We start from the raw sequence: 57,671 nt of genomic DNA on the forward strand, positions 1-57,671 counted from the left end.
ACACCGTTAATTGAGTAAATATTTTTTTTATTGTTAACGTCTGTTGTAGATGTACCTATATTAACTTTTGCACCGGAGCTGGTTCCAGTTACTCCGACAACAATATCATTTCGTCCACTCACAGCCGCGGTTCCCGTATATCCATTTACGGTCGCAGGCGTCTGGCATACCGCACTACTGGGACCAGACGTTGTTAACCCTCCTCCTGACATCCGTAAAGAATATGTTGAATATGTGACAGTTGTCCCCGCTCCCCCGCTGAGTGTTCCGTTTATGGTCGTCAGATTCATCATACTGCCGGGGAAAACAATATAATCAGTAGCGAAGACCGGTGAAGACAAAAAGAATGCCGCTCCCGGTAATACGCCTGCAAATAACCGGTGTCGTGTAGTACGGCTGAATATTGATATAAAAAGGGATAGGGTGAATTTTCTCATTATCCTTAATCCTGTCATTAATAATGCTGAAAACAAATAATAAAACGTATTTACTACAAATAGCCGCGCTGGTCAGAGAATTAATTCTGACTGTACTTGCCCGAGAGAGCGTATCCATGGGGTATTTTTCCGGAAAATTACCGGTAACTCATTTATAGCCTGACGTGCGGCAAACTTTGTCGGGTATTCTCCGGCCACTAACACATACCACGGCTGGTTATGACGAACTGTTTTATACACAAGATAATTTTTAAGAAGGGCATTCTTTGCACTGATATATAACCCCCCGGGAGTCGCTGCACTTGCAAGCTGTACTGTATAATGATCCTTTGATGCTGTGCGCAGATCCCCGGCTGAACCCGTATTTTTCCCGGGCGCCGTTCCCCTATTTTTTCCGGATTGCTTATCCGGTGCCGTACTCAGGCTTCCTCCGGTAATGTGTTCCTGATGAGAACTGATTTCCTGCGAGACCTTTTCCTTTAACGGTGGCTCCTGCAAAGTGGCCGGCAGCTCTCCCTGCTCATCAACAGAAAGCGATGCCTGTATTACGGCACCGGCAGAACCGGAAGACTGCTTTTTTGCTTTAAACGCAGCGATAACATTCCTGAACTGCTTTATCAGAGAATACGCCGCCGAATTCCATTGCTGCCTGAATTTTTCTGTACGCGATACAGCACCTGTATCCGCAACCTCTTCTGCCACGCTTGTGTCAGCGCCGTATACTGCGGGTAAACGGTCACAGTCTGATAAAAAGGGTACCTGATAAATTTCAGGCTGCGGCCGGGCTTCAGATTCGAGGGCCGATAAGGCTTGTTCGGCCATTAATTTCACATCGCCATCATGCTGCTGGCTGTGTGCCCGCTGTAACCACCACAGCGCGCACCCCGGATTTTGTTCTCCGCCGATACCATCATAAAACATGACCCCCAGGTTATACTGAGCCAGCGGAACCCCCTGTAGTGCCGCCTGATGTATCCAGTAACGCCCCAATTCAATATTTTGTTTAACTCCTTCGCCATTAATATAAGCAACACCCGCCTGATACAGCGCCCATGGCGGTATTTCTGCCGGAGAAAATACCGGAGTATTTCTTTCTTTCAACTCAGGCGGCTTGGCGGATACCATCACTGAATAAATAAGCGGCCCCGTTAACAACCAACTGAAATACAGGTAAGAGCATCTTTTCAGCATATTACGGGGTATCCTGCTTCTCAGCTAACAGCCTCTTTGGCGTTACAGGCGGTGTTAATGGCATTTCCGTTGTCGCAGCTACAGGTTCATTTATTAACAACGGTTTGATTGCCGCAGGTTCACTCGTCACTCCGGTCTGGCTCCGGGATAAACACTGTAAAGTCACCTGACGAATCCCCATATCCGGACTGAGTTTTAATTTGCCGATATTAAATGAGGCAGTGCAATGCTGTGAGGAATCCTGCCCCCATTTAACCAAAACCCTTCCCGACTCAGGCAACCCTGCCATATAAACCTGGCCACCGTCGCCCACAATAGAACTGTTTTCCTGATTTGATTTTTCACTCATTAACGATGCTACAGCACCAAAAGGAACGGCCGTTTTATTCTGTTTGAGGGTCATCAGAACTTGATAACCAACGCGAGTGGCGAATGTTGCCTTAACCACGGCTCCCTTCGTCGGATACACATTGATATTCGACTGAACTAATTCCACATCATCAGGTAAGGTTCCCGGATCAAGTCCAACACTGTTTTTGGTATACGCCGAAAGATAAGGAGCAATTGCGTATCCGCGCCAGTCTGTGAATGTATTTCCGTTCATAACACGTACTCCCGGAGCATCAGGCGCACTGATAAGCGCGATCGGGTCGCCAAGAGTCCGGGACAATGTAATGCCCTCTGAATGAATAACCAGCCCCCCACCGGCATTCATATTTATGCTGCGGGAGTCATCACTGTAACTGTAGCCTGCACTTAATGTACCTTTACTGCCCTGGTATCCTGCATTCAGGTTACTGTTTGCTGCCTGTCCTTGATTACCCCAACTTTGAGACAAGTTGTAGTTCACACCGCTGTCAGGTAAATAACCATTCAGTCCTGCCTGATTCTGTGTTCGCCCATGATTATCATGATTAACTGAACTCGTGGCATAGACAGATTGCAGTGCAGGCGAAGGGCCGAATAGGCTGAACGGAATGTTAACGCTGACAGAGAGCTGGCGGTTTTCAGGCCATTCCCCTGAATCGCTCTTCACCCGGTCAATGTTATAATGAATGCCATAATTAATGCCCCTGACATTATTACTGTAACCTAATGCCAATCCTGTCAGTGTCCGATCGCTGCCCCAGTAATCATCCTGGCTGGCACGGAAACTCAGTGAACCCCAGTCCCCCATTTGCTGGCTGAGCTGAGTCTGAAAACTACTGCGCCGGCGCTGTATCGACCATGGACTCACACCATCACTTAACTTATATCCCTCACTGTTAAATTCATTGAAACTATAATAATGTTCCGTTGAGTACCGCAATGCTGTTAAATCGACTGATGTTCCGGTTGATAACATACTTTTTGAATAGCGTAACCGGTAAGATTGTCCCGTCTGTGTATTTCCGTGTTCAAACTGAGAGGACGAGTGAGTGATATCCGCAGACATTGCGCCAATATCACCCAGCGATACTCCCATGCCTCCACTGGCAGCATGATAATCCCGGGATAATAATGTTCCCCCGTATACCGTGATATTTTTGGGCAACCCATAAACCCCAGTGAGTAGTATAAAATCTGCATCCCGTGATTTGCTGGTATAGCTGCCGTTATAACGTCCGCCGGTCAGCTCATATTTCCATCCGCCGGGACGCAACATCATCGGTAAGGAGGAATAAGGCACAATAAACTGGCGAGTAGTCCCATCCGCTTCTGTCACGGTGACATCATAGTCACCCGACATTCCGGACTGCTGAATATCATTAATGGAGAAAGGCCCGGGCGCCACATACGTCTCGTAGACAATATTTCCGTTCTGCCGGACGGTGATACGGGCATTGCTGTTGGCAATACCGCTGATAACCGGGGCAAACCCCCGCAGCTGATTCGGCAGCATCTGTTCGTCGGAACTGAGTTTTATGCCTTTAAAAGGTATTCCGTCAATAATCTCACTGCCCGTACTGCTTTCGCCCGCTAAAAGAGTTGAACGTAGCCCTTTGATATCACGAGATAAATAGGTATTTGAGAACTGGGTCTGTGAATGGCTATAAGAGGTATTATTCCCGCCGCTGTTATTAGCATGTGAGTGTGTCATCGTGCTACGCAGCCGCCACGGACCGGCATTGGCCCCCATACGGAATGAGGCAAATACGTTATCATTAGTCGTTTTTTGTTGCCCTGAGGTACTTGTTGTCCGGCCTGCACTGATATTATAGTTTGCCAGCAGTGCCGGAATACCCTCTTCCCATAAATCAGGTGTAGCCCAATTACCATACGATTGTTGCATTGAAATTTGCGGAACACTGATATCGAGGCGTAAACGCGCTAAATTCAGCTTAGTGACGGCCTGAGGAATATATTCAGCCAAATTCTCTATTACTGTTTGTGGTGACAGATTTTTGAGTTCCGGAACATGATTAACATCAATCCCCCATTGCTCTAACTGAGACAATGTCAGTAAAGGTACGATCTGCCCCTGAGCATTTTTCTGAAAATTAAGCGCCATTTCTCCGACACTCTGCTGATTCATGAAAACAGTAACAGTATATTCCCCTTCAGCCACACCACCCGGATTAGCAAATGCAGATAGATCTACCTGTGTATTTTCTCCCAGAAAAGCGGGATCAAAATAATCCTCAGCCCAGGCTGAAGAATATCCCCCTAAACACAGAGCAATCACTAACGGATGATAAATAAAAATATTGTTATCGGACCGGCGGTGAATAAGCGCCGCATAATTAAACTTGGCCATACCTGATATATCCTCTGCAATGTGATCTTTTAATTATTGTTTTTCATTATTCAAAGCCCGGGTCATGGGCTCAGTCGGCACACCATAATCATCAAGCAATTGCCAGCGCACTTCATCAGAGGAGGCTGTATCCGGCAAAGCGTATAATTGTTGTCCGAAAGGCGGAACCATCCGGAATAATTCTTTATCCTCAATGGCTTTTCCACCCACTGACAATGAATCAAACGTGGCATAAAAAGACGTCGGATTAATAACCACAAGCTGAGTTCCCTGGCGTTGGAATTGTAATGACTCTGCAATATCCCGGGCGTTATATACCGGCAATCCTTCCGGACGATAAAATAGCTTTAAGGTATTTTGTAATGCCAAGATAATATTAGCCTGTCCTTTTTTATGGTTTACCTCGGATTTACTTTGAGCCGGTATTGCTTTAATTTGAAGCGCAAAAACAGACTCACGATCCGTTGGTAACGTATTCCGAATCCTGAGGATACGTAAGGTGATTTTTTCTCCACCGCCTAAGCGCTCCAAAGGCGGAAGCACAACAAAAGGGGATGACAATGTTGTATCTGTCTCTGTAATATCAACGGGATCTGACAACTCAGAGAGCCATGTATCAATACGTGACTGCAATAAATACACAGTTCGCGTATCATTTGTTACCTCAAACGTTACACCTTTGCGCTCTTTTTCAGTATAAATAATACGTGTAGATTGCAGAGTGATACCATTTCGTTCATTTATATTTCCGGCCCACGTTTGCAGGCTTACCAAAATCAATAATACTCCGGAAAAAAAATATAGGCTCTTGCCCGCTATATACTGTAGCACCCAAGAATGACTGTCTTTCCTGTTCACAGTAATTTTCATGGTATTTCCTTCATAGAGGAAATAGATTGTAAGTAAGTTTTGCTCACTGCTCCATAATCGTTAATAACGGTATATTTTGCTTCTTCACTCTTTCCGTTAACATGATATGTTTTCTTTGAAAACGGGGCTATCATTGCACCCAATTTCTCCAACTCAATATTTTTACCTTTGAGATTCAGCGTATTTAAAGTCAGGTAATACGGTGTCGGGTTTTCCATCACCACAGTATCTTTATAAGTCTGAAATACGAGTTTATTTTGTGCCTCGTGGGCAGTCATTGCTAATTTAGTCGGGCGGTAAAACAGCTTAATCAGAGTCTGTATACCCACTGAAACCTGGGCTGTTACCGCTGATTCATCCGATTTCCCGGAAGGGGTTGTTGAAGGTATAGCCAAAAAACTCAGATAAAATACCGATTCACGATCATCCGGCAGGTTTGTTGTCCCCTGAGATAAAATACGCACCCTGTACTGACTTTGTGGTTCTAATCTGAACAAAGGCGGTATAACCAAAAACGGAACACTATTCTTATCCTGTTTATTCTGATCGGTGCTATTCAATACTTCCGCTTTGACTAAATACAGTTTGTCACTTAAATTCTGGATCCCTGCCGTTGTACTTTTTTCTCCCTCAGTAAAAATTACTCTTGTCTGAGGTAATCTCAGTCCTTCAGCAGCCTGAATTGATAGAGGAAGACAAAGTAAAGCAATATAAAACAGAACCGTTAATCCGGAGAGGTGTCGCATATATATTCTTTTCATGTTCAATCATAAGCTAATTGAAAAGTAACAGTAGATTTAAACGAACCTACTTCATGATCCGGTGCACTGCTGCAAGGTGAATAACTGCCGCATGATAACTGAGCAGTTATATTTAATGAGGTACCATTCAGTGAAGAAATAGTATTCCCCGGTTTCGCCTGAATAACCCCACCTCCCTGCGAACCTCCAACCACTGCAATATTGGCATTATCTGCAAATAAAGGTTGACCACTGACCGATAACTTCAGGCCATAACCATTTGCGGTATATTCACCTGAAGGATTAGGTTGATCTGCAAAATAGTAATCAGCGCCCCCTAATTGTATCGTTCTTCCTTTAACCATTATTTTCGGCAGCGCTGTTGTAAAACTTTGATTACTACACTCATTAAAAGAAATAGTTAATCCACCCGGATAGGTCACGCCATCACCTACTAATCCGGTAGACTGTAATCCGGTCCCATCACTGGTGAAATCGATTGTTGAAGGCACAGTCATTGTGCAAGTTGGTGCGATAAAGGTTGCTGAAAAATTAATGGTTACTGAATCAGTATCCGCTTTTGCAACAGTATTTAAGCCGCAGACTGCAAACAAACAAAACAGAAATGTTCCGGCATCACGCAAGGATAACGGATGACATAAATCTGAAAGCCTCATTCTGACTCTCTCTGAATTACGGGATAATCCCCGTGATGGTTAACGTTGCCTGAAAAGTGCCGGGGATAGTGTTGCTGCTGTCTGTCAGACCGACCAATCCAACCCATAACACCTGATTTACAGTAAAGTCATTGCTGTCATTTAACGGAATCAACGACATCGTATCTCCATTCGCAATCGCTTTGCCTGCAAGACCTTCAGCATAAAAATTATTCAGCGATGGTGACGTATCACGTTCGGCAACCGAAGTGGCGGGCTGTATCATAAAACCGACCCCGTTGGTTCCGCCCGGCCATTTACTGTCATTATCAAGAAAAATCAGATTATTTGACGCGTAGGGCGTTGTCCCGGATATCATCACCTGAGGAGTAACCGCATAATTACAGGTCACGACGGCCGAAACCGGCTGGATTTCCACGGCCTTTCCGGGCGAGAAATCTGCGGCAATCCGCGGCCTGAATGTCAGAACAGGCTCACTGTTATAATGCAGGCTGCAACTGCCGTCGGTAATGGTGGCAATAAACTGTGTTGTCTGTGCCGTCCCCACCGGGGTCTCTGCGGTGGCCTGAATACTGCAGGAGAGCAGATATATGCTGATAAAAACCCGGTGGTAATTATTGTATTTTTCCATGAAAACCTTCCAGTCCACCGTAATCATTGATAGCCTGCCAGTGAACTTCTCCCCTGAGCGGCGCATCCGCAAAAAACGTCTCACCGTAAGGTGCAATCATATTTTGCTCCCGCTGCCCGCGGATATTGACCGGCTTACCGTTCACTTTCAGGTTGCTGAGGGTGATATAATACGGAGTCGGATTCGTCACTTTCAGCCGATTGCCCGCCGCAGAAAACCGCAGTTGCCCCATGGCTTCTTTTTGTGTAACCGGTAATCCGTAAGGACGGTAAAACAGCTTGATAATATTACCGGTAGCCACATTCAGAACGCCTTCGGGTGCCGAAAACTCCATTTGGGAAGATTGCGATGCAGGCAGAGCTGCCACACGCAGATAAAAAAGAGACTCTTTGTTCTGAGGAAGTATGTTGCCCTTTTTTATTACCCGCAGCTGGTTCGTACTTCCTGGCTCTAACCGGAAAAGTGCCGGTGACAATACAAAAGGTACGGACGTATCATGACCGTCAATATCCCGGAATATCTGGGCTTTGACCAAAAAAGGGGACGTTGAATTTTCGTCACTGCGCACACCGATACTGCTGCCCGCTTCCTGAGTTCCGTTTACGCCTGAAACAATGAGACGAGTGGCAGTAAGTGAGACGCCTGCAACGGAAAATACAGACCATAACGCCATCATTAAAGCGATCCCGGTGCAGCAAACTGTCCGGAGAGGAAAAAAACGCATATTCCAGGTTCCTGTCAACTGATAAGCCAAATCCTCAGGATATGCCCGGAACAGATACGGTGTTTTAGCGCCGTATCTGCTCTCCCGGGCATTAACTGAAATTACTCTGACGCATACGCAATAATGACAGGTGCGGTATATAAACCGGCAGTCGGTGCAGCAACTGTTGAAGCCATTGCAACGTTAAAGGTATATGACGCTCCACCCGGAGTAATAGCGCCGCCTTCATCTTTAATATAACCGGTAGCGTCCAGTGGAACGGTACCATCATTTTTAATGGCATCCGCAGAGGTGGTTCCGCCGGTTTTTAAAACCATAAATCCAGTGCTTGAGTCATTGCCCACAAAAATATTGTTATTACCGTTCGCGGCAGTTGTCCCTGAGATATATAAATTCCCGGTACCAGCGGTAGAGTTTTTATCGCCGCAGTTTTTCAGCGTCACGACCATAGGTACCGGCGTACCTGTCACGTTATTTACGGTGGAGGTGAAGTCACCGGTAAGATGCATGCCGGTATTAACTGTTGTTCCGCCAGGAATTCCGTTGACATCAATATCGCAGGTTACTGCTGAAATAATACCACTGAGGGTGACATTCGCAGTATTTTGCGCAGCCGCATTTGCACTAAAATTAAAACCCATTGTTGCCATTAATACAGCAACAGGTAATAAACTATTTTTTAAAGTCATATAAGACACCTTTTTATTTAATTGAAAGACAAGTTGCACAAAAAAACACAATAACGACTACCATCCAGATGACCGGATTAATGATAAAAACAACCCATAATATGGTTATGCATTCAAGATGCAGATCTAGCCATTACAGCTAACGATCACCGAAAATTAATTAATTAAAACCCAATTAAACTCATTCAATTCCTGAAACTGGCACGTACGGATAAAGTCACGATAAAAAATAATCGATATTAAGTTGCCAAACGAACTAATTCCCATAAGGTCAATTCATTAACAGGCTTTACCGATCACAGATAGAAACCTCAATTTCAGCCTAATATTTACTGGTAAATATCTATTTACCACAACCTTATCATCCATGACTTATTTCCGTATTACCGCCTTATTTGTTTTCAGGAATATATATCAGAAAACGCATTAACGCATAATTGTTTATAACGTTTAAAACATTAAGTTCGATAGATTTCGACAATCAATAACAGAAAATCGATCGCCATATGTGATCAATAAGGCATGTTATTAGCATGGTTTATTTTCCGTAAGTAGCTAATAGTTATATAAAAATAAAAAAATAGCACTGAAGGTTAAAAAAAATAAAAAAGTAATTCAAGGATCATACATCCAAAAAACAATATTAAACGGTAACTAAACAATGAATGAAAAGATAGGATACGCTGCAAAAAGCATTTTGATATTAGCCTGATTTTTCATTTTCAAAGACTACATTTTCGGGTCAATTACAGAAAAATTCTCAGTCACTGACAGCGTGATTTACATTTCCCTCGGGATAAACTCCATGCTTAGCAGAAAAATTTTCTCATGCTATTTTCATATTTTTAACCATAGTGGTTAGTTTTTTTAGCAAACAACATGAGGATGGAAACACCAGGATGCCATGGTCTTTTTTTGAGTATTAAGGCCAGGTGTTATCTTTATTTAATGATATAGCATCAGATCTCACCCGGGTAACACGCCGTGTCTTTTAGAATTTGCAACATGAATATTTCAACTACCTTGTTTATTTTATCAAAAACATATCGAAAAAAATTACGGTTGACTCTCCAATGATTCGAAATCATTCGATAATAAGAAAATTCCGATTGCTATTAATTATATACGCAGACTGCAAGGAAGGTACTGTTGCAAACATTATCCTTTCGCTGTTCGCTGGTATTGTAAATACGGCATCAGTTATCGCGAACGCCAGGAAATGCTCACTGAACAGAGCGTCAATGTTGACAACTCCACTACAATATAGCCAGTGAAGTGTTAGGGAGAAATGAACGCAATTATATTTTATCTCGATAGAGAATACTGAAACTCAAGCCGCAAACATCATGCTCAAAGACCTATTGATCCAGTGCATAGCTGGCAAATTCCGGTCCCTGAACGATTCTTATCGTCGCCGGATAGCCACGAAACAGCATGATGCGGTCCAGAATTAGCGTGACTTGTACGCCTGAGATCCCGAATGCTGCGGTAATTGTCAGCCATTCTTTCGTGAAATCATCCACGCAGGTCAAGCATTTTATCCTGCGACTGGCGGTCAGTGCATCGATAACGAAACCCATCGACCTGGTCATGTTCGCCGTCCCTGGCGCAGAAGCGGAAACCGTTCGATCGCCAGCCCTTTACGACGTCGTCTGCGTTCAAATACCAGCTCAGTGATCGTCCTGATAAATGTGCATCAGTAGATGGACGCTGAGAGTCATAGCGGCAGGTCGACAGGGACAATTCTGTAAACCTCACCACACAGAGCCACGGAAGCAAAACTTTTCCACGTTAAATCGCTTATCGTCCCGTAGATTCGCTGATTATTGCTGTCAATCAACTGTGATAGCTCTACAGGAAGTAATACTGTTATTTATCCGCGGATTTACTTTTCCCTCAATGTTTTTCAACTGAAGGCTTAAGATATTCAATGCCCTCACCAATCTCAGGTATTGATAACGAAACACTCTGCTGATTTGCTAATTCCACGATACTGTTAAAGGGTGCATCCCAAGTATGGAAAGCCAAATCAAAAGTTGCATTATGTATCGGGAACAACTATTTACCTTTAAGATCTTTGAATGCTTTAATGGTGTCTTCAGGGAATATATGAATATCTCTCCAGCCTTGATCGTAAGCGCCAGTTTCCAGAAATACCATATCAAAAGGCCTAAAGACTTCACCAATTTTACTGAAGCCATCAAAGTAACCAGAATCTCCGCCGAAAAAGAGCCGGAAATCATCAGACAGGATGACCCACGACGTCCATAGCTAAGCGATGACTGGACTGGAAACCCATCACCACGCTGGAGCCACCGGGAGCGATAGCCTGACCAAATTTCTCAAACAATACGGCACTGCCGTATAAATCAACACGAATGAGATCCTGCGCTTTTGCCTGAGAAGGTGATAATCCTGCTGTGTGGATAATCCCTTTCACTTCCGCCATATCGCAGGCTGTTTTTACTAGTTCCTGTATAGACTCGCGTGAACCAACATCTACTGTGGTTGTAGTCGCTTCGAATTATTATTTCTTACTGTCCCTGATAATCGATTTATCGTGAAGACAATTCATCCTGTTGGTATCTGTATCGTTGCCGCACCAGCGTTAATTAAGCGCCTGGGGATGCCTGATTCTCTACGCACTCTGCAACTTGAGTATCCGCTCAGTGCTCTGAGTAATAGTAATTCTGGCCGAATATGGCTGTGGCAGTTTACCGATGGCCATTCTTTCTTTCCTGAAAAACCTCTCTTTATCGCCCAGGACATCGGTAGCGAGCTGGCTGCAGCACTAGCCAATTACACGATATAACCGTACGACCCTATTTACAGCGTAGAGAACTGATAAATCTATTCCCGGATATGAATTACTCTCTTTATCAGTTTTATATCTTCCGCCTCCATTAACCGCTTATGCCTATGCGTACCCTGGTTGTTTTTGACAATTTTATTAAAGTGTTACATGAGCGGTTTAGTGAAAACTTTATTTCCTGGCGGAAAACAATCCAAATAATTTAATCGACCACAGGCTGCGTTACTACAGAGTAGTGTGACCACCATTTTATATATTCATGCAAAGCACTCATGCATACATTCGGCGAAAACCCTCATCGCAGGGCTAACGGTTCTGTCTATATGATGAGCATATAATGCCGTTATTTCCTGTGGCTTACCGGTAAAAGGTAATTCTTTTAATATTCCGGACGCTAATTCCTGTTCAACAGAAAATCGGGGTAAATAGGAAACGCCGAGGTTACTTGCCACGCATTTTTTTATGCTTTCAATACTCCAGAGTTCAATCGTATTTTCAAGAGTAATACAGCGCTCTCGTAAAGTGCTTTCAAAAATCTGCCGAAATATGCATTCTGGTTCATTAATAATAAAACTGACAGGGATATGCTGTGATGTTTTTATGAAGTCCAGGTCTTCACATAAAGGAGAGGCAACCAGGACCAGGGATTGCTCCCCCAGGTTTTCCATATGGAGCGATTCATCTTTACCCACCCGGTAGAAAATCCCTAAATCTGCGGCATCCGATAGCAGGGCATCACGTATCGCATAGCAATTCATGGATTGCAGAAACAGCCGTACTTGGGGAGCTTTCATTCTAAAATGCTGGAGAACGACGGGCATTTTGTAAGCCAGTAGCGTTTCTCCTACTACCACTCTGAGATCCCCTGTCGGCTCCGTATCTTGTTGAGCTAATTGCCTTATCCCCTGCAGAACCCGAGTGAGTTCATGCACTTCAGGTAACAGTTTTTTCCCCGCAGGCGTTAAGATCATTCGACGACCAATCTTTTCAAAGAGCTGAACGGCGAGCTCTTGTTCCAGTTGCTGAATATGAAAGGTGACCGTTGATTGGGTGCAATAGAGCTTTTGAGCGGCCTTAGCAAAAGAGCCTTCTTCAACGACGGTTTTGAAGGTAATAAAACGACGTAAATCCATTGAGAGCCTCTCTTACTCATCAATATTATGAAAGAAAAGCATTCAATATATTCATTATTTTGTTGTTTTCTGTTGCGCTAATATGTTGCAAAAATCAGGAGAAAACAAGTGACATCAACGATCATTGCAGGCTTTTTTACTTATACGCTTATTACCGCTTTGACACCCGGCCCTAATAATATCCTTGCGTTAAGCTCGGTCAATCATCATGGTCTCCAGCGTAGTCTCAGAGTACTGGCGGGCATGAGCGCGGGCTTTCTTATTATTATGTTTTTATGTGCCATATTCACAGTTACATTAATAAGCCTGCTTCCATCGATGACTGGCTGGCTTACCTGGGTGGGCGCCATCTATATTCTTTGGCTTGCATGGAAAATAGCTAATAGCCAGCCACCTTCTTCAGGTAATAATGAAAAACCACTCAGTTTTTGGGTAAGTTTCTGGCTGCAATTTGCAAACGTTAAGATTATTCTTTACGGTATCACTGCGCTTTCTACCTTTATACTGCCTTATACTCATGATGTCTATAATGTGATTGCTGTCAGCCTTCTGCTTGCTCTTATTGGATGTTTCGGTAATTTTGTCTGGGCATTAGCGGGGCATTTGTTCCAGTCTATTTTTCAACGCCATGGACGCGTCGTTAACATCACTCTGGCTTTATTACTTGTCTATTGTGCTGTAAGAATGTTTATTTAATTGAAAAGGAAAAATAATGAACCGCATTGAACTGGATGATCGCCTTGCATATCTTGGTATTGCTCATACTGAAGCCAGAAAAGCATTCGCTAATTATGTCCCTGCTGTTATTGCCGGAGATTTTCTTTTTATCTCCGGCCAGGTCGCATTTATAGACGGCGCCCCCTTTGCGCCTGGGCGGGTCGGAAAAGAAATCAGTATTGAGCAGGCAAAAGAAGCTGCGCGCCTGTGTGCATTGGCAGTTGTGGCGCAGATTCGTGCCCATCTCTCAGATAACCGGAGGTTGATCCGGGTCTGTTCAGTGCAGGGATTTGTTCATGCTGATACTGAGTTTTCCGATCACGCAGAGGTCATCAACGGTGCATCAGACTTACTGGTTGAAGTCTTCGGTGATAAAGGCCGGCACAGCCGCACAGCCGTAGGTGTCGCAAGCTTACCTTTTCGTTGTCCCGTTGAATTATCCGCGGTCATTCAAATTGAATGATAAATTCCACAGTGGTGTTCATACCCCTGTGGAACTAAGCGTTACATCAGATCCAGTCTTGCCTGAACCTCATTTTTCCAGGCGGCGGCGAGTAAATTCAGTTTGCTCAACGCTTCCAAATCACCGACAGAAGCATCGGGGTTAAAGATGATTTTCTGCACGCGACTCAGCGGCCAGTCGCTATGGGGGCGTTCAACAAGAGTGATGATATTACCTGCCTGAATTTCCCCCATCTGCAGCACGCGATAGAACCATCCATTGCGGGATTGCTGATGCATCAGTTCAGGCGCATCCGGGTCATGCAAACGTTCAGCCATAGTGCCGCAAGCAACCCGGCCCCAGGATAGTTGTAGTAATGCCGATCCCACACGAAAGATATCGCCAATACAGACGGTATTCTCAGTAATGCCTCGGGTAGCAAGATTCTCACCGAAGATGCCCGGCGTTTTAAATAACTGAACGTTCCCCGCATAACGAGTACGCCAGAAATCATAATGCTCAAGCGCGTAGTTCATGATGGCGCAGTCAGGATCATCAAAATACTCTTTGTGCCCGTCTGCGGTTTCAAGTCCATGCATTCCGACATAAACCCGGCCGTCAGCCGTTTTTTTTTGTCGTGTTCCGTCAGCCATACGCTGGTGACATAAAATAACATCCAGAGTGGCAACCTGAGGTTGAACGTTCATTTTTTATTCCTGTAGCTCTAATGCTTAACGGGGATAAATCATTATCAATCCCCCGTAAATACGGGGGATTAATCAGAATTTATATTCGACGCCAGCCCAATAGTTACGCCCTTCTTCGACGAAACCTTCGGTATAGGCATAGGCGGTATCGAACACATTATTGACGGAGGCATTAACGCTAAGGCCTTTGACAATCATGTAATCAACCCGGGTATTGGTAACAGAGAACCCAGCTGCTTTTTGGCTGCCATCGCTGTTGCTATAGCTTGAAGAACGGGCCTCTTCAGACAAGGTCAGGCTGAGAGGTTCCCATGGGGTGTAAGTCACCCATGCGACCGCCGTTTGATTAGGAAGCCCGGTGACTTTACCGACCTCTTTATCCTTAACATCGCTACGAATGAGGCCGTAACTAAAGCCAATTTTCACCTCATCCAGAATGCGCCCGTTAATACCTAAATCGAGGCCGGTATAGTCGATGCGTCCGCTATTACGGTTTTGTACCGTACCGGCATCAATATTTTGCGCGAGAATGGCATCGCTCACGCGGTTGTAATAGATACTCGCCTCATAACCCCAGTCTTCACCGATATACCCGGTATAAGTGAGATCAAGGCTGCGCGCACGCTCTGCCTTCAGGTTAGGATTCACCAGGGCGACTTGCCCGAATGCCGGACGGGATGTGGTATAACGCTCTTTAAGCGTCGGGAAGCGACTACGATCGGAAAAGGATAGCGCAATATCATCCCGATTATCGAAGTGATATTTCGTCATCGCCTGCCAGTTAAAGGCATTTTGATTGTTGCTGGCATAATGGGTAATGGTGCCATTTTTCTCGTGCTTCATGCCTTCCAGGCTATCCCGCCAGTCGTAGCTTATTCCGGTAACAACATCCCACCGCTCATCGACAGCCCACTGATATTCACTGGATAGCGACCAGGTGCGGTCTTTGTAACGGTCATAATCGGCATCGCGAGCGCCCTGCTCCCGGTGAACATCTTCTTTCCAGTGCGCTGCAAATGAAAGCTGGTCATTTTCACGCATATTAGCCGACAATTGCAGACCTGCCCCATCGGTATAATCGTCATAATGACTATAGGAATCTTTTTTATTTTTCAGGTCGCTAAGCGAGTTATACATTAACAGAGTATTTTTAAAGGTATCCCGATAGAGTCGGCTTTTCACCGTGAATGTATCATCAAGTTTGGTTGTTCCCTGGTAGTAATAACTCTCTTTATCATATTCCGGCCACTGCCAGTATTTAGGTTTTTGATCGCTGGTTCCGGCATAAGGCGGGTTTTCTTTTTCACCCTCTTGTTTGATATAAGTGAAGACATATTCGTCATCTTCACGTGGTGTAAACCCGATTTTCACAATCCCGCGTTTATCGTCAGATTTTGAGTTAGCACGTTTGCCATCAGCACCCGCCACGCTGTTATTTACGCTATCTGGCAAACCAACAAAACGCTGTTTGAGCTGACTTCCGCTAACTTGCAAATAGCCCAGGTCAGCTTTCATTCCCAGTGAAGCAGAGGTATCAAAAGCATTATCTTTGCCACGCGCCCATCCCTGGCGATAGCTCATATTGCCTTCAAAATCCTTTGTGGGTTTTGTTGTGGTTAAGTTAATTGAGCCGCCCATTTGGTTTGGGCCTTGCAGTAATGAGGTATAGCCTTTGGAGACTTCCAGTGAAGAAAGGTTTGAAGTAAGGAAGCGCCCTAAATCCAGATTACCATCATAAGGAACGTAAATAGGGACACCGTCATAAAAAACAGGAACTTGGCGGTTATCGAACCCGCGTACGCGTACCTGCAATTCATTACGTCCCCCCGATTTTTGCAAAGTCACACCGGGAACCAGGGACAGAGCATCCGCTACATTCGTCTTATCGAGATGGGTGATGGTCTTTTGAGTAATAATATCGCTGGTATTGGCAACAGAGCTGCCCCAGACCGTCATAACATCGTCGCCATCGGCCGCATATACACTGACGGTAATACCTTCTGACATTCCCAGAACCATTGCTATATATAAAGCTGTTTTTCTCATTTTCATAATAATTACCCGAACTAATATGTTAATTTAAATACAGAAATCCTGTCACTGATGACGGTCTATAAGCCGCCTTTCAATATGAGTTTTTTTAATTTGGTGAATACTTTTATATCTGACTGTTATCTGTAATAAGCTGGGCAAGCCACCTGCTTAAATAGACGGTGATAACAGTGAGCGATAGTCTATTAATAAAATATCAGCGACCCTTCTCCCATGAAACGAGAGCCCAGTCACGTGTGGTTGAGGCAAGCGTCAATCCCCGCTTTTTCTGATGATGGTAGTAATCAAACAGGCGCTGTTGTTCTTCATCGTTTAATGCCCCTGCTGACCAACTCGTACTTTCACAAAAGCGCTCAAAAGTATCGGTGTTTCCCTGAAAGTTTGGCCCGGCGATGAAATCAACTTTGGCATGAATCCCCATCTGATAGAGCACATTGACGGCGTAGATATAGTTAGGCAATTCGATGACAGGACGCCCGATAACCCGCTGAATTTCAGCGCTGACAAATGAAGGACTCACTATATGCGTGGTATAAACGCGTAACCGTGCCCGCTGATGGAGTTTTTGCATCGCCGAGCGTAAATCACCGACAAGTGTTGAACGCGAGGCCACCGCGATATCACACTGTGGAATATCGTCCCAGTCATCTTCCCAGGCACGATGAATGAGTGTGACATTATCCAGCCCCCTGGTCTGTGCGATTCTGGCGGCCACATCCAGCATGCCTTTGCTGTAATCCACGCCATGCACATGCTCAAGTTTGTGCGCCACATTGAGACAAACAGATCCCGGACCACACCCCATGTCCAGCAATGTTTTAGCATCGGTAAAATCCATTTTGGCGAGCAACTGGGTCAAATAGGCGTCTTGCGGGTTAGCACAGGTTATAGCCATTTTCTCTGCGCGTTCGTCCCAATGCTCCGGTTTTTTTTCAGTGCGTTGCGCAAGGGCCATTTGCTGCTGGTAAAGTCCAGCAAAGTCAATTTCATCAATCAACATAAGCGTTCCTTTTTCATTTTTATATCCCAAGATGTGATTCAATTTCGCTTTCACTGACGTGATACAGCTGAGACAGTGAAGTGCTGTTCAGCATCGCCTCTGGCGTTCCCTGCAGGGCTCCGTTTTGCGGACTCAGCGTCACGATAGTATCGGCGACCGCTTTGGCATGCATCGGGTGATGGGTTGACATTAATATCGTCATTCCCGCCGTTTTTAGCTGGCGAATACGGTTAAGCAAGGTTATCTGGTGACCAAAGTCCAGGCTGGCTGCGGGTTCATCCATCACTAATAGCTTCGGCTGCTGGACGACTGCCCGGGCAATTAATACCAGTTGCCGTTCTCCCCCACTGAGTGTGGGGAAGTCTCGTTTTGCAAGATGGCTAATACCGAGCGTATCAAGTGCATCCCGGGCAAGTTGGGTATCTTTTTGCCCGGGGGATGAAAATAGCCCGAGATGAGCGCAACGTCCCATGCTGACCATATCCAGTACTGTGTAAGAGAAGGGCGTATTCTGATCCTGAGGAACATAAGCCACTTGCCGGGCAAGTTTAGCGGCTGACCATTCCCGTAAGGGTTTGCCTGCCAGGAGAATCGTCCCTGTGAGTGCGGGCAACAACCCAAGCAACGTACGCATCAGTGTGGTTTTCCCGCAACCGTTAGCGCCGAGCAAACAACAGATATCCCCATTCTGAATAGCAAAATTAATATTTTGCAGAACCGGATGCTCACCATATCCCAGAGCGACATGCCTGAATGAAACCATGCTCATCTGCGCCCCCCACGGATCAATAGCATCAGAAAAAATGGCGCCCCGATAAGCGCCGTGAGGATCCCTAAAGGCAGCTCAATGCTCAATAAACTACGTGCAAGGGTGTCAGTCAGTAAAAGCAGTATTCCTCCCACCAGCATGGAGATAGGAAATAAGCGCTGATAGTTATCACCGGTGATTAAGCGACAAATATGAGGAACAACTAAACCAATCCAGCCAATAATCCCCGCAACAGATACGGCACTGGCCGTTATCAGCGTGGCGCAAATAATAAAGATCAGACGCAGCTGTTTAACATTCACTCCCATGGTTTTCGCTTCATCATCAGGCAGGCTCAGCAGATTCATGCGCCATCTGAGTAACAGAAGTGGCAGCATTCCGAGTAATAAAATAGGAATACAGCTGTAGAGATCGTCCTGCGTGATGGTTGAAAGGCCGCCCAGTAACCAGAAAGTAATAGAAGGCAGTTGGGTGTAGGGATCGGCTAATATTTTTATCAGCGAAATCACCGCTCCACATAAAGTGCCGATCGCAATACCCACCAGCACCAGAGACAACACAGGATCATGGCGTTTTGCCAGGGTAGCAATCAGACAGGTAAGTCCGACAGCCAGTATCCCCCCTAAAAAAGCCATCAGCTGAATGACCATAATAGGTAAGCCCAGCCACATCGCCACGCACGCCCCCATCCCTGCTCCGGCTGACACACCCAGAATATCGGGTGAAACCAGTGGGTTACGGAACATACCTTGATAAGCGGCACCCGCAGCTGAAAGCGCGGCACCAATCGCGAGAGCGGCCAGAATACGTGGCAGACGTATTTGCCAGAACACGGTAGCACCGCGGGGATCAAGCGGTGTAGCGTCCGGATGAATAAACAGACCCAGCAGCTCGCCCGGCGTTAATGGATACTTGCCGACCAGAAGTGCCAGTAGAATAGCGACCAGAGTACCCGTCGAGAAAAAAACAACATTTTTAGTCAGACTCACTCAGCCTCCAGCAGTCGTTGAAGCTGGGCGTGACTTAAATCTGAGTGGTAAAATAATTGGAAAAATTGCTGCAAATCATCAAGCCAGGTTGCCTGAGCGGTGGTATCAAAATATGACTGTAGCCGGCGCATACCTGACAGACGATTGATCCCTGGCGGTGAGTCAAGCCAGCCAAAAGGTAGCCCGGAAAAACAGAATACCTGACCATTACGTACCGCTTGAAGATTTTTCCACAGGGCATTCTGAGTGATATAGCGATAGGTTCTGGGATCCTGGGTCAAGATAATATCAGGATCCCAGAGCAATAATTGCTCGAAAGAAACCTGAGCCAGCCCATGTTGTGATGAATCACTGGCAACGTTGGTTAATCCCAATAGCTCTGCGGCTTCCGTATGGAGTGACCCTTGTAAGCCTGTTTCCAGTCCTGTAGCACCGCGTGCGGAATAAAAACGCAGGGGATGGGTATTTTGCTTTGCAAAATTCTCTGCATCTTGCAGAAAACGTTCTGCTAACTGGGCCTGTTTCTCAGCCCGGGCTGAGACGCCTAACCGTTCCCCCACCTGGCGCAACTGGCTGGCAGAGTCCCGTAACCCGCCATCAACCAAGAGATAAGGGATCCCGGTTTGGGCTGCCGTACGCTGCGCAAGTGAACGAAAAGTTTCATCTGCGCTACCACAGTCAATGATGATATCAGGGGCAAGCGAGACTATTTTTTCAAGAGATAACGTACTTGCTCGACCAGAAAGACGCCCTAGCTTGGGAAGACGACGAATCGATTCGGAAAGAAAATCATCGTCAGAGTGAGATAAATCAAATGATGATAATCCCAGCAACATTTCGGGCGCGAGTGCCAGTAATAATAGATCGGCCGGAGCTCCTGCACTTAATATCCGATGCGTTTTTTGTGGCGAAGGGAGCGTACCAAATGGCGCTAAAAGCGTGCTGGCGGCTCGTGTAGCAAAAGGGCTGACTGACAAAACCGCGCCAGAAAGTAAATATCCAATTAATTTACGACGCGTAATTTCCATGTCATAGCCAGCAATTATTTTCGTTATATAATTGATTATATAATGAACCCGCAAATGACCCTCGTCAAGGCGTGGAATGAGTGAAAAGCAGTATTTAAAAATGATGAGTATATGTATATAGATGAATTAACTCGTAAAAATAACGGTTAATTCATAGAAGTAACTATTTATAGGTATAAATAGATACCGGGAGCTAGACTTTATTATATTTCATAAAAATATCATTAATGTTATGACTGAGTTGCCTGATTGATAATAATTTTCTCAGATGCGTTAATAATATATTTAGCGAGATAGATTGGCTTGTCTTTATAAGAGAGTGATTGAGTAATAATCAATACCGGTGAATTTTTCTGTAGATCCATCTTGGCACTGCGATCATGTCCCGGTACGCCCGCCTGAATCTGGCATAAACCCGGCACCAAAGGCTTCTCTAAAAGCTCAGTCAGAATAGAAAGAATAGACTTTGATGTCTGTTTATTCGTTTCTATAAACTGACTCAGTTGAGGGTGGATCTCTTTAAGGCGCTCTCCTGCCGGCAGGTGTTCCTGTATCAGGGCGATGCATTTTCCATCACGGTAAATCAGGCTTTCACAGAACCAGGAATCACTTTCACTTCCCAGATTAAGAACCTCAATAGTTAAGTCAGAGGGTTTCTGGAGATATGACTCAATGCGTTTGATCGATAATGAATCAGAATCACCGCTGAGCAATAACTCAGGAGAGGTAATATTTTCCAGACCAGGAGAAGGCAGTCTTGTTGAAATAAACCGACCGACCCCTCTTTTCGTTACCAGCAGGCCATCTTCTTCAAGCAGCATCAGTGCTTCTCTGATAACCGTTCGGCTTACTCCCATCTTCAGACAAAGCTCACTTTCACGAGGAAGCATCATTCCCAGAGGGATAACGCCGTTACGTATTGCTTCAGCCAGCTTTGAGTACACGGCGACACGCAGAGGTTGTCCAATCGCAATTTGTAAGGGATTAGATAAAAATTCATTTAAATTATTCACTTATTGTATCCCTTATATTTTGATCGTCAAAAATCTTAAGTGGATCACAACCATAAGTAAACACCCTTGTTTGACATCACGCCAAGAGGTATAACATCATACCTTAAGATGCAAGCTGTAGAATCTGCTAACCAACGCCTGATAAATTGCATTTAACTGATGAGAAAGTCATGACACTGACCAGCTACCCGATTGAGAAAAAAACTATAGCAACGCAGCTACCTAAAGCAGAGGTTCATGTCCATTTAGAAGGATGTTTTGATCCTGAACAGTTAGCAGTATGGGCTAAAGAATCGGGCATATTGCTTCCCCGCCCAAAAGAAGAGTTACTGAATTTTAAAGGGCTTACCGATTTTCTGGAGTTTCTCGACTGGTCAAGCAGCCTTGTCAGCACGCGTGAACGCCTTGCACAACTGAGTTATTCCTATGCTGAGCGTCTGAGCCGCAATGGCGGTATTTATGCTGATTTAATTTTTAACCCTACGCACTGGAAAGCCTGGCATGGAAAACTCGATGGCATGATTGATGCCATCGATTCAGGGTTACGTGAAGCGGAACAGGATGGATTAGCCTCTGTGGGCTTGTGCGTGAGTCTGTTAAGACAGCAAAGTGCGTCAGAAGCGATTGAGCTAGTGGAGTTTCTGACAACGCTGAAACATCCTCGTGTCGTTGCGCTTTCAGTGGATGGCAATGAAGCCGCAGCCGGCAGAACGGGGAATCGCTTTGCAGAAGCCTTCTCCCGCGCCGGAAATGCCGGGTTAAAGAGAACGGTACATGCCGGGGAGTCAAGCGGCCCGCAGGGCGTCAGTGATGCCATTCTGCTCTTGGGTGCCGATCGTATTGATCATGGCGTGCGGGCTATTGAAGATCCTGAGGTTGTCGATCTGCTGGTAGACAAGAATATCCCTATTGGCGTATGCCCGACGTCAAATATTAAACTGGGTGTCTATGAGAGTTTCGAAAAACACCCACTAAACAGGCTTCTGGAAAGCGGCGTCAAAGTGACTATCAATACCGACGATCCTGTTCTCTTAAATACCACCCTGATGGACGAGTATTTAATTTGTCAGAATACCTTTGGTTGGTCCAATAACACGCTTTATCAAGTGGCAAAAAACTCAATTGATGCCAGCTTTGCCGCTCCTGAAGAAAAAATTAAATTCCAGAAAGCCTTGAGCAACTGGGAAAGTCAGTATTGTATCCGATAAGAGAACAAATCATGAAAACGAATAAAATAAAGATGTACTTTGATTGTGATACCGGCGTTGATGATGCAATGGCTCTGGGTTATCTCATCTCTGAACCCGAAAAAGTAGAAATACTCGGAATAGGATCGGTTTGCGGTAATATTGATGCCCCTACGGGCGCCCATAATACACATAACCTGCTCCACTTGGCGGGGATTGACTCTATTCCTGTCGCAGTCGGTGAAATTGATTACCTCAATAAAAAGTATGTGTGCGATGTCCAGCATATTCATGGTGAGAACGGAATTGGTAACGTTCACCTCACCGCGTCGCCGTCTGCGTTATCACAAGAATCTGCGCCGGAAATGCTGGTAAGACTGGCTCGTGAGAATCCGGGTTCGCTGAGTATTCTGGCGACAGGACCACTGACAAATATTGCCCGGGCGATTGAGCTTGAACCTAATCTTCCGTCGCTGATTTCTACCCTGACCATTATGGGAGGCGCGGCTAATGCCCCGGGTAACCGAACGCCTGTTGCAGAAGCGAATATAGCCTGTGACCCCGAAGCGGCTGATGTTGTCTTTAAGCACATGAACAATATCGTGATGATCCCACTCGATATCACGATGCTTTACACCTTCGAAGAGTCAGATAAACAAAAACTGCTTAATTCAGACAGTAAATTTGCTCAGAAAATTGGTCAGATGCTTGAGCTATATGCTGATTTTTACATCAACGTTTACGGCAGAAAAGCCTGCGCTTTACACGACCCGGTCGCAGCGGTGTTTGCTGTAGAGGGTATTAGCTCATGTCTTGCGCCAAAAGTGAGCGTCGTCATCGACAAAACAAATGGCCCTGGGCGCGGTCAGACAATTTGCGATTTGCGTGGTAAATATAAAGGGTATCCGCAGCAGGAAAATGCCAATTGTTACGTCGTACTGAGTTCAGAAATAAACATGTCTGAACATCTTATGAACAAGCTTTTATCGGTTTAATCGCCACCAGCACGAATAAATTGGGTCAGAGCAGCTAAATAATTAACGGCTCTGGCCCGATGACAATAAACAGATACGCCCGCTCAGCTATATCAGCCCCGAACGATTCAATTCTCAGTTTCCTCAAGCGCTTCAATCGTCTTCCGGGCACCTTGTTGCAACAAACGGTTATAGGCTTCCAGCACCGTACTGACAAAGAGTCTGTTTTCTGGCAAATCGTGACCAAAAATAGAGTCAATACTTAACAGTGCCTGAACCCGGTCTTGCGCGGACCGATAACGCTGATGAATGGCCTGATACTGTTCCGCCAGAGGGTCGACTATCTCTATGGTCTGGCCTTGATCGTCAATACCGCTGACATAGCGCATCCACCCGGCAACACCCAGCGCCAGACGAGAGAAACTCCGGCCTGCGGCAAGATGCTGGCGAATAGGGTCAAGCAAACGCTGGGGTAATTTCTGGCTACCGTCCATCGCAATTTGCCATGTCCGATGTTTCAGCGAAGCATTAGCAAAGCGTGATATAAGCAACTCTGCATAATCATTAAGACAGGTTCCCTGCGGCATGGATAGGGTTACCGCTTGCTCTTGCAGCATAAGTGCTTTTACCGCATGGCGATAAGCCGGAGAGCCCATGGTATCCGCAATGGTTTCATACCCGGCCAGGTAACCCAGATAAGCAAGAAAAGTATGGCTGCCATTGAGCATACGTAATTTCATTAATTCAAAAGGGGTCACGTTATCAACGAACTGGGCTCCAGCCCTATCCCAGTCAGGACGGCCCTGAACAAAATTGTCCTCAATCACCCACTGCCTGAAGGATTCACAGGCGATAGCGCAGGGGTCAAAAACACCTAGCTGTTCGGCAATAAGAGCAAGCGTCTCAGGGGTAGCGGCGGGTACAATTCTGTCGACCATAGTGCTGGGAAAAGTGGCATGCTGTTCAATCCATTCGGCCAGTTCAGGATCTCTCGCCGTTGCCAGCCCTATGACCGTGGCTTTCGCCACATGGCCATTCTCACGTACGTTATCGCATGACAGGACTGTAAAAGCGGCTTTACCTTGCTGACGACGCCGGTTTAAGGCCTCAACAATATAGCCAATAGCCGACTCCGGTTGTGCGGGGTGAGCAAGATCATGCTTAATAAGCGGGTGGTGTAAATCCAGTGCACCGCTGGCCGCTGAAGTACAATAGCCTTTCTCGGTAATAGTGAGAGAGACTATCGCGGTTTCCGGCCGGGTCATTGCCGCCAGGATCCCCTCAATACCAACAAAATCTGGATGCAGGGCCTCTTTTACCGAACCTATTATTTTTAATTCAGTACCTGTCGCCCCAAGCTCAGCAACGGTATAAAGCAGATTTTGTGATTGGAGATTTTCAATCAGCCGGGCCCCCTCTCCCGGCCTGATATTGACTTCACAAAGACCCCAGTCACTGTCGCTACACTCCAATAAATGATGCGTAAATAATGCCTGATGAGCACGGTGAAAAGCGCCGCATCCAAGATGCACAATACGAGAGACAAGGCGCGAGTTTCCCCACTCAGGTCGTGCAACAGACAGGCTTCCCGTTGCGATATTCTTTTTCATCGTCAATTCCTGACTACCTGCAAGAGATAATCTAAAGAAAGAAGAAACCGCATGATAATGACACCATGCGGTAATCGATTACTGACCCAATAAAATACGTTTCACCGCCAGCTCAACGCCGCGAACTTCAGCCAGCCCTTTAAGCCTGCCAATAGCGGAATAACCGGGGTTGGTTTTTTTCTTCAGATCGTCGAGCATTTGATGGCCGTGGTCAGGACGCATGGGAATAAGATAGTCAGCGCCAGAGGCCTTACGGCGATGCTCTTCTTCGACGATAGCTTTGACCACCGCATACATATCAACATCGCCCCCTAAATGCGCTGCTTCATGAAAGGTTTTCGGGTTCTCTTCACGCTGTGTGGACCGTAGATGAGTGAAGTAAATACGCGGGCCAAACTGTTTTATCATTTTGACTAAATCATTGTCCGCTCTTACCCCATAAGAACCCGTACACAGAGTAAAACCATTGGCCATGCTGGTCACCGTATCGGCAATCCACTGCATATCATCAATAGTAGAAACAATACGCGGTAAACCCAGAATAGGACGCGGTGGGTCATCAGGATGAACGGCCATGCGTATACCTGCCGTTTCGGCTACCGGAATAATCGCCTTAAGAAAATAAGCAAAGTTCTCACGCAGCTTATCTCTGTCAATATTCTGGTAGGTATCAAGAAACTGGCTGAACTGTTCCAGTGTATATCCTTCCTCTGACCCCGGTAAGCCGGCAATGATATTACGCGTCAACCGCGCTTTATCTTCATCACTCATAGTAATATAACGCTGGTGAGCTTGCTTAATTTCCTCTTCGCTATAATCGCTCTCGGCACCTTTTCTTTGCAGGATATAAATTTCAAAGGCAGCAAATTCGATATTATCAAAACGCAGAGCTTTCGAACCATCCGGTAAACGATATTCAAGATCCGTTCTCGTCCAGTCAAGCACGGGCATAAAGTTATAACAAACGGTCGAAATACCACATAATGCCAGGTGGCGAAGTGTTTGCTGGTAATTCTCGATCCAGAGTTCGAAATTACCGCTATGCGTTTTTATCTCTTCGTGGATAGGAACACTTTCAACCACCGCCCATTCAAGACCTGCATCTTCAATAATTTGCTTTCTTTTCAGGATTTCATCCACTGACCAGACGGCTCCATTCGGAATATGATGTAAGGCCGTGACGATACCTGTGGCACCAGCCTGACGTGCATCTGAAAGCGAGACTGGGTCACTTGGGCCATACCAGCGCCAGGTTTGTTTCATATTTAAGTTCCTCTCTTGTTATACTATCAACGACAACACTGCCATAAATATAAAAATGATTATGTTTTTATATTAAACTTACACAGGGGTAAAAATTAATTAAATAACAGAATTAATATATTTATAGTCACTTAAGCATAAAGTCATATTGCACACTCATTTTTATATCCCAGTAATTAAGTCTATTTCCCAGAGCACTGCCCTCTCTATTTTCTCGTGCCCGGTCAGCCGCAAGGAATATATTCATACCTTTTAATAAGCCACTGTCCACGTTATAACCCACCCCACCCAAAACGCCGAGGCCGATAATTTTCACATCTCGCTGCCAGGACTCATAACCATGGGTATAAAAGGGAGCCAGTGTGAAAGTGAGTTGGGGCGTCATCGCGTAATTAACGCCGAGCTGCCAGGCCTGCATGCCCTCTTTATTACGATCGATACTTAAAGCAAAAGGATAACCAAGATCGGTATCTACCGCGGTCCCGCTGATAGCATGTTTAAGGTATCCGGCACTGGCGAAAACACTGCCCTTAGGGTTTATCCAGCTAAGGCGGCCACTGATCATCGGTGTTTCATTGTATGCCGTGGCTGAACGGCTTTCCCCGTCAAGCTTGACATAAAACCCAAGCAGTTCGCCTTTCACCGCATATCCCTCAGAGAGGGAAAAACGCTTCTCTGCCTGCCCCTGAACTTGAGTAGATACATCCTTCTGTACCGATGTTCCGAAAGAGTAACGGCTGGTACTGTCATGCCAGCTCGCGGCAAGAAAAGTCCGTGCACGATGTTTGTCATAGTCGCCCGTACTGACGTTATAAACACCTTCGTTTCTGACGCCATTTTCAGAATCAAAAGCAGTGAACACGCGTGAACGCCACATCGTCCAAATATCAAGGGAAGGGGTCACAGCCCAATATCCTAATGCGCCTTCAGAAATAACCGGTAAGGTACGGTTAGATGAACCGGCTATTAACGGTACGTTATACGGCAGGCTGCCATAGCCATAGTCCGTACCAAAACGCCCCACTTTAATTCTGATATTATCCGCAGGTTTTATTTTTAGCGCACCTAATGCCAGACCAAAACTATCGTGTCCGTCCAGGTACCAGCGGGTACTCATATCATTGCGCGCACCAAGTTTATAAACATAATAAGCCCCGCCTTCAATACCGATAATATCTTCATAATAACGGCTATTGAAATCAACCATACTTCCCTGAACCCAGGCATAGATATGCCTTGCCTCTCCTGCGCTGGGTTTATCCGCTCTGCGGAGTTCATTCTTTAGTCTGAATCGTAAGGCATCTTCTTCATCAGTTATTCTTTCGGCAGCAACAGAGGTACAGAGAGAAGCCGTAACCAGTAATGTGGTTACAATATATTTTAATATTTTCATCGCCTAACCTTAAGTTTTTATTGTATCAGGTCGCGTTCTTTAATGATTATTTATTGATATCATCAATTAATTGTTGTTGTACTTTTTTACGTTCATTTATTTCACCGACAATTTCTTTAAATCGTTTATCGGTTAATGGATAAAACCAGATAATAATAAAAGCAACAATAATAAATAATAACGGAACAATGGATATCGACATTCTGATACCGAATATCACGTCAGAGGTTTGTGCCTGGTTGGCAATATAACCACTTAATCCAAGAATAAAAGCGGGTATCGAGCCCCCTATTGCCTGGCCACATTTACGGGTGAATGAAAACAATGAATAGGTCAGACCTTCAATACGCACGCCGGTCAGATACTCGCCGTATTCTACGGTATCCGCCTCAAGCGCCCACATGACGGTCATTGCAAGACCCTGGCCAACGGCGGCAATAGCAAACGCCGACAAGGCAATGGGGGCAGAATGTGCTGAAAAGTAGAAAAAGCACAGATAACCCACCGCACCAATAAAGGTGCCAACGAGAAAGGTATTTTTCTTTCCAATACGCGAGACCAAAACAGGCACCAGCGGGGCAGAGACCAGACTACCGATAAGCATTTGTACCAGGATCATTACCGAGAATAAACTGGCATCGTTTAACACATAGCGAACATAGAATAAGGAGGATGCGGTGACGGAGAAGGTTGAAATCAGCAAGCATAATGCTGCTGCACAAAGTAGCATCAGCGGACGATTTTTTTTCAGCGTCTGAAGGCTAATTTTAAGCGAAGGCTGGGCGACAATACGCGTGACGTTTTCACGGGTTGTTTTAAAACAGATAAAATAGAGCAGTACACCTATTACTGCAAAAATGCTTGTCCAGTATAAATAAGCACTTTGCATCTGTTCAGGGTCACCGCTGGTGATATTCGGGCCGATAAGAAAAGCCAGGAAAATAAAAGCACATGCGGCCGCCATACTCCGCCCAGCCCCCAGACGTGCCCGGGACTGAGGCTCCTGGGTCATCGCGGTTGCCAGCGAGCCGTAGGGAATATTGACCAGACTATAACAGAGCCCTAACCCCATATAAGTGACATAGGCGTAAATCACTTTACTGCTGTGCTCCCAGTCAGCTGGAACGCAAAACACCAGCACACTGAAAACCATTAACGGTACTGAGCCAAATAATAAGAAAGGACGGAATTTCCCCCATCGGGTATTGACGCTATCAACAATTCTGCCCGCTGCTACGTCGGCAAAAGCATCAAAGACCCTGACCAGTAATAACATTGTTCCTGCTGCTGCGGCACCGACTCCCGCGACATCGGTATAATAACTGAGGAGAAATAGAGCGCCCATGGCAAAAGCGAAGTTATTGGCCATATCACCCAGACTATAGCCAATAATAGAACGCCATGATAATTGTTGATTCATGAAAACCTGCCTGATAAAGAGTAAAATTCAATAAATGTAAAATTATCGTTCTGAACTGATTATTTTTAATAACGCTGTAACAAAACCATTTCTATTACAGCGCTGATTTACATCTGAAAATTATTCTACAGCTAAAATTAATCAGCTAGATAAGTTGATTAATTTTGTTTGGGTTTCTCACCATAAGGCGTATTTTTCCATCTTTTTCTCAGAACAAAGGCCGAAGATTTTGGCCTTCTGTCGCGAGTGAATACCCCTTTCTTATTGCCGCCCACACGAATGATATTTTGTGAGGTTGCAAAGTCAGCGAAGTTCCAGACATGCTCACCCACCACCGCATCAATTCGGTCAAAAACGCGATGATACATATCCAGGAAATCGTTCTGGAATTCTTCGCTCCACATCTCTTTATAGGTTGAATGTAATCCTGCCAGGGTATCTGCGCCGTATTCTGTAATAATAATCGGGCGATGCAGTTTTTCCTTCCAGGCGAGTAACTCTTTCTCTAACTCACGTTCAGCTTTAATCAAATCACCTGACTGGGTGTACCAGCCGAAATAACGGTTAAGGCAAACAACGTCGAATAAATCAGTAATGGTGTCGGTCTCTGCGGTGCAGAACATCACGTTGACACAGGTAATCGGCCTGGTGCTGTCAAGCTCACGTGCAGCCTTGGCAAGAGGAGCAAAGTAATCGCGAGCCTCTGCCGGATTGGCATCCGGTTCATTCGCAATACTCCACATCACAACCGACGGGTGATTCTTATCGCGAGCGATCAGCTCTTTAATCGCCTGGAGATGCGCGTGCTGAGTCTTATCGTTAATCGCTTCATCAGAATATAATTTTGCAGGTTTACCGACATCAGCAAAGGTTATTCCCAGTGCCAGATTAATCCCTACCGCTGGCGTTTCATCGATAACCACAATGCCGTGCTCATCCGCCCAATCAAGCATTTCCTCGGCATAAGGATAGTGGGAGGTGCGATAAGAGTTAGCCCCAATCCAGTTCATTAACGCATGATCATGAACCATTAATACATTATCAAAACCCTTACCCCGCAGATCAGCGTCTTCATGACGACCGAATCCGGTAAAGTAAAAAGGTTTATGGTTGATAAGGAATTGCTCTCCTTTTACTTCTACACAACGGATCCCCACTCGCAGAGGATATTCATCCTGGCTATCGGCTGATCTTGTGGTAACCAGCAGCTCATAAAGATAGCCTTCCCCTGGCTGCCACAGATGGGGATTTTCGACGACAAGCTCGCCCTGGTTTCCATTACCTGAAGCAATCAGCTGTTTATCGCTATCGCGCAGTTCAACACGCACCTCACCGTTACTTTTCGTCTGCCAGTGAACAGAGGCCGACAGTCCATTTTCTGCAACCGTTGTCACGACGGTAATATCTTCGACAAATGTCTTCGGCGTGGAATACAGCATGACGCTGCGATGAATACCCGCGTAATTAAAAAAGTCATGGAAGTAAGATTGCTGCTTACGACCATCATCATCTACGGTCACCATGCCCGGTGGGATCGTATTCCAGCTCAGTTCATTATTAACACACACCGTAATACGGACATTCTCACCGGGAGAAACCAGCTGACTGATATCGGCTTCAAACGGGGTATAACCCCCTTGGTGCTCCATCAGCACCTTGTCATTGATCCATACTTTGCCTGAATGGGTTACCGCATCGAAGCGCAATACAATACGCTGGCCGCCCCATCCTTTAGGAATAAATATATCCCGCTGATACCAGACGTCACCCACAAAATCGCGAATATCTGAATCAGCGAACTGTTCATTAAAACTGCCAGGAACCGCAATCTGACGGCTGTCGGTTAGCGGGCTCTTCCACCATTGCTGCGTATGCCCGCAGCCATCGGTATCCACACTAAATGACCACAGACCATCCAGTTTTTTGATTTCGCGTGATGAGGTTTCTATCGGACGTAACATTCAAGACTCCTTTTTAACCCGTTAAATTGGTCAACCTTAAAGTGAGAATTGTTAACCAGTTATTTGTCACCGCTAGTTATCCTGCAGAAAGATGAATAAGAGAACTTAAAACAGAAAAATCTCAAATGCAGATCATAAAAAAGCAAATCCCAAGATCAAAAACGCTATAACCATCACATAAACCGATCGTTACAGATTGACTATTGGACAATCATTACTCGAGTGAACATTCGATTGATTAAAATAATGGTTAGCACGAGAATATTTCATATAGAAATCATCGATCAGAATCAGGATTAATTGGTTGACCAAGAAGTCACTCAAAGAGGTTGGCAGTTGAGGTGTATCTCGTTACACTGCGGTGACTATCAAAAAAGCGGGTGGTTCTCGTTATGGAAAAGACAAATACCAAAGAAATATCCACCCAGGACAGGATCTTGAGTGCGGCAAAGCAGTGTTTTTCAAAGCAAGGTTTTCACAGTACATCGATGAAACATATCTGCCAGACCTGTAACATTAGTCCTGGAACGCTCTATCATCACTTTCCTTCCAAAGAAGCCTTGATTCAATCCATTATCTTCGAGGCACAAAAACGCGCCCTGATACGCCTCGGCACTCCACTTAACGGAATTAGTTTAATTGACTATCTTATTGAATCTACGCAATCTTTAGCTGATGAGGATTACAGTGAACGTGCGCTGGTCGTTGAAATTATGGCTGAAGGGATGCGTAATCAGCAGGTCGCTGAGATGCTTAAAAAGAAATATATGATCATTGCGGCCTCAATTATTGAACGGTTCAACGATGCGCAAGAAAACAATGAAATGCGAAAAGCAGTCAATAAAGAGATTGCGGCTCGACTGTTGATGGCCCTCACCTACGGGATCATGTCAGACAGCCAGTCGAAGGAATATGTCCAGCATGAAGATTACCCCGCGACATTACGAAGTATTCTGGCGGGTATTCTTTAGCGGTACCCTCTCGCTCGCGCCCAATTCTTTATCACTGCGATTTTATGACCAGCCATTTATCGTTATCTGCCTCCACTTACAGCACATAAAAACAAACCGCAATACCAGCCCCTCCCCTCGATGAATACTCGCTATAAAAATATTATTGACAGCCTTAATTTGTACAAATGAACAAATAAAAGAATAAAACTCCATATTAAAAATAAACATCAATAATTAAAAGAATAAAACTCTAATAACCGTTCTATGTGCAAGAATTAACACCAAAAAATCAATCAGTAAAACTGAATAAGATCATCTGAAAAACGGGATTTTACTGTTTACCTGTATCACTAATATAGGCGTCAGAATATGAAACACACTTACGGAGTCATGATGAAAAAGATATCGATAGCCAGCCTGAGTTCACTGCTACTTATTGCCTCTCTGAGCGCCGGTGCTGCCACAGAAGTCCCCGCCATCACAGGTCATATTGTTTCCGGACATATTTCTGCTTCCGGGGCAAATAGCCTGGATGAACTGACCGCTGCGCTCAACGAAAAAGCAGATGCCGCAGGTGCTAAGACATTTACAGTCACCTCTGCCGGAGGAAAAAACAAACTCCACGGCACGGCTGTGCTCCTTAAATAACCGCGTAGCGGGAGACTAAAATCATGGTTCATCAGGATCCCGCTCTTATTGCTGGCGCTTATCAAGAGACTGAAGTTACCGTTACAGAACTGAAGCCGACACGCATTACCCGGGCAAAAAGCGAAAAGACGACCCAGAACATTCTTGATACTGCCGCCGACATTATCCGTAACGATGGCCTGCACGCCTGTACCTACAGAGCCATCGCCGGAGAACTCGGGATATCACCAGGGACAATTTCCTGGCATTTCAAAACGCTGGATGACTTGCATGGTGCGGTGATAGGCAATGCGGTAAACAACTTTACTTTGCAAACCAAGGCGTGGTTTAGCGAATTTCCGTCAGGAAAACCAGAAATACAACTCACTCAGTTTATTTTCTGGACGCTCGGCCAGCATACCCGTTTGTTACGTGAGTATGAGCTGTTTGTCGCCGCGGTATCCAGGCCTGGTCTGCGAAAAAGCGCACAGGAATGGATCTACTCACATCGGCTGATTGTCCAGGATACTTTTAGCCTCAGCGCAACACAGGCAGATGCCATCGTCGCCTACACCGACGCATGGTTTCTGCGCTATGTCCTCAGTGACGGGAATGATGCTCCTGACAGAGGTGTGACTGAGCGCGTATTTCGCTCAATTCTGGAACATCTGTAGAAATGACAAAAAATAATCATCAATTTGATTTTTAATCATTAATTTTCCATCGGGATCTGAATATGAATAATAAACGCAAATATCTGCCTGCCAGTGCGATAGCCTTTTTTCTTATGACGGGCGTATCTCATGCCTCTATTTCACCTGAAAATCGCTCTTTAGATCAGCTTTATCAGAGTGCCCTTAAAGAAGGTAACCAGGTGACCCTCTATGCAGGCGGGGATACCGCAGGCCAGCAGGATGGTATCAAAAAGGCCTTTGAACAACGCTTCCCCGGCATGAAACTTAACGTTATCGTCGATTACAGCAAGTTCCACGACGCGCGTGTTGATAACCAGCTTAAAACCGGGACACTGGTGCCTGACGTCGTTCAGCTACAGACATTACAGGACTATCCCCGCTGGAAGCAGGAAGGCGTACTTCTCAATTATAAGCCTGCAGGGTGGGATAAAATTTATCCCAAATTCAAGGATAAAGATGGCGCGTGGACAGGCGTTTTTGTCGATGCTTTTTCAAACGTGGTTAATACCAAAGCCCTGCCAAAAGAGCAGTGGCCAACTGAAGCCCGCGATTATCTGAATCCTGCTCTGAAGGGCAAAATAGTTGTTACCTGGCCTAATGATGATGATGCGGTACTGTTCTGGTTTAAACAAATCGTCGACCAATATGGCTGGGAATATGTTGAAGCCTTCGTGAAACAGAATCCTCAGTTAGTCAGAGGCACCCAGGCTCCGGCAGACGATGTAGAAAGCGGCAAAGCTTCAGCCACCTTCTCAACTGACGGCAGCCTGGTGGTAGATGAAAAGGCAAACTCTCGCTTTGTGCTTCCAAAAGAAGATCCCTTTGTTTCCTGGGCCCAGCGCGCCGCCATTATGAAAGGAGCCAAACATCCTGAAGCAGCCAAACTCTATCTGAACTGGATAACGGATAAAAACACGCAGGAAAATGTCTGGTACATGTGGTCTGTCAGAACCGACGTGACGCCACCCGCGGGCTATAAACCTATCTGGGAATATAAAAACACCGATCCTGATGCCTTTGCGGCATTTATGCAGGACAGAGCGGCGGTCGAGCGTTTCCGGTCTCAGATAGCGTTTTATTTTGGTGAGGTTACCGGCGAACCCTCCCCTGGCTGGCTGGGTTTAACCCCCCGGACTGCGATGAAACATTAAAATATTAATCGTGAAAAGCAGCCAGTAACCATGCTGGCTACTTTTTTAAAAAATAAAGCAGAGACTTATCGGTACGAACCAGATAATATAGCCAAGGCTATTATTGCGGAAAAAAATCAGGCAGATGATTCAGGGCGGAATAATAGTGTTATTGCTGAAATACGGATATTAGCGGCGACTCGGATAAAGATTAAAGATACCTGTACCAATAAAACCTACCTCTGCATGAAAGCATCCCCGGTCATTGAACCATCCAGACGTCTAATTAATTTAAAAAACAACTCAAAAACCTAAACCATTCTTAATAAAAATCAAAGAAAGTTAATTTTCTACGCAAAAAAACTACCTTGGGAATTATCTTATTCGGATTTTACGCTAAGCTTAATCTCATATCAGCGATGCAAGCAATAAGGCTTTTCTTAAATCAAGAGGTACTACCATGTCTAACGATTTGCCACTCAAAGGTATTAAAGTTTTAGACTTTACAGGGGTTCAGTCGGGCCCTTCCTGTACACAAATGATGGCATGGTTTGGCGCCGACGTGATTAAAATTGAACGTCCAGGTGTCGGTGATGTGACCCGTCGCCAGCTGCGTGATATCCCTGATGTGGATGCTCTCTATTTTACCATGCTGAACGGTAACAAGCGTTCGCTGGAACTCAATACCAAAACGCCGGAAGGGAAAGAAGTCATGGATAAACTTATCCGTGAAGCCGACGTTTTGGTTGAAAACTTCCATCCAGGTGCAATAGATCATATGGGCTTTACCTGGGAACACATCCAGGAAATTAACCCTCGCCTGATTTTCGGTTCTATCAAAGGTTTTGATGACTGCTCGCCTTATGTCGATGTAAAAGCTTATGAAAACGTGGCTCAGGCTGCCGGTGGTGCGGCTTCAACCACAGGTTTCTGGGACGGCCCACCGCTGGTAAGCTCTGCCGCTCTGGGTGACAGTAACACCGGGATGCATCTGCTTATCGGCCTGCTTGCTGCTCTGCTGCAACGTGAAAAAACCGGTCGCGGCCAGCGTGTTACCATGTCAATGCAGGATGCGGTTCTTAACCTGTGTCGTGTGAAATTACGCGATCAGCAGCGCCTCGAAAAAGTGGGCTACCTGGAAGAGTATCCTCAGTACCCTAACGGCACCTTTGGTGATGCTGTTCCGCGTGGAGGAAACGCCGGGGGTGGTGGTCAACCGGGTTGGATCCTAAAATGTAAAGACTGGGAAACCGATCCTAACGCTTATATCTATTTCACGATCCAGGAACAAAACTGGGTTAATACCTGTAAAGCCATCAGCAAACCTGAATGGGCTGAAGATCCTGCCTACAGTACACCGGAAGCCAGACAGCCTCATATTTTTGATATTTTTGCTGAAATAGAGAAATTTACTCAGACGCTTAATAAATTTGATGCAGTGAAATACCTGTCAGGTTTCGAAATCCCCTGCGCGCCAGTACTGAGTATGAAAGATATTGCTAATGACCAGTCATTGCGTCAAAGCGGTAGTGTTGTTGAAGTTGAGCAGCCTCTGCGCGGTAAATTCTTAACCGTGGGTTGCCCGATGAAATTCTCCAGCTTTACACCAGAAATTAAAGCTGCACCTTTATTAGGTGAACACAATGAAGAAATCCTGAAAGAATTAGGTTACGACGATCAACAGATCGCTTCAATGCGAGCTAATAAAGCTATTTAAATTAATCAGGGCTCAATTCCGGGCCCTTAATCACTTTTTTAACTCTGTGAGGCAATTATGTCGGACGAACTGAATCTGACGGATGGCATGCACGTATTTGTTGAAGCTCTGAAACAAAACGGCGTTGATACTATCTATGGCGTAGCGGGTATTCCTATCACTGATATGGCACGTCATGCCCAGGCTGAAGGTATTCGCTATATTGGCTTCCGCCACGAACAATCAGCTGGCTATGCAGCAGCAGCAGCCGGGTTTATGACGCAAAAACCCGGTATCTGTCTGACCGTATCAGCACCTGGTTTCCTTAATGGCCTGACTGCCCTGGCCCATGCCACAGTAAATGGCTTCCCGATGATCCAAATCAGCGGCTCAAGCGACCGGGCTATCGTTGATCTCCAGCAGGGTGATTACGAAGAACTGGATCAAATGAATGCCGCTAAGCCATACGCTAAAGCGTCTTATCGTGTTAATCGTCCGGAAGATCTTGGCATTGCACTCGCTCGCGCTATTCGCGCTGCGGTATCTGGCCGTCCGGGTGGGGTTTATCTTGACCTCACCGCAGATGTACTTGCAGCGACTATTGATAAAGAAACAGCTGAAAAAAGTCTGTTTAAAGTGGTTAATCCGGCCCCTGCACAGTTACCCGCACCAGAAAGCGTCAGTCAGGCCCTTGAACTGCTGGCTTCAGCTAAGCGTCCATTAGTCATTCTGGGTAAAGGTGCAGCCTACTCTCAGGCTGACCAGGATATTCGTCAATTTATTGAAAAGACCGGCGTGCCGTTCTTACCTATGTCGATGGCGAAAGGATTACTTGAGGATACTCATCCTCAGTCGGCAGCAACTGCCCGCTCCTTTGCTCTCGCGAATGCAGACGTTGTGATGCTCGTCGGTGCTCGCCTCAACTGGTTACTTTCTCACGGTAAAAAAGGCTGGTCGGCTGATACCCAGTATATTCAGTTAGATATTGAGCCCCAGGAAATTGACAGTAACCGCCCTATCGCTGCGCCTGTGGTCGGGGATATTGCCTCAAGTATCGCTGCATTACTCAATGGACTTGAGAAACAGCCGGTGAATACCCAGCAAGAATGGGTGAGTGACCTTGAGTCCCATAAAGAGAAAAATGCGGCCAAAATGCATGACAAACTCAATACGGATACTCAACCGCTTAACTATTTCAACGCTCTACGCGTGATCCGTGATGTGCTTGATAACCATAAAGACGTTTATGTGGTGAATGAAGGGGCAAATACCCTTGATGATGCGCGTAACGTCATCAATATGTATCAACCTCGTCAACGTCTGGACTGCGGTACCTGGGGTGTCATGGGTGTGGGTATGGGCTATGCGATTGGCGCCGCGGTAACATCAGGCAAACCGGTCGTAGCCATTGAGGGGGATAGTGCTTTTGGTTTCAGTGGAATGGAAATCGAAACGATTTGCCGTTATGGCCTGCCTGTCACCATTATCATTTTAAACAACGGTGGTATCTACCGTGGTGATGGCGTCAATTTAGCCGGTGGAAGCGACCCTTCTCCAACCGACCTGCTGCATCATGCCCGCTACGATAAACTGATGGATGCTTTCGGTGGCAATGGCTATCAAGCAACTACACAGGATGAAATCCGCGATGCGCTGGAGGCGAACCTTAAATCAGGCAAGCCCGCTATCATTAATGTCGTTATCGACCCCGCCGCAGGTACTGAAAGCGGACATATCACCGCCCTCAATCCGAAGCAGACAATTAAAAACTGAAATCTTCGCTCTTAATAACTCCTCTATGGCGTGACTATATAGTTACGTTATAGAGGAGCAATAATGATGGATTATTATTATGACTTCTTTCTTTATCTCGGACTTGCTGCCGATAATCGTGGTGATGATCCTCGGTTATGCCAGCGGTAAGCGCCACACGTTCTCAGAAGATCAGGCCCGAGCGTTTAACCAGTTAGTACTGAACTACGCACTGCCAGCAGCGCTGTTTGTTTCTATTGTTCGCGCTAACCGTGAAATGATTTTTGCCGATGACAAACTCACATTAGTTTCATTAGTGGTGATTGTCGCCTGCTTTATGTTCTCCTGGTTTGGTAGCTACAAGTTCTTTAAAAGAACCAAAGCTGAGGCCGCAGTCTGCGCATTAATTGCCGGCTCACCTACCATTGGGTTTTTAGGTTTTGCGGTACTCGATCCTATCTATGGAGATTCTGTCTCTACCGGCTTAGTTGTCGCCATCATCTCTATTATTGTTAATGCGATTACTATTCCTATTGGCCTTTATCTGATGAATCCTTCAGCTGGCAAAGATGGGAAAGGCAGCAGCAATCTTAGCGCCTTAGTATCAGCAATGAAGGAACCCGTGGTATGGGCGCCCGTTCTGGCTACGGTCCTGGTTCTGCTGGGTATTCGTGTACCTGCGGAACTTGATCCTAGCTTTAAGCTTATCGCTCAGGCCAACTCAGGTGTTGCCGTCTTTGCAGCCGGTCTGACCCTGGCCGCCCATAAATTTGAATTCAGTAAAGAGATTGTCTACAACACCTTCCTGAAACTGATTCTGATGCCTTTAGCATTACTGCTGGTCGGTCTGGCCTTCGATATGGACTCTATACAGCTGCAAATGATGGTACTTGCTGGCGCTTTGCCACCGGCATTCTCCGGTATCATTATTGCCAGCCGCTTTAATGTTTATACTCGTACTGGTACGGCATCACTGGCGGTCAGTATACTGGGCTTTATTATTACCGCTCCGCTCTGGATCTACGTCGCCAGACTTGTTTCATAGGGATAATTTATTTAGCTTAGTTTCACTATCATTAACAGACAGTCAGGGATAATAATAATCCCTGACTGCCGTTTGAAGGTGCACTCTTATGAATGAATCAACAGCTAAAGGTCCTTTTGAAGGGATACTGGTCATTGATCTGACCCATGTACTTAATGGTCCGTTCGGTACTCAGATACTCTGTGATTTAGGTGCCAGAGTCGTTAAGATTGAACAGCCTGGTCATGGAGATGACACGCGTACTTACGGTCCCTTCGTTGAAGATCAGTCCCTGTACTATAGTTTTGTTAACCGCGGTAAAGAGAGCGTCATTCTTAATCTTAAGGATGAAAAAGATCGCGCGATTTTCGTTAATATGCTCAAACAGGCCGATGTTCTGGCAGAAAACTATCGTCCCGGTGCGCTGGATAAACTGGGCTTTTCATGGGAAGAGCTACAGGAAATCAACCCGCGACTAATCTACGCCTCTTCTTCCGGCTTTGGCCATACCGGACCTCTGAGAGATGCACCTGCCTATGACACCATTATTCAAGCGATGAGTGGAATAATGATGGAGACCGGCTTTCCTGATGGCCCGCCAGTACGCGTCGGGACTTCCCTTTCCGATCTCTGTGCCGGGCTCTATATGTTCAGCGGTATTGCCAGCGCCCTGTATGCGAGAGAGAAAACCGGCCGGGGTGCGCATGTTGATATCGCGATGTTTGACTCAACCCTGAGTTTTCTTGAACACGGTCTGATGTCCTATATTGCCACCGGTGAATCGCCGCCACGCTTAGGTAACCGCCACCCCTATATGGCTCCCTTCGATGTCTTCGATACGCTCGATAACCCGATAACTATCTGTTGTGGGAACGACAGTCTGTTCGTTTCGCTGTGCGGCGCCTTGAATCAACCTGACTGGATTAACGACCCGCGATTTACCAGCGACCAGCTGCGGGTTAAATATCAGGCTGAACTCAAGACGATGATTGAAGAGGTATTGAAAACTCAAGCAGCTGAAATCTGGCTGGAAAAAATTCATCAGGCGGGGGTTCCTGTTGCACCGCTTCTCAGCGTTGCTCAGGCGGTTGAACACCCCCAAACCCAGGCGAGAAATATGATAGTTGATGCTGGCGGTATACGTATGCCCGGTAACCCTATCAAAATCAGCGGTTACGCCGATCCTCATATCAGACCGGGAGCCGCCAGCCTCGATCAGCATGGTGAACAGCTTCGTCTGGAATTTGGAACGGACTAAGATACTCAGGTGCAACAGATATTAAGAAACCGTTCTTTTCCTGTTGCACCTTTATTCGCCGCATTTATTTGAGTGAAATAGAATCAGTTATATCCTAAAAAAACGCTGTATTTATCCATCTTTTGATCTCGCTTACTATCGCTATTTTCAGACTGTACTATTCTTACTTTGCTGGCTATTCAGCGCTTGATAAAAGACTTGAGGTTGATATGAAAGATGGGATCTATTTTGTCAAATTTAGTCGCGACTTGCAGGATTTCGGGGAAGGTATTGCTGTAATACAGAATAATACCGTAAACGGTGGCGACTATGTCTGTACTTACAGAGGTAAAGCTTCTGGTAATAAACTGGATCTGCAAGTAACTCAGCATAATCCATCAGTAGATACCATTTTTGGTAATATTCAAAATTTTGTCATGCAGCTTAATATCGTGCCAAGTGAAGAGGGTTACCAGCTAGCAGGTACTGTCAAAAATGACAGCAATCTTCAAGTCGCAGTCAGCATTCGTTTTCTTGGTGAAGCACTGTAATTCTGGTCACTCTCAGACCACGGCCGTGGTCTGTGCTGTTTCTAATAGCCTTGAAAGTATTTTACTTTCTACCCAGGGCAGCAATTGGCCAGAGATAATAATTAAAGAAGAATTTTTTGTTGGATGTTGCTTTATCCGCAGTTAAGTATTTTTCTACAAAGAACCAGCCACAAAGTAAATAAGCACTGATAACAACGAAAAAGATATCTAACATAAACATAATAATTCCCTCTTACTTCGCTCTAAGGAAGTGTGTAATCACAACTCTTAAATTTCAATAATGAGAATGATATCACAAAAAATATTTTTGTGAAGTGCGTCACATAAAAAATGAAACATCTTTTCACTCAGCTGCGAGAGAAGCTGGTTTTGCATCAATACTGACAGACGTATAACCTAATCAAACCACCGAATTGAGTAATTTTTGAGCGTAGGGATGCTTAACAGCATTTAAATCCATAATTGAGCTTTGTTCGACAATAGAGTGCTGATGAAAAAATAAAACACGCTGACAGAAATAACACAGCGTCTGTATATTATGCGTAATAAAAAAATAACTGAGATCGAATTCTTGTTTCAATTTTTCTAGTAAATCAAGGATTTGTACTTGGGCAGGTATATCCAGTGAACTCACCGCCTCATCCAGAATAATCAGTGCAGGATGGGTTGCCAGAGCCCTGGCGATACAGACACGTTGAGCCTGTCCACCTGATAACTCATGCGGGTATCTGCCCATAAGATCGGGCGATAACCCCACTTTTTGTAGCAGTCCGGCCACCTGCTCACGCATTAATAATGGCGGTACATAATTTTGCTGTGACAATGGTTCGCTTATCATGGAGAAGACCGTCATTGTCGGGTTGACTGAAGTCGTATAATCCTGAAAAACAATACTCAACTGCTGATAACGGTGCTGCCGGTGATAGAGTGATTTTCCATTCAGCAGTACGGTTCCACTGTCGGGTCTTTCAATACCGCTGATAATCCTGGCTAACGTACTCTTGCCACTCCCGCTTTCCCCCACCAGCCCTAAGCTTTCACCTTTAGCGAGCGTGAAACTGACATTATTCAGTACCTTTTGCTTCTGACGTCCCCATCCCTTTGACTGCGTATAGGTTTTATCTATCCCTTCAACGTGCAGTAGCATCATACTCCCCTGCCATAATAGCCTTGAATCTTGAAGACAGACGCTCCCGGGTATCAAGAAGAAAACGGGTATAACGATGCTGCGGCGATTGCCATAATAATTCCGCTGTTTGATGTTCGACGATTTGTCCCTGATACATTACCGCAATATCATCGGCGAGATGACGCACGACACCTAAGTCATGACTGATAAAAATTAAAGTACTTTGCTGCTCCTCGGCCAGTAATTTGAACTGATGCAAAATATCAGACTGTGTAATGGAATCTAATGCCGTCGTCGGTTCATCTGCAATCACGAGTGCCGGTTTTAAGGCCAGCGTCATGGCAATCATCATCCGTTGTAACTGGCCTCCGCTAAGCTGATGCGGCAAACACGCAAGCTTCTGTTCTGGCTGTTTGATACTGACACGTTCCAGGCACTGGTATGCCCGCTGGAAACAAGCGTCACTATTCATATCTGAATGATATTTCAGCGTTTCTATAAACTGATTTTTCAGCGTCATCAAAGGGTCGAATGCACCCATTGCATTCTGAATAATAAGACTAATTTCTTTGCCGCGTGTTTGCTGCCATTGCAATTTATCATTAGCCAGCAGGTCTCTTCCACGAAATAAAATACGTCCTTGCGCCTGAAGAGTATTCGGTAATAATCCCATTATCGCTTTCGCCATTAAGCTCTTACCGCTACCACTTTCCCCGACAATACCCAGAGTACGGTAAGGTGAAATCGTCAATGACACCGGCTGAAGCAGTCTGTTACCCGCACTATCTGTGATAGTTAGATCTTCAATCTTGAGTACATCAGTTTCCACTGGTTTTCTCCTGGCTGGGGATATGACTGTATCGATTTGCAGGATCAGCAACATCACGTAAAAAATCGCCCAGGCCATTAAATGCAGCAACGACTATCACAATAGCCAGCCCGGCTGGCAGCATTAATTCAGGGTGAACTATCATGACATTTTTGGCTTCACTCAGCATATTTCCCCATTCAGGGGTGGGCGCTTGTACACCCAGTCCAAGAAATGACAGCGCGGAAATCAGCAAAATAACGCTGCCGATATCAGAGGTGGCCAGAATGATGATTTCAGCCATTGTCATCGGTATAATATGTTTTTTTAATATGTGTCCCGGTGATGCGCCAATAACCTGAGCATAACGTACATAATTACGATGCGTATATTGAATCACCGTTCCGCGGATCATTCGGGCATACCATGACCATTTCACCAGAACGACGGCCAATAATATATTTTCAATCCCCGGTCCCAGCACACCAACTAAAGCCAGGATCATCACTTCGCCCGGGAATGACAGCATCACATCACATAACCTCATCAGGAATTCATCAATTTTCCCTCCCAAAATCCCTGCAATCATGCCAATAATACAGCCAAGTGATAATGTCAGGACCATTGCAAACAGAGCATAAAATACGGTTGTCCTGATACCAAACAGTAAACGGGATAAAATGCAGCGCCCCAGGTTATCGGTACCTAGCGGATAAGAAAAACTGCTACCCTGGTATTTCATACGAATAGCCGTTTCAATGGGATCGTGGGGAGCCAGCCACGGAGCCAGAATACCGGCGGCCATCACCAGAATAACAATTGCCAGACAAATCTGTGCAAAGCCATCTCGCCGCAATTGTTGGATAAAAACAGATATCATTATTTACCTCGTTAAACGCGGATCGAGGTATTGCTGTAATACATCAGCAATAAAATTAAACACCAGAAACAATATAGCCATCAGCAAAATATAAGCCTGAATAACCGGGTAATCACGACCAAATATTGCATTGATACATAAACGTCCAATTCCAGGCCAGGCAAAAATATTTTCTATTACTACCGTTCCAGCTATCAGCTTAGGGATACTCATTCCTATAGCAACCAGTGAGGTATGCAATGAGTTAGGCAGGATATGTTTACGTAAAATAATACTTTCCGGGATCCCTCTCGCTCTGGCATAAAAGACATAAGGTTGCTGTAACTGATTTAGCATGGTACCGCGAATTAAACGGATGTAAGTTCCAATATATCCAAGCGAGAGTGTTAATGCCGGTAGAATCACCGCGTCATGCGTCATCATGCCGCTAACAGGAAACAGATCAAGCTTCACTGCCAGAGCCCAGATAAGCAATAATCCCAGCCAGTAATTGGGTATCGCAGTAAAAATAAATACCACGCCACGTATCGCTTTATCCACCCAAGTATCCTGAGTGAACACACACAGAAATGACAGCAGCAAAGAAATCATCACGATAAAAAACAAACTGACTATAGCGAGCCAGAGTGTTGCAGGTAACGCTGTCAGTATTTCATTTAAGACTGGGGTGCGGGTGAGAAACGACTGACCAAAATTAAGATGCAGCACATTCCACAGCCAGTCAAAATAGCGGACCAGAAACGGATTATCTAACCCTAGTTCTTGTCTCATCAAGGCAATAGCGCTATCTGTCGGTACAATTTCATTAATACGCAAGGCTACCTCTGCCGGGTCAGAGGGTGCCAGATTCAACAACAGAAAGGCAATAAATGAGATAACAAACATCAGAGGGAACATAATGAGTAAACGTAGCAAAAAATACCTGCGCATTATATAACCTCATTGTTAATGGGAAGATATTATCTTCCCTAATCATTAACGAGTAAATGACATTTTTTCAAATGGGATCTCATACTGTGAAGGATTAAACCCTACATGATTAAGAGAACCACTATAAATCGCTTTAGTCCGGGAATAGGTCAAGGGAATATAAACCGCCTCATCGGCTAATATTGTAAAAAGCTGGGTATAGAGTTGTTGACGCCTGTCATCATCCGGAGTAATCAGTAATTCACCAATAATCCTATCTATCTCAGCCTTATTCTTGAGTCCTTTTTGCCCCTGGTAATCAGCATGTGCGGGAATACGGAAGGAGGAAACAAATGAAGCCGGATCGTAGGGCGTTCCCCAGGACAGCGAATATTGTAGATCAAAATCACCATTTTTCTGGCGATCGAGGAAAGCTTGCTTCTCTTCCCCCAGGATCGTAAGTTTTACGCCGATCTTTTTAAAGTCGTCCTGCATTAATTCTGCAATGTCTTTTTCAGCAGCGTTATTAATATTATAAGATAATATTAACTCCATCGGTTTACCGTCTTTTTCACGAATGGTTTTATCACCGCTTAAAACCCAGCCAGATTCATCCAATAATTTTCGTGCTTTATCCTGGTTAAAAAAATAAACTGGCAAATCTATATTACTGTAGGGAACCGTTTTTGCCATTAGTGTATCAGCAACGGTCTCACTGTTATCAAGAATACCCCGCGCGATGCCCTCTTTATCTACCGCATATTGCAGAGCCTGGCGAACATTTTTATCACCAGTGACGGGGCGGCTACTGTTAAGAACGATTGCCCGTGAGGCGACAGGAGGACTCATCAATGTTTTCAGCTTCCCTGATGCTTGCAAAGCTTCAAATGAATCCATATCAAGCATATCTCCGTCGGCACCGAAAATCAGCTGAATATCTCCTTTCTGTAATGACAGAAGCAATGTCTGACGGTCAGGAATAACTTTCCAGATAACGGCATTTAATGCCGGTTTCTCTCCCCAGTAATCGGGGTTTACGGCAAAACGTGCAAATTGATTTTTCTTGTGCTCTGTCAGTATCCATGGACCTGTACCCGCATAGCTACTGACACCATTTGATGTTTTTCCCTCAATAAATGCTTTCGGGGAAATAAATCTGAATGGACGCGTCAACCCTAACTCAGTCAGCGTTGGATAGTAGGGATTTTTTAATATTAGCTCTAGGGTGTAATCATCAATGACATTCACTTTATCAATCTGACGCACCAGTTCCAGCCAGGCATGACGTGAAAAATTTTCCGTGACAGCATCAATATTGAGCTTCACCGCCCGGGCGTTGAAAGGCTCTCCATCTGTGAATTTGACATCATTACGAAGGTGAAATGTATAGGTTTTTCCGTCAGGAGAGATATCCCAGCTTTGCGCTAAATAGGGCTTCACGCCATCATCAGTATTTAATACCAGTGACTCAAATACCATATTTTGGGCGGCCATTTCACCAGAATATAAATGCGGATTAATATCACGAATATCTTTCGTACTGGCGTAGTCTAATTCATTATTTTTAGCATCGGCAAAAACAGGAGAACTTAATGCGAAAACAGACATCATCATCAATGATAAAATTGTTTCTTTCATTTATCTATACTTCCCATTAATTATTAACAATGCATTTATTTTTCTGCAACGATCATAAACATGGGAGTTGAGCCGTAATTGATTTTTTCCTCCTGGTCCCATACTTTTTCGCCGATCGAGGTATCAATCAAACACTTTTTATAACCGATATTAAGTAATGCGGTGGCATCCCATTGCGGCCGTAATGTTCGGCTCAGTGGAAGTAATTCAGCAATCCTGGTCATTGCAACCGTATCGGTGTTGATATAATGGTCAGGTATTCCCAGTTGGATAGTATTTTTACGATCGCGTTCAAAACCGGCTTTATAAACGTCATCAAATAAATGCAGATACCAGTTCGCATCAAAATTAATTAACCGTCCACCTTCCTTTAAAACACGATACCACTCTTGATAGGCTTCATCCGGCCGCTTTAAATTCCAGGTTACATTTCGGGTAACAATTAAATCAAATGAATGTTCATCAAAGGGTAAATCATGAACATCCGACTCAATAAAATCAATATCAACATTATGGTGTCGTGCATTGCTTTGGGCCTGTTCCAGCATACCGACTGTGGCATCAACCGCAGTGACTGTGTGACCGGCCTGAGCCATTATGATGGCAAAAAAACCGGGCCCAGTTCCAATATCTAACACTCTGAGAGGCTTCTTATCTGAGGCATGGGAGAGGAGTAGATTTTGCCAGACGGTCCTTTTTATACTCGCCAGCTCTTCCTGATTTGCTTCGCTGTAGCTGGGTGCTCTATCATTCCAGTAGTTAGTGACACTATGTAATACTTGGTCTGAAGTCTTTAACGACATTAACATAAGAGAGTCCAAATAGTTTTAATACATATGTATATAGTTAATATAGAAGCAAATTTTTAATAAAAAAAGAAAATAGTGTTCTTTTTTCCCAGTATGGATAGTACGGTAACGTTACAATTTCACTGTGTTATCGGTATATAACAGCTTATTTTATTTGCTATACGTTTTAAGACGGGTGGATTTATGGTGTCGCAAAACCTGATGGAAGAAAGCACTTTGGCAGAGACGAAACCAGACCTGACCATCGGGTTTCTGCTGATGAACCACTTTACTCTGGCCTCCGTCGCCGGTTTAGTCGAGTCACTACGGTTTGCGGCTGACGAGTCCTTTTCCAGCCGTCAGATATTCTGCCACTGGGAGTGGATGACCTGTGATAACCAGCCAGTCACCGCCAGCTGTGGCTTGCCCGTTACCCCTACCGCTGAACTGAATTTTTCGAAACCCTGGGACTATTTTGTCCTGGCTGGCGGGCTACTGGAAGAAACTCGAAATCCACCTGCCTGGCTACTGGAAGCGGTCAGAGGTTTACATGCCCACAACATCCCGATAATTACCTTATGTAGCGGTGCTTTTATTGCCGGTAATGCCGGTCTGCTCGATGGCCGACGGTGTGCGATTCACTTTACCACCCGGGATGAATTCAAATTACGGTTTCCCAAAGCGATTCCGGTCATCGATAAAACCTATATTCATGATGGCGGTATCCTCTCTTGTCCTGGCGGAACCGGAATCGATCTGGCTGCTGACCTGATTCGGCGTCATTGCGGCACGCTGCGTATGCGTAAGGTGCTGAAATATTTACTGGTGGATGAGCCTGGAGAAGAAAAAACGGCGAGTAAAAGGCGAAATACGAAAGATGAACCAGAGGTTTATGATAACGAACTGGTGCGTAAGGTCATTGATTTTATGAGACATCATCTCGACTCCCCCTTACCTATCCAGGATGTATCCGCTTTTGCGGAAATACCCGTGCGCCAGCTAAATGCACTTTTTCTTAAAAGTACTGGTGATACTGCCGCCGTCCACTGGCGAAAAATGAGAGTGGTTCATGCCAGAAAACTGATGTCAGATACCAGTCATAGTATCAATGCTATCGCCACCGCCTGCGGTTTTGCTGATGCCTCACATCTGATAGCGTTGTTTCGTAAACAGTATGGTGAAACGCCGAGCTCATATCGAAAGCGTCGGCGTAAAGTGGAACAACTCGTCAAAACCCGGGACTGACAGAATTACTGTTTCACTGACTGATGCGACATGCTGCTACAACCTGAAGGGCTCTCGTCCAGAGATGCGGCATCCTCAAGGTTTTTATCGTTAGTTTCTGGTGCCAGGAACCAGGAAACGATCAGGCCAAAGAAGGTGATCCCCGCCGCTATATACATCGTATGACCAATACCTATGGATTGTAACGATACGGGAACCAGGTAAGTTCCCACCGCAGCGCCAATACGTGACATTGATGTACCCACCCCTACGGCTTCTGCGCGGATTTTGGTTGGGAAAATCTCATTCGGATAAACCAGCTGCAATACCTGAGCACCGCCAATAAAGAGTGCATAAGCGCCAAACAGAACCAGAATAACCAGCGACGGACCATCACTAAAGAAACCAAGCAGTAACAGCGCCAGACCCGACCACAGGAAGCTCTGTAGCAGTAAGCGGCGACGCCCCATGCTATTCACCAGACAGGTGGCAATAATACAACCCACAACAAACAGCAGCGTTATCGATACCGAACCGTAAGAAGCCCAGCTACCGCTGATATGTAAGGCTTCGAGAACCTTGGGTGCGAAAGCATAGACCGCAAACACCGGGATAACAGAACAGGTCCAGAAAATAGTGACAAATGCCATGCGTTTGCCATATCCCGAAAAGACCAGACTCTTAAATGAAAGTTTACTGTTTTGTGTATGCTCCGGCAGATTCTGCAGACCAAACTCATTGCCGTAAACCTTCTTAATGATAATTTCAGCCTCTGCATGCCGCCCTTTACTGATTAACCAGCGTGGGGATTCTGGTGTACCCAGTCTGACAATTAATAGTGCCGCACCGATAATAGCGGTACTGGCAAGCGCCAGACGCCAGGCATCCTCCCCGCCGAGGTACAGCAGTATTTCACCTACGATATAGGCCGTTGCAGCTCCAGAAAACCACAGAATAGTCAGGATAGCCAGGCACGGACCACGATTTTTTTTCGGTAAAAACTCGACTAAAAATGCGGTCGCTACCGGATACTCAATGCCAACGGCGACACCGCTGAGAAAACGTAAAATAAAGAGGGTCTCACCGCTTTGAACCCAAAATTGCGCCACAGATGTCACAATAAATAATGTCGGCCCGACAAAATACAGCATCTGTCTGCCAAAGCGATCGGTTAGCTTGCCGCCAATAAAGCCACCGAAAAAAATCCCGATTAATGCAGAAGCGGCAATTAATCCTTCCCAGAAGGAGTTTAATCCCAGAGCAGGAGAAAGCTGAGTCATGGCTACGCCAATAATACTAAGCACATAACCATCGACATAGGAGCCACCGCCAGAACGTACGGTCAATAATCGATGAAAGCGATTAAGGGGCACATCTTCAACAGATATTGTATTTGACATTATTTACTCCTGTCTTTTTTGAATACTGTAGGGTATGAGTATTAACAATGCCATTTGTTATAAACAGAAGTGTTAATCACCTCTTGTTTTATATTCAAGGCAAATATTAATTAAGATTTATAGTTATATAAATAAACTTGTTAATATTACCCAGGAATAACCTGGGTAATTTATTTAAACCAGTTTGGATTTCTTCCTGGAAATAACTCCTGTTGATTTAACGCGTGTTGCCCACCAGCATAATAAAGAGCCGAGACTAACCATAGCTGCCCCCTGCCAGAAATAAATCGTCAATGCCGAATTAAGAATAACTGCGGCCAGCATTGCAGAGACCACGGGGATAAAATAAGACGCCGTTGCCAGAACGGTTACATTTCCATGTAAAATCCCGGTGTTCCATGCTGCATATCCAAATCCCATGGCAATGGCTGATAATGCCAGACTAAACCATACCCATGCATTAAGCTCAAATTCAGGTTGCGGTGAAAATAAATATTTAACCCATAATACCAGGGCGGTAAGAATAAAAAATAACGTAATGCCATTACTGCCCTTGGCAATTTTTTGTGTCACGACACAATATATCGCCCAGATAATTGCCCCGCTAAATGCCAGACCATAACTTAATGGATTCGATTGAAGGTTGGCCGTGATATCCTGAAAAGAAAACCCTTGCTCGCCACCGAGTACACGAAATATTCCGGCGATAGCAATAATAATACCGGGGATTATCCATAAACTGGTTTTTTGCCTGTTCACAATAACAGAAAGTAATATCGTCATGCTTGGCCAGAGATAATTGACCATGCCCACTTCGATTGCTTGTCTGCCGCTGTCTGAAAAACCCAGAGAAAGTGACAGGCATAACTCATAACAAACAAATAAAATACTGCCGATTATCAGGTAGCTGAGTGGGAACTGTTTTACCTTCGGGAAGCCAACGGTAAACAACAGTAATATGGCACTACAGGTATAAATCATGGCTGCCCCGCCCACCGGGCCAAACCCCTCACTCACACTTTTGATTAACCCGACGATAGCGCTCCATAACAGTATCGCTATCAGCCCTATCAGGGTTGCTTTCTTTTGGGTCATTCCCCTCTACCTCTGCTTATTGGCAGGATATTACAGCTATCCTGCAATCTTGAATCTGTTAAATCGACGTTAAATCTTATCATCAAACCTATGCCTCTGAGCGCCGCCTGTAAATACACCTCACATCGTCATTTTCACAATATGTGATCATTATCTGAAAACAATTATAAAAATACAACACAGAAAAAACATACATAAGTAATTGTTTTTTAATGAAATTAAATTAACATATTGTATTTTTATCCTATTTTTATGTATTTCCTTTGTATTTTTAATGTATGCAAAAAAAATCCTGATATTGACCATCGAATAAGGACAGGTCAGATTGTTAAAAAACAGTGTCACCGGTTCTGGTGGTCATTTACTCTGGAGGTTTACATGTTCAAATTTGAAGGTATCTATACCCCTGCCATCACCCCTTACGCTGCTGATGGCTCTATTGACTTCCATCATTATGAAGAGGTACTGGAGTCGCTGATAGCAGGCGGTGTTCACGGCATTATTATTGGTGGCTCTACCGGTGAATATTATGCTCAGACCCTCGAAGAGCGTCTGGCTCTGGCAGAACATGCGCGTAAAGTCACACTCGGTCGTCTGCCGCTGATCGTGGGTACTGGCGCTATTCGTACCGAAGATGCGATTGTCTATGCCAGACATGCCCGTGATATTAAAGCTGATGCCATCCTGGTAACCTCGCCTCCTTATGCGCTGCCAACCGAACTTGAGAACGCGCATCACGCTCTGGCCGTCGATCGGGCCGCCCAATTACCCGTGATGCTTTATAACTATCCGGGCCGTATGGGTATCACCATGGGTGAGACCTATTTCACTGAAGTGAGCCGCTCTCCTAATGTCATCGCTATCAAAGAGAGCTCCGGTGACATGAATAATTTGCATCTGCTGGCCTGTAAATTCCCGAATATCGCCCTTTCCTGTGGCTGGGATGACTTAGCGCTGGAATTCTTTGCCTGGGGAGCACGCAGCTGGGTCTGCGCGGGATCTAACTTTATTCCAGCCGAACATGTCGCTCTGTATCAGGCCTGTGTCGTAGAAAAAGATTTTGATAAAGGCAGAAAAATCATGGCCGCCATGATGCCACTGATGCATTTCCTTGATGCAGGTAAATTTGTTCAGTCCATTAAATACGGTTGCGACTTGAATGGGTTAAACACCGGCCCGGCACGTGCACCATTGCAAAATCTGGACGAGAGTGAAAAAGCGCAGCTGAAAAACGTCATTAATGAAGTCAAACGTAATGTGGCTGCGGTTACTGGGGCATAAGAGGTATTTATGAGCGAAGCACGCACGACACAAGAGTATATCGACCTGGCGCGCAGCCTGTCGTTTCCGACCCGGGCCTTCATTAATGGGCAGTTCGTCAGCGCTATTAGCGGCAAGACTTTTACCACCACGAATCCTGCAACGGGTGAAACACTGGCCTCTCTCCCTGCCTGCGATACGGCAGATGTGGATCTTGCGGTTAATGCCGCTCGTGAGGTCTTCTCTCGTGGAGACTGGCGTTATCAGGCGCCGGCTGACCGTAAACAGGTCCTGCTGAAGCTGGCAGCATTGATAGTACAGGAAGCCGAACAGCTTGCGATACTGGAAAGTCTCGATAGCGGAAAGCCGATAGGTGAATGTCTGGCTGTGGATGTACCCGAAACCGCCCATATTTTGAAATGGCATGCGGAAGCTATCGACAAACTCTACGATAGCAGCGCGCCAACCGGTCATGAAACCATGGCGCTGGTGGTACGGGAACCTATTGGCGTGGTCGGGTGCGTGCTGCCCTGGAATTTCCCTCTGCTGATGCTGGCCTGGAAAATTGGCCCGGCGCTGGCCGCAGGATGCTCCGTTATTGTAAAACCAGCAGAACAAACGTCACTGACTACGCTGAGAGTAGCCGAGCTCGCCTTCCAGGCAGGTATTCCTGCTGGAGTACTGAATATTGTCACCGGATCGGGCAAAGAGGTGGGAGAACCCATCGGCTTACACCGGGATGTTGATATGGTGAGTTTCACAGGCTCCACCGTCACAGGCCGACGCTTTTTGCGTTATGCCGCTGACTCTAACCTTAAGAAAGTGGTTCTGGAGTGTGGGGGTAAAAACCCGGCCATTGTCTTCGACGATGTCGAGGATCTGCACAACGTAGCAGAACACATTCTTAATGGTGCGTTCTGGAATATGGGCGAAAATTGCTCTGCTACTTCCCGACTGCTGGTTCAGGACACCGTAAAAGAAAAGTTACTGGCGATTATCAGCCAGAAAATGGCCACCTGGACTCAGGGTGACCCGCTTAACCCGGCTAATCGACTCGGCACTATGATAAGTGACGCTCACTTCCGTAAAGTGAAAGAGTATCTGGATATTGCCCGTCAGGAAGGACTTTCTATCCTCCACGGGGGTGAGACCGAGCAGGATATCTATGTTCAGCCCACCGTTATCGATAATGTGACGCCCGCCAGCGTTCTGTTCCAGGAAGAAATTTTCGGTCCGGTCCTCTGCGTCACAACCTTCAGTGACGAAGACCAGGCAGTAGCGCTGGCCAACGATACTTCTTACGGACTGGCCGCTTCGGTTTATACCGATAATCTGCGCAGGGCTATCCGAGTCTCTCGCGAAGTCCGCGCCGGTACAGTCACGGTTAACTGCTTTGGTGAAGGTGATGCCACAACACCTTTCGGTGGTTATAAGGAGTCTGGTTTTGGCGGAAGAGATAAATCGGTATTTGCCCATGACCAGTACACCGAACTGAAAACTATCTGGATCGATATTTCGCATTAATTTTACACTACAGCCTACTACTGCGTAGGCTGCTCTATGAGGATGATTTTATGCTCATTACAGAGGCAGATAAAAAGGTACATTTTTATTTCTGTATTCTTATGGCTTTAGCGTTATCCAGAAATAATGGCAGATTTAAAACCAATCGACAGAAGAATTCGTTCATTCTTAAGTGGCTAAAAAATGACGGTACAGAGGGTCATTTTCCCGGCTCAGTAAATAATGAAATTCACTGGCTTAAAAAGAAAATATTACTGAATACGCCGGATAACGATCCGGAACCGATGCTGCATTTTATTTACAGAACGGCGCAGACGATACAATTCCCTGCATTTTGAACGCTAACACCTGTCAGGTAATATCTGCTCTTTAACATTTCAAGCCAACGCGTTGTCAAATGCCGACGTTGAACGAAGGTCAGGGCCCGCAACATCATGTAAATTTTCGCCACACTGTTTCGATAATAACTCGATACAGCTATCTGAAAGTATTAGTATTATTATGATCTCTAATGTGCGATGCCGCACGTCCTGAACATTTTTATTATATTTACCGTATACAAATTGTTGTTCCAGGTTAACCTTTGAAATACCGATCGTTTACCTATCGATAAACAGACGGAAGTGACTGTGAATAATGCTCAGGAGGGTACGGTGAAAACAGGCAAGGTTGGACTTTATGAGGACTTAAAAAGGCTCATTCTGACGATGGAACTCGACCCGGATGAGATCCTCGATGAAACAAGTCTAAGTCTCCAGTATGGTCTTTCGCGAACACCGGTCAGGGAGATCTTTCAGCGTCTGGCGGGAGAAGGCTATCTTGAGATCCTCGAAAAAAGAGGTGTGCGCGTTATTCCCATGAACCACACCACTTTACGTAATTTCTTTCTCGTTGCGCCCATGATTTATGCCGCAGTAGGACGTCTGGCGGTGCAAAACTATAAGCCTGCACAGTTAAAGGCACTGAAAGAAACGCAAAAGCGATTCCGGAAAGCGGTTCAAACCCAGGACAGTCTTGCCCTGGTGCTGGAAAATAACCGTTTTCACGAAATTATGGGTGAGATGTCCACCAATCCCTATCTGCAACCCAGTCTCGGCCGGTTACTTATCGATCACTGCCGGATAGGGCATACATTCTTTCGCCCGCGTGATGAGAATATGCAGAAACGCCTGTTACTGGCGGCAGAACATCACGATGACTTTATCATCGCGATAGAAGAGCGTAATGAACAGGCCGTTGTCGATCTCGTTTTTGAACACTGGGAACTTTCGCGTGAAACCATGGAGATCTTTATCGCTCCTCAAGGTTTGCAAGCCGACGACTGGGTGAATTCCACAGAAAACTAAACGGCATCACCCGCTAATCTCTCTCTGTATTTCTCTGTTCTCTGGCATGCTGATGTCAGAGACCCGTTCTGTTCTGCTTTTCTCGCCGCATAATATCTTATCTGACAACCCTTTATCTTTGATGCAGCGTGTGGCTTGAATTTTAATGATTGATCCTATTCAAGAGTTAAAAATACTCAGGACTATTTTTGTATCCGGATCACATTCTTGATACGTTTTGTATACATAAAAAATACACAAGATATACAATAAGACTATTAAAGATAATCGTGACAGGACATCGATATTCACGACTAAAAGAAATATTAATCACATACTGAATTAATAGCCGAGCGAAATGAATAATTTAAATATTTATTCATCATGCTTTGCAAATAAAAAACCACTCTTATATTACCCTTATCCAAAAAGGGTAAGGTATTTTTTCACCGTCAGAATGACATATCAGAAATAGATGAGCGTCACAGACTGGCGGGTTAACAGGTAAATAAACCGGAGCCACTAAATGCATAAAATAACTTCACTACCTGCCGATGATGCGCTTCCCGGATGGTATCATACCAGTAAACCCCGCCAGCCCTGCCCTTCACATGTCGGGCAAAAACATGCTCGCTGGACGATTGTCGGAGCAGGACTGACTGGCCTTGCTGCCGCTCGTCAACTGGCACTGAATTATCCTGAAGATGAAATTGTCCTTATTGAAGCCCAGGAAATTGGATTCGGCTCATCGGGGCGTAACGCGGGTTTTGCTATTGATGTTCCCCATGATATTGGCGCCAAAGACTATATTGGTGATATCAAAACGGCTAACCAGATATTAAAACTGAATACCCTGGGTCTCGATTATCTGCGGGATATTGTCACTAAAAATAAAATTGAATGTCAGATGACTGAGTCCGGTAAATATCAGGCTGCGGTCGGCGATGCTGGTATTGCCGTGCTTGAGGCCTACCGTAGTGGACTTGAAAAAATTGGACGAGAAACCGAAATGATTGAGGAAAAAGATCTCCCCGGGCATATCGGAACCTCCTATTATAAAAAGGCCTTATATATTCCAGGCACCGTGCTTTTACAGCCGTCGGCATTAGTCAAAGGGTTAGCGGATACCTTACCCTCCAACGTCACGTTATATGAATATACCCCTGTCACCTCAATCAATTACGGTGACAAAATTACCCTGATACATGATAAAGGCAGTATCACGACCGACAAACTTATTCTGGCTAACAATGCTTTCGCCGCACATTTTGGTTTTCTCAAAGGTCGTCTGCTACCCACCTTCCTGTATGGCAGCCTGACGCGTCCGTTAACCCATGACGAACAGGCTACGCTCGGTGGAAAACCGGTGTGGGGTGTGATACCCGCCCATCCTTTTGGTAGTACGGTAAGACGTACGGTGGATAACCGTATTCTGATGAGAAACAGTTTTAGTTTTCAAACGGATGGCCGTCCGCGCGAACATATTTTGCAGAAGTATATCGAAACGCATCGGCAATCATTTTCCCGACGGTTCCCCGGGCTTTCCGAAGTCGATTTCGAATATTCATGGAGCGGTGCAATTTGTCTGTCAGAAAACCACGAAGGGTTCTTCGGACAGCTCGGGCCGAACGTTTATGGTGCTCTGTGTTGTAACGGGCTGGGTATCACCAGAGGGACAGCAACCGGTAAATTACTGGCCGATATGATAGCGGGAGAGCGTAATGAACAAATAGACTTCCTGCTATCGTCGCCGGGACCGAATAAAACACCACCTGAACCTTTCCTTTCCGTTGGCGTAAAATCAGTGCTGAAATGGGGACAATTCCGGGCTGGCATGGAAGTATAAAATCGTCATTTCTCCATCACTTCCTGAGCACCTCTCAGTGAAGTGATGGAGCCTGAAATATCGCCAGGTAGAGTTGACACACTATTTATTTTTGTGAATTAAATCACAATTAGAATTAAACAGAATTGCCTTTTAACTGTTTTTTTCTGACATTAATGGCATAGGATCGTTACTGGTAATGCAGGCGTGACCAATTTGTTTCCATCTTGAATGGGAATCAATTGGTCACGTTTTTTTTTACCTAAAAAACACTGGCGGCAGCTGTTATGAAGATTTTGAAAGTATTTAATAACAATGTCTCTCTCGTTTTCAACGAGAGCGGCCAGGAAGAGATTGTTATAGGTAAAGGCCTTGGGTTTGGCAAACTTGAAGGCGATAGCATTGATGTGGCCAGGATAGAGAAACGCTTTATCCTTGCCACCAGCGCGCTGAGTGAAGGTAATCTCTCTCTGCCCTCTCATATCAATGCCGAAGAGATAGAAATCGCCATCAGCATCATAAAAAATGGCGAGCAAGCATTAGGCTATAAGATTGATGAGGCTATTATCCCGGCCCTGGCTGACCATATCAGCTTTGCCCTGAAGCGGTTAAGAGAGGGAGTCGCTGTTAGCAGCCCCCTTAAGTGGGACATTAAACAGATCTATTTTAATGAATATAACTATGCCCTGCAGGCGCTAGAAAAAATACGTGAGACCTTCTCGATAGAACTTCCGGAGGATGAGGCCGTTTTTATTACGCTTCATATCGTTAATGGCGGAAGCCTTGAAAATGATATGAATGAAACGATGAAGATCACTCAAATCATTAATAACATTCTTTATATAGTGAAATACCACTATCAAAAAGAGTTTAATGAACAATCCTATGATTACACGCGTTTCGTCACTCATGTTCGCTACTATATTATGCGAAACCTGAAGGTAAGAGCTATTGATAAAAGTCAGTCATCGCTTGAGAAACTATTAACAGGGCATTATAAAACAGACTATCTGTGCGCCATGAAGATAAAGCGCT

The 57,671-nt window shown here is 45.4% G+C and carries 54 protein-coding genes and 2 pseudogenes (2 of these 56 cut by a window edge); 22 read left to right on the top strand and 34 right to left on the bottom strand.

Annotation, left to right across the window (positions count from 1 at the left end):
* From M2387_RS13485 to M2387_RS13525, 9 genes are all read right to left on the bottom strand, one after another.
* Positions 1-122, bottom strand: the 5' portion of a protein-coding gene (locus M2387_RS13485) for a hypothetical protein (RefSeq protein ID WP_259050105.1). The gene continues 775 nt to the left of window position 1, outside the view; the window shows 122 of its 897 coding nt (coding positions 1-122); the start codon lies at positions 120-122; its stop codon lies beyond the left edge, outside the window.
* Between the two features lie 387 nt (positions 123-509).
* On the bottom strand, positions 510-1,628 hold the full coding sequence (locus M2387_RS13490) for an SPOR domain-containing protein (RefSeq protein WP_259050107.1): 1,119 nt from the start codon (positions 1,626-1,628) through the stop codon (positions 510-512).
* A 1-nt stretch (position 1,629) separates the two neighbouring features.
* Entirely contained in the window at positions 1,630-4,365 is a 2,736-nt protein-coding gene (locus M2387_RS13495) for a fimbria/pilus outer membrane usher protein (RefSeq protein ID WP_259050109.1), read from the bottom strand.
* A 33-nt stretch (positions 4,366-4,398) separates the two neighbouring features.
* Entirely contained in the window at positions 4,399-5,235 is an 837-nt protein-coding gene (locus M2387_RS13500; RefSeq protein WP_259050110.1) for a fimbrial biogenesis chaperone, read from the bottom strand.
* On the bottom strand, positions 5,232-5,996 hold the full coding sequence (locus M2387_RS13505) for a fimbrial biogenesis chaperone (protein ID WP_259050111.1): 765 nt from the start codon (positions 5,994-5,996) through the stop codon (positions 5,232-5,234). Before M2387_RS13505 ends, M2387_RS13500 begins: the two co-directional genes overlap by 4 nt.
* Before the next feature lie 2 nt (positions 5,997-5,998).
* A complete protein-coding gene (locus M2387_RS13510) occupies positions 5,999-6,652 on the bottom strand; it encodes a hypothetical protein (protein ID WP_259050112.1) in 654 nt (217 codons plus the stop codon).
* A 16-nt stretch (positions 6,653-6,668) separates the two neighbouring features.
* Entirely contained in the window at positions 6,669-7,283 is a 615-nt protein-coding gene (locus M2387_RS13515) for a fimbrial protein (RefSeq protein ID WP_259050113.1), read from the bottom strand.
* On the bottom strand, positions 7,267-7,959 hold the full coding sequence (locus tag M2387_RS13520; RefSeq protein ID WP_259050114.1) for a fimbrial biogenesis chaperone: 693 nt from the start codon (positions 7,957-7,959) through the stop codon (positions 7,267-7,269). The genes M2387_RS13515 and M2387_RS13520 overlap by 17 nt, the downstream gene beginning before the upstream one ends.
* Positions 7,960-8,108: 149 nt before the next feature.
* Positions 8,109-8,696 carry a type 1 fimbrial protein gene (locus M2387_RS13525; protein ID WP_259050115.1) on the bottom strand — a complete coding sequence of 196 codons (588 nt, stop codon included), beginning with the start codon at positions 8,694-8,696 and terminating at the stop codon, positions 8,109-8,111.
* A 1,123-nt stretch (positions 8,697-9,819) separates the two neighbouring features.
* On the opposite strand from M2387_RS13525, the pseudogene M2387_RS13530 reads away from it, so the two are divergent.
* A pseudogene (locus M2387_RS13530) lies at positions 9,820-9,954 on the top strand (hypothetical protein); the annotation flags it as partial.
* Positions 9,955-10,057: 103 nt separating this feature from the next.
* Here the strand turns inward: M2387_RS13530 and M2387_RS13535 are convergent.
* From M2387_RS13535 to M2387_RS13545, 3 genes and pseudogenes are all read right to left on the bottom strand, one after another.
* Positions 10,058-10,451 (bottom strand): annotated as a pseudogene (locus tag M2387_RS13535) (IS3 family transposase); the annotation flags it as partial.
* Positions 10,452-10,754: 303 nt separating this feature from the next.
* Positions 10,755-10,949 carry an MBL fold metallo-hydrolase gene (locus M2387_RS13540; RefSeq protein WP_310572777.1) on the bottom strand — a complete coding sequence of 65 codons (195 nt, stop codon included), beginning with the start codon at positions 10,947-10,949 and terminating at the stop codon, positions 10,755-10,757.
* On the bottom strand, positions 10,939-11,145 hold the full coding sequence (locus M2387_RS13545) for a Rossmann-fold NAD(P)-binding domain-containing protein (protein WP_259050116.1): 207 nt from the start codon (positions 11,143-11,145) through the stop codon (positions 10,939-10,941). Before M2387_RS13545 ends, M2387_RS13540 begins: the two co-directional genes overlap by 11 nt.
* A gap of 111 nt (positions 11,146-11,256) precedes the next feature.
* Here M2387_RS13545 and M2387_RS13550 point away from each other — a divergent pair, with 111 nt between their 5' ends.
* On the top strand, positions 11,257-11,508 hold the full coding sequence (locus M2387_RS13550; protein ID WP_259050117.1) for a type 2 periplasmic-binding domain-containing protein: 252 nt from the start codon (positions 11,257-11,259) through the stop codon (positions 11,506-11,508).
* 257 nt (positions 11,509-11,765) lie between these two features.
* Here M2387_RS13550 and M2387_RS13555 read toward each other — a convergent pair whose 3' ends face one another.
* Positions 11,766-12,641, bottom strand: a complete 876-nt coding sequence (locus M2387_RS13555) for a LysR family transcriptional regulator (RefSeq protein ID WP_259050118.1) — start codon at positions 12,639-12,641, stop codon at positions 11,766-11,768.
* A 108-nt stretch (positions 12,642-12,749) separates the two neighbouring features.
* Between M2387_RS13555 and eamB the strand changes: the two genes are divergently transcribed.
* Entirely contained in the window at positions 12,750-13,337 is a 588-nt protein-coding gene (eamB, locus tag M2387_RS13560; protein ID WP_259050119.1) for a cysteine/O-acetylserine transporter, read from the top strand.
* 16 nt (positions 13,338-13,353) lie between these two features.
* Positions 13,354-13,821 carry a RidA family protein gene (locus tag M2387_RS13565; protein ID WP_259050121.1) on the top strand — a complete coding sequence of 156 codons (468 nt, stop codon included), beginning with the start codon at positions 13,354-13,356 and terminating at the stop codon, positions 13,819-13,821.
* Between the two features lie 41 nt (positions 13,822-13,862).
* Here M2387_RS13565 and M2387_RS13570 read toward each other — a convergent pair whose 3' ends face one another.
* From M2387_RS13570 to M2387_RS13600, 7 genes are all read right to left on the bottom strand, one after another.
* Complete coding sequence (locus tag M2387_RS13570) at positions 13,863-14,507, bottom strand: MOSC domain-containing protein (RefSeq protein WP_259050122.1); 645 nt, start codon at positions 14,505-14,507, stop codon at positions 13,863-13,865.
* Positions 14,508-14,579: 72 nt separating this feature from the next.
* Positions 14,580-16,553 (bottom strand): TonB-dependent receptor plug domain-containing protein, encoded by a 1,974-nt coding sequence (locus M2387_RS13575; protein ID WP_409040057.1) that lies wholly within the window; start codon positions 16,551-16,553, stop codon positions 14,580-14,582.
* Between the two features lie 202 nt (positions 16,554-16,755).
* Positions 16,756-17,559 (bottom strand): class I SAM-dependent methyltransferase, encoded by an 804-nt coding sequence (locus tag M2387_RS13580; RefSeq protein WP_259050123.1) that lies wholly within the window; start codon positions 17,557-17,559, stop codon positions 16,756-16,758.
* A gap of 19 nt (positions 17,560-17,578) precedes the next feature.
* On the bottom strand, positions 17,579-18,328 hold the full coding sequence (locus M2387_RS13585) for an ABC transporter ATP-binding protein (RefSeq protein WP_259050125.1): 750 nt from the start codon (positions 18,326-18,328) through the stop codon (positions 17,579-17,581).
* On the bottom strand, positions 18,325-19,317 hold the full coding sequence (locus M2387_RS13590; RefSeq protein ID WP_259050127.1) for a FecCD family ABC transporter permease: 993 nt from the start codon (positions 19,315-19,317) through the stop codon (positions 18,325-18,327). Before M2387_RS13590 ends, M2387_RS13585 begins: the two co-directional genes overlap by 4 nt.
* On the bottom strand, positions 19,314-20,345 hold the full coding sequence (locus M2387_RS13595) for an ABC transporter substrate-binding protein (RefSeq protein ID WP_259050129.1): 1,032 nt from the start codon (positions 20,343-20,345) through the stop codon (positions 19,314-19,316). The genes M2387_RS13590 and M2387_RS13595 overlap by 4 nt, the downstream gene beginning before the upstream one ends.
* A gap of 230 nt (positions 20,346-20,575) precedes the next feature.
* Positions 20,576-21,358: a GntR family transcriptional regulator gene (locus M2387_RS13600; protein WP_259050130.1), complete on the bottom strand. Its 783-nt coding sequence runs from the start codon at positions 21,356-21,358 to the stop codon at positions 20,576-20,578.
* A 170-nt stretch (positions 21,359-21,528) separates the two neighbouring features.
* On the opposite strand from M2387_RS13600, the gene add reads away from it, so the two are divergent.
* Together add and M2387_RS13610 are read left to right on the top strand one after the other, a co-directional pair.
* Entirely contained in the window at positions 21,529-22,566 is a 1,038-nt protein-coding gene (add, locus tag M2387_RS13605) for an adenosine deaminase (RefSeq protein WP_259050132.1), read from the top strand.
* Between the two features lie 11 nt (positions 22,567-22,577).
* The gene (locus M2387_RS13610; protein WP_259050133.1) at positions 22,578-23,540 is read left to right on the top strand and encodes a nucleoside hydrolase; all 963 of its coding nucleotides are present in this window, start codon (positions 22,578-22,580) and stop codon (positions 23,538-23,540) included.
* Positions 23,541-23,647: 107 nt separating this feature from the next.
* Here the strand turns inward: M2387_RS13610 and M2387_RS13615 are convergent, their stop codons facing one another.
* The 5 genes from M2387_RS13615 to uidA form a co-directional block, all read right to left on the bottom strand.
* Entirely contained in the window at positions 23,648-25,129 is a 1,482-nt protein-coding gene (locus M2387_RS13615; protein ID WP_259050137.1) for a fructuronate reductase, read from the bottom strand.
* A gap of 78 nt (positions 25,130-25,207) precedes the next feature.
* Positions 25,208-26,392, bottom strand: coding sequence for a mannonate dehydratase (gene uxuA / locus M2387_RS13620; protein ID WP_259050140.1), 1,185 nt, complete (start codon positions 26,390-26,392; stop codon positions 25,208-25,210).
* A gap of 127 nt (positions 26,393-26,519) precedes the next feature.
* Positions 26,520-27,785, bottom strand: a complete 1,266-nt coding sequence (gene uidC, locus M2387_RS13625) for a glucuronide uptake porin UidC (protein ID WP_259050141.1) — start codon at positions 27,783-27,785, stop codon at positions 26,520-26,522.
* 46 nt (positions 27,786-27,831) lie between these two features.
* Positions 27,832-29,205, bottom strand: coding sequence for a glucuronide transporter (gene uidB / locus M2387_RS13630; protein ID WP_259050143.1), 1,374 nt, complete (start codon positions 29,203-29,205; stop codon positions 27,832-27,834).
* Between the two features lie 158 nt (positions 29,206-29,363).
* The gene (gene uidA, locus M2387_RS13635) at positions 29,364-31,166 is read right to left on the bottom strand and encodes a beta-glucuronidase (protein ID WP_259050144.1); all 1,803 of its coding nucleotides are present in this window, start codon (positions 31,164-31,166) and stop codon (positions 29,364-29,366) included.
* Positions 31,167-31,558: 392 nt separating this feature from the next.
* On the opposite strand from uidA, the gene M2387_RS13640 reads away from it, so the two are divergent.
* The 10 genes from M2387_RS13640 (at position 31,559) to M2387_RS13685 (ending at position 40,831) form a co-directional block, all read left to right on the top strand.
* Positions 31,559-32,137, top strand: coding sequence for a TetR/AcrR family transcriptional regulator (locus M2387_RS13640; RefSeq protein WP_259050145.1), 579 nt, complete (start codon positions 31,559-31,561; stop codon positions 32,135-32,137).
* 351 nt (positions 32,138-32,488) lie between these two features.
* On the top strand, positions 32,489-32,767 hold the full coding sequence (locus tag M2387_RS13645) for a YdgH/BhsA/McbA family protein (protein WP_259050147.1): 279 nt from the start codon (positions 32,489-32,491) through the stop codon (positions 32,765-32,767).
* Between the two features lie 23 nt (positions 32,768-32,790).
* Positions 32,791-33,420 carry a TetR/AcrR family transcriptional regulator gene (locus M2387_RS13650; RefSeq protein ID WP_259050149.1) on the top strand — a complete coding sequence of 210 codons (630 nt, stop codon included), beginning with the start codon at positions 32,791-32,793 and terminating at the stop codon, positions 33,418-33,420.
* Positions 33,421-33,533: 113 nt separating this feature from the next.
* On the top strand, positions 33,534-34,592 hold the full coding sequence (locus M2387_RS13655; protein WP_259050568.1) for an ABC transporter substrate-binding protein: 1,059 nt from the start codon (positions 33,534-33,536) through the stop codon (positions 34,590-34,592).
* A gap of 30 nt (positions 34,593-34,622) precedes the next feature.
* A complete protein-coding gene (locus M2387_RS13660) occupies positions 34,623-34,886 on the top strand; it encodes a hypothetical protein (RefSeq protein ID WP_259050150.1) in 264 nt (87 codons plus the stop codon).
* 145 nt (positions 34,887-35,031) lie between these two features.
* Positions 35,032-36,288: a formyl-CoA transferase gene (gene frc, locus M2387_RS13665; RefSeq protein ID WP_259050153.1), complete on the top strand. Its 1,257-nt coding sequence runs from the start codon at positions 35,032-35,034 to the stop codon at positions 36,286-36,288.
* A gap of 57 nt (positions 36,289-36,345) precedes the next feature.
* On the top strand, positions 36,346-38,040 hold the full coding sequence (oxc, locus tag M2387_RS13670; RefSeq protein WP_259050154.1) for an oxalyl-CoA decarboxylase: 1,695 nt from the start codon (positions 36,346-36,348) through the stop codon (positions 38,038-38,040).
* 79 nt (positions 38,041-38,119) lie between these two features.
* The gene (gene yfdV, locus M2387_RS13675; RefSeq protein ID WP_259050155.1) at positions 38,120-39,064 is read left to right on the top strand and encodes a transporter YfdV; all 945 of its coding nucleotides are present in this window, start codon (positions 38,120-38,122) and stop codon (positions 39,062-39,064) included.
* 88 nt (positions 39,065-39,152) lie between these two features.
* Complete coding sequence (gene yfdE / locus M2387_RS13680; protein WP_259050157.1) at positions 39,153-40,301, top strand: CoA:oxalate CoA-transferase; 1,149 nt, start codon at positions 39,153-39,155, stop codon at positions 40,299-40,301.
* 209 nt (positions 40,302-40,510) lie between these two features.
* A complete protein-coding gene (locus M2387_RS13685) occupies positions 40,511-40,831 on the top strand; it encodes a GrlR family regulatory protein (RefSeq protein ID WP_259050158.1) in 321 nt (106 codons plus the stop codon).
* 61 nt (positions 40,832-40,892) lie between these two features.
* Here the strand turns inward: M2387_RS13685 and M2387_RS13690 are convergent, their stop codons facing one another.
* The 7 genes from M2387_RS13690 to M2387_RS13720 form a co-directional block, all read right to left on the bottom strand.
* Complete coding sequence (locus M2387_RS13690) at positions 40,893-41,051, bottom strand: hypothetical protein (protein ID WP_259050159.1); 159 nt, start codon at positions 41,049-41,051, stop codon at positions 40,893-40,895.
* A 180-nt stretch (positions 41,052-41,231) separates the two neighbouring features.
* The gene (locus M2387_RS13695; protein ID WP_259050160.1) at positions 41,232-41,981 is read right to left on the bottom strand and encodes an ABC transporter ATP-binding protein; all 750 of its coding nucleotides are present in this window, start codon (positions 41,979-41,981) and stop codon (positions 41,232-41,234) included.
* Positions 41,962-42,789, bottom strand: a complete 828-nt coding sequence (locus M2387_RS13700) for an ABC transporter ATP-binding protein (RefSeq protein ID WP_259050162.1) — start codon at positions 42,787-42,789, stop codon at positions 41,962-41,964. The genes M2387_RS13695 and M2387_RS13700 overlap by 20 nt, the downstream gene beginning before the upstream one ends.
* Entirely contained in the window at positions 42,779-43,648 is an 870-nt protein-coding gene (gene opp1C, locus M2387_RS13705) for a nickel/cobalt ABC transporter permease (protein WP_259050163.1), read from the bottom strand. The genes M2387_RS13700 and opp1C overlap by 11 nt, the downstream gene beginning before the upstream one ends.
* A 3-nt stretch (positions 43,649-43,651) precedes the next feature.
* A complete protein-coding gene (gene opp1B, locus M2387_RS13710) occupies positions 43,652-44,578 on the bottom strand; it encodes a nickel/cobalt ABC transporter permease (protein ID WP_259050164.1) in 927 nt (308 codons plus the stop codon).
* A gap of 45 nt (positions 44,579-44,623) precedes the next feature.
* The gene (gene nikA, locus M2387_RS13715) at positions 44,624-46,195 is read right to left on the bottom strand and encodes a nickel ABC transporter substrate-binding protein (RefSeq protein ID WP_259050165.1); all 1,572 of its coding nucleotides are present in this window, start codon (positions 46,193-46,195) and stop codon (positions 44,624-44,626) included.
* A gap of 35 nt (positions 46,196-46,230) precedes the next feature.
* Positions 46,231-47,004: a class I SAM-dependent methyltransferase gene (locus M2387_RS13720; protein WP_259050166.1), complete on the bottom strand. Its 774-nt coding sequence runs from the start codon at positions 47,002-47,004 to the stop codon at positions 46,231-46,233.
* Positions 47,005-47,187: 183 nt separating this feature from the next.
* On the opposite strand from M2387_RS13720, the gene M2387_RS13725 reads away from it, so the two are divergent.
* Positions 47,188-48,228, top strand: a complete 1,041-nt coding sequence (locus M2387_RS13725) for a GlxA family transcriptional regulator (protein WP_259050167.1) — start codon at positions 47,188-47,190, stop codon at positions 48,226-48,228.
* 5 nt (positions 48,229-48,233) lie between these two features.
* On the opposite strand, the gene M2387_RS13730 is transcribed toward M2387_RS13725, so the two are convergent.
* Both M2387_RS13730 and yddG read right to left on the bottom strand, forming a co-directional pair.
* Positions 48,234-49,607 (bottom strand): MFS transporter, encoded by a 1,374-nt coding sequence (locus tag M2387_RS13730; protein ID WP_259050168.1) that lies wholly within the window; start codon positions 49,605-49,607, stop codon positions 48,234-48,236.
* Positions 49,608-49,781: 174 nt separating this feature from the next.
* Positions 49,782-50,702: an aromatic amino acid DMT transporter YddG gene (gene yddG, locus M2387_RS13735; RefSeq protein WP_259050171.1), complete on the bottom strand. Its 921-nt coding sequence runs from the start codon at positions 50,700-50,702 to the stop codon at positions 49,782-49,784.
* Positions 50,703-51,080: 378 nt separating this feature from the next.
* Between yddG and M2387_RS13740 the strand changes: the two genes are divergently transcribed.
* The 5 genes from M2387_RS13740 to M2387_RS13760 form a co-directional block, all read left to right on the top strand.
* The gene (locus M2387_RS13740; RefSeq protein ID WP_259050173.1) at positions 51,081-51,983 is read left to right on the top strand and encodes a dihydrodipicolinate synthase family protein; all 903 of its coding nucleotides are present in this window, start codon (positions 51,081-51,083) and stop codon (positions 51,981-51,983) included.
* A gap of 9 nt (positions 51,984-51,992) precedes the next feature.
* A complete protein-coding gene (locus M2387_RS13745) occupies positions 51,993-53,486 on the top strand; it encodes an aldehyde dehydrogenase (RefSeq protein ID WP_259050174.1) in 1,494 nt (497 codons plus the stop codon).
* Between the two features lie 653 nt (positions 53,487-54,139).
* Positions 54,140-54,832: a GntR family transcriptional regulator gene (locus M2387_RS13750; protein WP_259050175.1), complete on the top strand. Its 693-nt coding sequence runs from the start codon at positions 54,140-54,142 to the stop codon at positions 54,830-54,832.
* A 505-nt stretch (positions 54,833-55,337) separates the two neighbouring features.
* A complete protein-coding gene (locus M2387_RS13755) occupies positions 55,338-56,657 on the top strand; it encodes an NAD(P)/FAD-dependent oxidoreductase (RefSeq protein WP_259050177.1) in 1,320 nt (439 codons plus the stop codon).
* 266 nt (positions 56,658-56,923) lie between these two features.
* Positions 56,924-57,671: the 5' portion of a PRD domain-containing protein gene (locus M2387_RS13760; RefSeq protein WP_259050178.1), read on the top strand. The gene runs 89 nt beyond the window's last position; 748 of the gene's 837 nt are visible here — the first part of the coding sequence; its start codon is at positions 56,924-56,926; the stop codon falls past the right edge of the window.

Source organism: Klebsiella sp. BIGb0407 (genome assembly GCF_024807845.1).
Classification (GTDB): Bacteria; Pseudomonadota; Gammaproteobacteria; order Enterobacterales; family Enterobacteriaceae; genus JGM124.

What these genes read in the sequence shown, in the direction of transcription:
- M2387_RS13490 (WP_259050107.1), bottom strand. Translation starts at nt 1,628, where the DNA reads ATGCTGAAAAGATGCTCTTACCTGTATTTCAGTTGGTTGTTAACGGGG.
- M2387_RS13495 (WP_259050109.1), bottom strand. Translation starts at nt 4,365, where the DNA reads ATGGCCAAGTTTAATTATGCGGCGCTTATTCACCGCCGGTCCGATAAC.
- M2387_RS13500 (WP_259050110.1), bottom strand. Translation starts at nt 5,235, where the DNA reads ATGAAAATTACTGTGAACAGGAAAGACAGTCATTCTTGGGTGCTACAG.
- M2387_RS13505 (WP_259050111.1), bottom strand. Translation starts at nt 5,996, where the DNA reads ATGAAAAGAATATATATGCGACACCTCTCCGGATTAACGGTTCTGTTT.
- M2387_RS13510 (WP_259050112.1), bottom strand. Translation starts at nt 6,652, where the DNA reads ATGAGGCTTTCAGATTTATGTCATCCGTTATCCTTGCGTGATGCCGGA.
- M2387_RS13515 (WP_259050113.1), bottom strand. Translation starts at nt 7,283, where the DNA reads ATGGAAAAATACAATAATTACCACCGGGTTTTTATCAGCATATATCTG.
- M2387_RS13520 (WP_259050114.1), bottom strand. Translation starts at nt 7,959, where the DNA reads ATGATGGCGTTATGGTCTGTATTTTCCGTTGCAGGCGTCTCACTTACT.
- M2387_RS13525 (WP_259050115.1), bottom strand. Translation starts at nt 8,696, where the DNA reads ATGACTTTAAAAAATAGTTTATTACCTGTTGCTGTATTAATGGCAACA.
- M2387_RS13545 (WP_259050116.1), bottom strand. Translation starts at nt 11,145, where the DNA reads ATGGCGGAAGTGAAAGGGATTATCCACACAGCAGGATTATCACCTTCT.
- M2387_RS13555 (WP_259050118.1), bottom strand. Translation starts at nt 12,641, where the DNA reads ATGGATTTACGTCGTTTTATTACCTTCAAAACCGTCGTTGAAGAAGGC.
- M2387_RS13565 (WP_259050121.1), top strand. Translation starts at nt 13,354, where the DNA reads ATGAACCGCATTGAACTGGATGATCGCCTTGCATATCTTGGTATTGCT.
- M2387_RS13570 (WP_259050122.1), bottom strand. Translation starts at nt 14,507, where the DNA reads ATGAACGTTCAACCTCAGGTTGCCACTCTGGATGTTATTTTATGTCAC.
- M2387_RS13575 (WP_409040057.1), bottom strand. Translation starts at nt 16,553, where the DNA reads ATGAGAAAAACAGCTTTATATATAGCAATGGTTCTGGGAATGTCAGAA.
- M2387_RS13580 (WP_259050123.1), bottom strand. Translation starts at nt 17,559, where the DNA reads ATGTTGATTGATGAAATTGACTTTGCTGGACTTTACCAGCAGCAAATG.
- M2387_RS13585 (WP_259050125.1), bottom strand. Translation starts at nt 18,328, where the DNA reads ATGAGCATGGTTTCATTCAGGCATGTCGCTCTGGGATATGGTGAGCAT.
- M2387_RS13595 (WP_259050129.1), bottom strand. Translation starts at nt 20,345, where the DNA reads ATGGAAATTACGCGTCGTAAATTAATTGGATATTTACTTTCTGGCGCG.
- add (WP_259050132.1), top strand. Translation starts at nt 21,529, where the DNA reads ATGACACTGACCAGCTACCCGATTGAGAAAAAAACTATAGCAACGCAG.
- M2387_RS13610 (WP_259050133.1), top strand. Translation starts at nt 22,578, where the DNA reads ATGAAAACGAATAAAATAAAGATGTACTTTGATTGTGATACCGGCGTT.
- M2387_RS13615 (WP_259050137.1), bottom strand. Translation starts at nt 25,129, where the DNA reads ATGAAAAAGAATATCGCAACGGGAAGCCTGTCTGTTGCACGACCTGAG.
- uxuA (WP_259050140.1), bottom strand. Translation starts at nt 26,392, where the DNA reads ATGAAACAAACCTGGCGCTGGTATGGCCCAAGTGACCCAGTCTCGCTT.
- uidC (WP_259050141.1), bottom strand. Translation starts at nt 27,785, where the DNA reads ATGAAAATATTAAAATATATTGTAACCACATTACTGGTTACGGCTTCT.
- uidB (WP_259050143.1), bottom strand. Translation starts at nt 29,205, where the DNA reads ATGAATCAACAATTATCATGGCGTTCTATTATTGGCTATAGTCTGGGT.
- uidA (WP_259050144.1), bottom strand. Translation starts at nt 31,166, where the DNA reads ATGTTACGTCCGATAGAAACCTCATCACGCGAAATCAAAAAACTGGAT.
- M2387_RS13640 (WP_259050145.1), top strand. Translation starts at nt 31,559, where the DNA reads ATGGAAAAGACAAATACCAAAGAAATATCCACCCAGGACAGGATCTTG.
- M2387_RS13645 (WP_259050147.1), top strand. Translation starts at nt 32,489, where the DNA reads ATGAAACACACTTACGGAGTCATGATGAAAAAGATATCGATAGCCAGC.
- M2387_RS13650 (WP_259050149.1), top strand. Translation starts at nt 32,791, where the DNA reads ATGGTTCATCAGGATCCCGCTCTTATTGCTGGCGCTTATCAAGAGACT.
- M2387_RS13655 (WP_259050568.1), top strand. Translation starts at nt 33,534, where the DNA reads ATGACGGGCGTATCTCATGCCTCTATTTCACCTGAAAATCGCTCTTTA.
- M2387_RS13660 (WP_259050150.1), top strand. Translation starts at nt 34,623, where the DNA reads ATGCTGGCTACTTTTTTAAAAAATAAAGCAGAGACTTATCGGTACGAA.
- frc (WP_259050153.1), top strand. Translation starts at nt 35,032, where the DNA reads ATGTCTAACGATTTGCCACTCAAAGGTATTAAAGTTTTAGACTTTACA.
- oxc (WP_259050154.1), top strand. Translation starts at nt 36,346, where the DNA reads ATGTCGGACGAACTGAATCTGACGGATGGCATGCACGTATTTGTTGAA.
- yfdV (WP_259050155.1), top strand. Translation starts at nt 38,120, where the DNA reads ATGACTTCTTTCTTTATCTCGGACTTGCTGCCGATAATCGTGGTGATG.
- yfdE (WP_259050157.1), top strand. Translation starts at nt 39,153, where the DNA reads ATGAATGAATCAACAGCTAAAGGTCCTTTTGAAGGGATACTGGTCATT.
- M2387_RS13685 (WP_259050158.1), top strand. Translation starts at nt 40,511, where the DNA reads ATGAAAGATGGGATCTATTTTGTCAAATTTAGTCGCGACTTGCAGGAT.
- M2387_RS13690 (WP_259050159.1), bottom strand. Translation starts at nt 41,051, where the DNA reads ATGTTTATGTTAGATATCTTTTTCGTTGTTATCAGTGCTTATTTACTT.
- M2387_RS13695 (WP_259050160.1), bottom strand. Translation starts at nt 41,981, where the DNA reads ATGATGCTACTGCACGTTGAAGGGATAGATAAAACCTATACGCAGTCA.
- opp1C (WP_259050163.1), bottom strand. Translation starts at nt 43,648, where the DNA reads ATGATATCTGTTTTTATCCAACAATTGCGGCGAGATGGCTTTGCACAG.
- opp1B (WP_259050164.1), bottom strand. Translation starts at nt 44,578, where the DNA reads ATGCGCAGGTATTTTTTGCTACGTTTACTCATTATGTTCCCTCTGATG.
- nikA (WP_259050165.1), bottom strand. Translation starts at nt 46,195, where the DNA reads ATGAAAGAAACAATTTTATCATTGATGATGATGTCTGTTTTCGCATTA.
- M2387_RS13720 (WP_259050166.1), bottom strand. Translation starts at nt 47,004, where the DNA reads ATGTTAATGTCGTTAAAGACTTCAGACCAAGTATTACATAGTGTCACT.
- M2387_RS13725 (WP_259050167.1), top strand. Translation starts at nt 47,188, where the DNA reads ATGGTGTCGCAAAACCTGATGGAAGAAAGCACTTTGGCAGAGACGAAA.
- M2387_RS13730 (WP_259050168.1), bottom strand. Translation starts at nt 49,607, where the DNA reads ATGTCAAATACAATATCTGTTGAAGATGTGCCCCTTAATCGCTTTCAT.
- yddG (WP_259050171.1), bottom strand. Translation starts at nt 50,702, where the DNA reads ATGACCCAAAAGAAAGCAACCCTGATAGGGCTGATAGCGATACTGTTA.
- M2387_RS13740 (WP_259050173.1), top strand. Translation starts at nt 51,081, where the DNA reads ATGTTCAAATTTGAAGGTATCTATACCCCTGCCATCACCCCTTACGCT.
- M2387_RS13745 (WP_259050174.1), top strand. Translation starts at nt 51,993, where the DNA reads ATGAGCGAAGCACGCACGACACAAGAGTATATCGACCTGGCGCGCAGC.
- M2387_RS13755 (WP_259050177.1), top strand. Translation starts at nt 55,338, where the DNA reads ATGCATAAAATAACTTCACTACCTGCCGATGATGCGCTTCCCGGATGG.